We start from the raw sequence: 46,720 nt of genomic DNA on the forward strand, positions 1-46,720 counted from the left end.
ATGATTCTTTCTAATGAGTTGTTTGATCGCTTTTCATTATAGGTCATATGGGACTTTTTTTCTACACAAAAATAGGCTCCATAATATCCATAGGGGATTTACCCACTACAAATATTATAGAGCCAAAATAAGTTTTACTCTCATCAACTTAGGTTGGTGAGTTTTTTAGTTTGACAGTTCTTCAAAATAGGAATATAATCAAGGCGTAAGTGTCTTTGAGGAGGTTTTGATGCACATTAGATTGGATAATACAGAGTCTCAGAAAGCGCAAGAAATTGGGGATTTGATTCGCTCCTATAATCGTTCTAAGAGAGAAGCAGCTGAAAGTGAGCCACTTAACCTTTATGTCGAAGATGATAGCGGTCAAGTCATGGCTGGTTTAGTAGCAGAGACCTTTGGAAATTGGCTAGAAATTGAGTATTTATTTGTGAAAGAGGATTTGCGAGGACAAGGAATCGGCTCCCAACTATTGCAACAAGCAGAAAGTGAAGCTAAGAAGAAAAACTGTCGCTTTGCTTTTGTGAATACGTATCAATTTCAAGCGCCATCCTTTTATCAAAAGCATGGTTACAAGGAAGTCTTTACTTTAAAAGACTATCCCTATACTGGACAAAGGCACTATTATCAAAAAGAGTTGTAAATGGAAAATGAACGATCGAAGAAATCGACACATCATAATGGAGTTGGCTTAATGGATATCATACTAGATATGGGTAATGTTCTACTGGAATGGAACAAGGATAAGATTTTGAAAGCTGTAGCTAAAACTCAGAAAGATTATCTGATCTTAGACAAGTCTATTTTCCAGTCGGGGCTCTGGGAAAGATTAGACTTAGGGACTTTGACTCGGGAAGAACTGGTTGATAAGGTTCTTTCTTTATTAGGGGATTGTTATCGGGAAAAGGTCGAAGAAGTGATTTGGAATTGGCCAGCCTATATCGATATTTACACGGAAGTCTTTCCGCTGCTTGCACGTTTAAAGGAAAAAGGTCATCGTATTTTTGTTCTATCTAATACATCGCCAGTTTTTTATGAATTATTGAAAGACCAACTATCTCCTTTAAATGGAATCTTAGATGGTTTCGTCCTTTCCTGTGATATCAAGATCATCAAACCAGATCCAAAGATGTTTGAAGAAATTCTCCGTAAATATCAGTTGGATCCAGAAAATTGTATTTTTCTGGATGATGTTAAAGATAATACTAATATGGCTGAAAGTTTAGGTATCAAAGCCTATCAAGTCAAACACAGAAGCGATGTCGTAGATGTTTTGAAAAAATTTGAATAAGTGGAAAACTCTCTATCATTTAGCTGGTAGGGAATTTTTGTTAAAAAAATCGCACAAAAAGAAAGATATATATTGCATAATGTAAAATATATGATATAATAAAGTTGAAAAAAGAAGCGCGACTTTTAAAATTAAGGAGGAGGTAAGAAGTGGCTAAGAATTTAAAATTAAAACTCGCTCGAGTAGAGCTTGATATGACACAAGGTGACTTGGCAGAAGCTGTAGGGGTTACGCGCCAGACTATCGGCTTGATAGAAGCTGGAAAGTACAATCCTTCGCTTTCACTTTGCCAATCCATTTGCAGATGCTTAGGGAAAACTCTAGATCAACTATTTTGGGAGGAAGAAGATGAAAAATAGATTTTATTATTATCAATTACTAGACGAAAGGGAAGAACAACTGATGAATAAAGCAGGGGCAGAAAGTTTCTATATCTCTATAGCTTTCTTGCTTTTATCTTATATGATTACAGTATTAGCACCAAGTCTTTTTAATCCGAGAATGATTCTTATCATTATCATTATTGGAACTTCTTACTTTTTCGGCCGTGCTCGAGATTTGGGTGTGAACTACTATAGTCGTTTTCATTTTACAATTATAGGGTGTTTGCTGGTAACTCTCGCTATTACGACTCTTTTGATGTTGCAGAATTATCAATTCAATATCGAAATTTATCAGCACAATCCTCTGAACGTTAAATACTTGTCTGCTTGGGCAATTACTTATGTTATTTACCTTCCTTGGGTTTTTATTGGCAATCTAGGCCTGAAGAGCTATGGCGAATGGGCTCAGAAAAAATTTGAGCAAGACATGGATGAACTGGAGAGTGGAGAATAGCTTGTTACTCTTTTATCAATCCAGCTAAAATGTGATATAATAGTACTAATTTATGAGAAAAGAAGAAACATTTTCATCTTTTTACAAATAAGGAAGAAGGACAGTATATGTACCCAGATGACAGTTTAACATTGCACACAGATTTGTATCAGATTAACATGATGCGGGTTTACTTCGACCAAGGAATCTATAACAAGAAAGCAGTTTTTGAAGTTTATTTCCGCCAACAACCGTTTAAAAATGGTTATGCTGTTTTTGCAGGTTTGGAACGAATTGTGAACTACTTAGAAAACTTACGCTTTTCTGATAGCGATATTGCTTATTTAGAGTCACTGGGTTATCATGGAGACTTCTTGGAATATCTGCGTAATCTCAAGCTAGAGTTGACCGTACGTTCTGCTCAGGAAGGGGACTTGGTATTTGCTAATGAACCGATTGTTCAAGTGGAAGGACCTTTGGCGCAGTGTCAATTGGTTGAAACAGCTCTTTTAAATATTGTTAATTTTCAAACCTTGATTGCGACCAAGGCTGCTCGTATTCGCTCGGTCATTGAAGATGAACCTTTGATGGAGTTCGGTACACGTCGTGCGCAAGAGATGGATGCAGCTATCTGGGGAACACGTGCGGCTGTAATTGGTGGAGCTAATGGAACTAGTAATGTGCGTGCTGGTAAGCTCTTTGGAATTCCGGTTTTAGGGACTCACGCCCATGCCTTGGTTCAAGTCTATGGGAATGACTATCAGGCTTTCAAGGCTTATGCCTCAACTCACCGTGATTGTGTCTTTCTTGTAGATACTTATGATACTCTTCGTATCGGTGTTCCTGCTGCCATTCAGGTTGCAAGAGAATTAGGTGACAAGATTAACTTTAAGGGTGTTCGTATTGACTCTGGTGATATCGCCTATATTTCTAAAAAAGTTCGTCAACAACTGGACGAGGCAGGATTTACGGATGCTAAGATTTATGCATCCAATGACCTTGATGAAAATACCATCCTTAACCTCAAAATGCAAAAAGCTAAGATTGATGTCTGGGGTGTCGGGACTAAGCTCATTACAGCTTATGACCAACCAGCACTTGGAGCAGTTTACAAGGTTGTTGCCATTGAAGATGAAAATGGTCATATGCGTAATACTATCAAACTTTCAAACAATGCAGAGAAGGTTTCAACACCAGGTAAGAAACAAGTTTGGCGCATCACCAGTCGTGAAAAAGGCAAGTCAGAAGGTGATTACATTACCTATGATGGTGTCGATGTTGCTAGCATGACTGAAATCAAGATGTTCCATCCAACCTATACTTACATCAAGAAAACTGTTCGTAATTTTGATGCCGTTCCTCTCTTGGTAGACATTTTTAAGGAAGGTAAGCTAGTCTATGATTTACCAAGTTTACCTGAAATTCAAGCCTATGCTCGTAAGGAATTTGACAAGCTCTGGGACGAATATAAACGTGTTCTTAACCCACAACATTACCCTGTCGACTTGGCTCGTGATGTATGGCAAGACAAGATGGACTTGATTGATAAAATGCGTAAGGAAGCTCTAGGTGAAGGAGAAGAAGAATGAGTTTGCAAGAGACCATTATCCAACAACTGGGTGTTAAACCAGTCATTGATGCCCAGGAAGAAATCCGTCGTTCGATTGACTTTTTGAAAAGATACTTGAAAAAACATCCTTTTTTAAAGACATTTGTCTTAGGAATTTCTGGGGGACAGGACTCGACTTTAGCTGGTCGCCTTGCCCAACTAGCTATGGAAGAAATGCGAGCTGAAACTGGTGATGATTCTTATAAATTTATAGCGGTTCGCCTGCCTTATGGAATTCAAGCAGATGAGGATGACGCGCAAAAAGCACTAGCTTTTATCCAGCCAGATGTGAGTTTGGTGGTCAATATCAAAGATTCTGTAGATGCAATGGCAGCGGCAGTAGAGGCTACTGGTAGTCCAATGTCAGACTTTAATAAAGGGAATATCAAGGCTAGAAGCCGGATGATTGCCCAATATGCACTCGCAGGAGCTCATAGTGGAGCAGTTATTGGTACTGACCATGCTGCAGAAAATGTCACAGGTTTCTTTACCAAATTTGGTGACGGCGGTGCAGATATTCTTCCTCTCTATCGCCTCAATAAACGTCAAGGAAAACAACTCTTGCAGGAACTTGGAGCTGATCCAGCCCTCTATGAGAAAGTACCAATCGCAGACCTAGAAGAAGAGAAACCAGGATTGGCAGATGAAGTAGCCTTGGGAGTCACTTACAATGAAATCGATGATTACCTCGAAGGTAAGCAAGTAAGCCAAGAAGCCCAAGCAACCATTGAAAAATGGTGGTATAAAGGCCAACACAAACGCCACTTACCAATCACAGTGTTTGATACGTTTTGGGAGTAAAAAAGTCCGGGGGACTTTTTTAGCCCGAGCCTGAAAATAAAAAAGCGAGGTTGAATTATGAAATCCATAGGTACAAAGACATTACATACTGAACGGTTGCTATTGCGACGCTTTTGTGAAACTGATGCTCAAGCCATGTTTGAAAATTGGGCTTCTAGTCTAGATAATCTAACCTATGTTACTTGGGATCCTCATCCAAATGTTGATTTTACAAAGAACTCAATAAGAACTTGGGTAGCATCCTATGACAATCCAAATTACTACAAATGGGCCATTAGTCTCAAAGAAAATCCAGAATATGTCATTGGAGATATTAGTCTGGTCAGTGTGGATGAAGAAAACTCTAGCTGTGAGATTGGATATATCTTAGGGATGGACTACTGGGGACGAGGACTCATGACAGAAGCCTTGAAGGCAGTTTTATCATACTGTCTAGATGAGATTGGATTTGAAGAGGTTGATGCTTGCTATGTAAGTCTAAACCCAGCATCTGGTCGTGTTATGGAAAAGGCGGGTATGACTTGTTGGAAGACGATCCCAAATGCAGTTGAACGAAAAGGTTATATAGCTGATAAAATTTATTATCAAATCAAAAAATAAGATGGAAAGTTAAGCTTTTCCATCTTATTTTTTATAAAATATTTTTTAATCAAAGTAAAGCAAATCTTTGCTGGTACTTGTAAAGAGGTCAAAGCCGTCTTTGGTTACAACACCGCAGTCTTCGATGCGGACACCGACTTTACCAGGGATATAGATACCAGGCTCAACTGAGAAGCACATACCTTCTTCGATAATCATGTTGTTTCCTTCCATGATTGAAGGGAATTCGTGGACATCCATACCGATACCATGACCGAGACGGTGGTTGAAGTACTCACCATAACCTGCTTTTTCGATAACTTCACGGGCAGCACGGTCTACTTCATGCGCAGTGACACCAGGTTTGATAAAATCAAGGGCAGCTTGTTGGGCTTCAAGAGTCAAGTTGTAAATGTCTTTCTTGAATTGGTCAGGTTTACCAACAGCGACTGTACGAGTCATATCTGATGCATAACCATTCACCATTACACCGAGGTCAAAGAGGAGAAGGGCATTGTTTTCAACCTTGTTAGCTCCAGGAATACCGTGTGGATTTGCAGCGTTATCACCTGTCAAAACCATAGTATCAAAACTCATCTCATAGCCTTCGCGTTTCATGGCAAAATCAATCTGTGCAATGATATCAGTTTCCGTATTATCAAGAGAGATATTGTCAAAACCAACTTTAACAGACTTGTCTGCATAGACACCTGCTACCATCATCTTTTGTACTTCGTCAGCTGATTTGATCAAGCGCATGCGTTGGATTAATGGAGTTAAGTTCTCAAACTCAGCAGTTTCAAAGACAGATTTCAAACCGTGGTATTTAGTTAAGATGAGATTATCAAACTCAACTGCGACACGTTTGAAATCAATCTGTGGTAAGGCGTTTTGGATTTTTTTCCAAGGGTTTTCAGAGTCCACATAACCAACGACTGGAAAAGAGACAGTGCTAGTTGCGCGCTCAACTTCAAGAGCTGGAACAAAGAGGAGTGGTTCCTGGTCAGCAAGGACAAAGAGGAACATTTGGCGTTCGTGTGGATCACTGTAAAAACCAGTGAGGTAATTGATAGTGACGGGGTCAGATACGACTGCGACGTCTAACTTTTCAGATTCGAGATATGTTACAATTTGTTGTAATTTAGACATATGTTACCTTCTTTCTACCCCTCTATTTTTGCAAAAAATAGTAGAAAATGCAAGGGAGAAGGGGAAAAGAGCTTAAAAAAATTCCAACAGCCGATGGCATGCTGGAATAGGAAGTTTAGTTGAATTCTGCCTTACTTTTCACATCGCTGTATTCTTCAGCGACTTCTTGATTGAGAATGTCCTCGTAAGCCGGAAGGACAAGATCCTGACCGTATTTCTTTTTGAGGGCAAGGGTTACTAAGCGATAGGCTAAGTTTGCATTACGGGATAAAATAGGTCCGTGGAAATAAGAACCGAAAACATTTCTATAGTGAACACCTTCACCGATTTTTTCTTCATTATTTCCATTTCCGTAAACAACCTGACCGAGCGGTTTTTGGTCATCTGAGAGGAAGGTACGGCCTTGATGATTTTCAAAACCATAATAGGTTTCATCGAATTCTTCATTATGAATTTTAATGTCACCGATAAAGCGGTTGTTGGTTTGGTTGAGTGTGTAGTGTCCCATGACACCTAGACCTTCGATACGTCTTCCAGAAGCTTCGATATAGTATTGACCCAGTAATTGGAAACCGCCACAGATAGCTAGGACGACACCATCATTTTGGATAAAGTTGCCAATGCTTTCTTTTTTAGCAGGCAAATCACCAGCAATGATGCTTTGTTCAAAGTCTTGACCACCGCCGAAAAAGGCGATGTCGTAGTGATTTTCATCGAAATCATCGTGGAGAGAAACGATGTCAACTGTAACATGAGCACCCAGCTTTTCAGCTACATACTTGAGCATAAGGATATTCCCGTTATCTCCGTAGGTATTCATGAGGTTACCATAGAGGTGGGCGATATTTAGCTGGTAAGGATAGTTGCCGTCTTTTGAGGAAAGTGAAGTATAAACCATTAGTTCATCTCCTTTCTAACAAGCTGACGATTGGCTAGTAGTTCTCGGAATTCCAGCATAGCAGTATAAGTCGCAAGGATATAAGCATGTTTGCAGTCTTGGGCTTCAATCGTTTTAAGAACTTGTTCCAGACTACTTGTTTCAGTGATTTTATCAGCTGGATAACCAGTTACTCGAAGACGACGAGCGATTTCAGAATGACGAACGCCACCGGCGTTGATTTCTGGGATATCCATGTCAGTTATCTGTTCAAAATCCGCATCCCAGATCCAGCTGGTATCAATACCGTCAGCATAGTTAGCATTGAGAAGAACAGATAGACTAAATGGGTAAGGAGCTAGCTTAATCATTTCAATAGCTTGTGTAGCACCGACAGGATTCTTGATGAGAACCAGTGTGCATTCCTTGTCACCGATATGGAAGGTTTCTTGTCGTCCAAAAACTGCACGACTCTTGTCAAAACCTTGTTTGATCAGTTGAGAATCAGCTCCGAGGTAACGGGCGATAGCAACTGCAGCCAGAGCATTATAGATGTTGTAGAGTCCACCGATTTGAATACCGTATTCCTGTCCGTCAATAACAAAGCGAGAACGATTGTTAGTCAATTCCACCAATTCTGTCAGACGGTAGTCCAAATCAGGACGTTTACATCCACAGTTTTCGCAGATGTAGGCACCCAAGTTGGCATAGGTATTGAGCTCGTACTTAAGAATGCTATGACATTCAGGACAGAGGATTCCCTCCGTGTTGTAGTGAGCTAGTTGTGCTGGTCCTTTTTCCAAGTCAAAACCAAAATACTGAACAGGATTTGGGAAAGAGCGCTTGTAAAAAAGTGGACTATCACCGTTGAGAAGGACAGTAGCAGTAGGAACTTTCCGAATAGCATCCAAAATCATGTTATAGGTCGTATAAATTTCACCGAAGCGATCCATTTGGTCGCGGAAGATATTAGTGATGACGAAGAGACTTGGCTGGATGTAGTCACAGATACGAGAGAGACTAGCTTCATCGATTTCAAGGACAGCGATGTTCTTGCCTGTTTTAGAAGATTTGGCTGTCAAGAAGGTGGTGGTAATCCCTGTAATCATATTGGCACCACTAGGATTGGTCAGAACTTGACCATAGACTTCGTTTAAAATACCGACAGTGAGGGCGGTTGTCAGGGTTTTTCCATTGGTACCAGTAACTACGACAATCTCGTAGTTCTTCGCTAAATGTTGTAAAATGTCTTTATCAAATTGGAGGGCAAGTTTCCCTGGGAGCGTACTTCCACGTCCGAGACGACTCAAAATAAAGTGAGAAGAACGTCCAGCAATGAGCCCAAAAGTAGTTTCTAATTTCATGTTTCTATTATATCATAAAAGCTGAAAAAGACAGATTTGAGATTTTAGAAAAAGAAAAACAGCCCAAGGAGGGCTGCTTGATAAAACTAAATCGCAAACAAGTCATTCAAGTTTTCAGCCAAGGTTGGGTGAGTGAAGATTTGTTTTGTGAAGTAAGTGTAAGGAATCTTGTTGTCCATAGCAACAGTAATGATATTGATGATTTCTTGAGAACCTTCAGAGAAGATAGTTGCACCGAGAATTTCTTTGGTTTCAGTGTTGACAACTGCTTTGAAAGCTCCACGAAGGTCACCATTTACATGACCACGAGGCATAGCAGCGACAGGGATTTCCTTAACAGCATATGGAAGTTTCAATTCAGCAGCTTGGCTTTCGGTCAAACCAACTTGTGAAAGTGCTGGTGTGATGAACATAGTGTTTGGCACATTGAGACGGTCCTCAAGGGTGTAGCTGCCATCACCAGCGAGGTAGCTGTATACAACACGGAAGTCATCAAGTGAAATGTAGGTAAATTGAAGTCCACCGTTGACATCTCCAACTGCAAAGACACCAGGAACGTTTGTTTGACAGTGTTTGTCCACCTTAATCGCACCACGTTCAGTTAGTTCAATATCTGTATTTTCAAGTTGAAGTGGTTCTACATTTGGTTTACGTCCAGTTGCGTAGAGAAGGGCATCGAAACGGTAGGTTTCATTCTCTGTCACGACAAGAACTTGGTCACCATCGTTTTTGATTTCAGTAGTATGGATATTTTGAAGGAGTTCAATGCCGTCTTCTTCCATGTATTGTTTAGCAAGAGCTGCGATAGAAGGTTCAGCACGAGGCAAGAAAGTATCCAGAGCATCTAGGACTGTTACCTTACTTCCAAGTTTGTTGAAAAGACCAGCAAATTCAAGACCAATATTACCACCACCAAGAATTCCAAGTTTTTCTGGTAATTTGTCTAAGTTTTGGATACCTGTTGAGTCAAAGACGTTTTTGCTTGTAGCAAGTCCTGGAATTGGCAAGACGTTTGAAATAGCACCAGTGTTGATGACGATAGTTTCAGCAGTCAATTCTTGTTTTTCCTCACCAGCTTGGATTTCGATGACTTTATTTGAAAGGAAGTGAGCTTCCGCATCAAAGATATCGACGCCTGTACCAGCAACAGTCGCATAGTTTTTACCATTGAGGCGTGTAGTAACCGTATTTTTAGTAGCCATGACTTGATCAAATGACAAGTCTTTTTCAGCAGCAACTAACAAGGTTTTAGTTGGGATACAACCGATATTGATACAAGTACCGCCGTACATCGCCTTACTACGTTCGATAAGGGCAACCTTTTTACCAGCTGAAGCTAGTTTTCCAGCAAGCGTTTTACCTGCCTTACCAAAACCAATGACAATTAAATCGTATGTTAACATTTTTATTCCTCCTGTTCGAATTTCATTCTAGCATAAGAAAAAAACTTTTGCACAAATCTGCTACGGAAAATCATTTCAGGAACCGAATGCTCTAACAAATACTTTTTGAGTGAAGCAAATCGATAGAAAAATCGTTTACATGATTTAATCAAGTGGTTAGACTATCTTTTGGCCCTTTCTTGTGTTATACTAGATAAGTTGCAAAGAAAGCAGTACTTTTCTTTTGTGGAAAAGAAGCAACACGATCTTTCATAGAAGATATGAAAATACGTCATGAAAAGAAAAGTATAAACTAAGCGCTATAGGGTGGCTTCGCACCACCTTTAGAAAGAAGAAAAACGTGAAATTTAATGAATTTAACTTGTCTGCTGACCTTTTAGCAGAAGTTGATAAAGCAGGATTTGTGGAAGCAAGTCCTATCCAAGAGCAAACTATTCCTTTGGCTCTTGAAGGAAAAGATGTTATCGGTCAAGCACAGACTGGTACAGGGAAAACAGCAGCCTTTGGCTTGCCAACCCTTGAAAAAATTCGCACAGAAGAAGCGACAATCCAAGCTTTGGTGATTGCGCCAACTCGTGAACTGGCTGTTCAAAGTCAGGAAGAACTCTTCCGCTTTGGTCGTAGTAAAGGTGTAAAAGTTCGTTCAGTCTATGGTGGTTCAAGTATTGAAAAACAAATCAAGGCTCTTAAATCAGGGGCTCATATCGTAGTTGGAACGCCTGGTCGTCTCCTAGACTTGATTAAACGCAAGGCCTTGAAATTGCAAGACATTGAAACTCTCATCCTTGACGAAGCAGATGAGATGCTCAACATGGGATTCCTTGAAGACATCGAAGCCATCATCTCTCGTGTCCCAGAAAATCGTCAAACCTTGCTCTTTTCAGCGACTATGCCAGATGCTATCAAACGTATTGGTGTTCAGTTCATGAAAGAACCTGAGCATGTGAAGATTGCTGCCAAAGAATTAACTACAGAACTAGTTGACCAGTACTATATCCGTGTTAAGGAACAAGAAAAATTTGACACCATGACTCGTCTTATGGATGTTGATCAACCTGAGTTGTCAATCGTTTTTGGTCGTACAAAACGTCGTGTAGACGAGTTAACTCGTGGGCTTAAAATCCGTGGTTTCCGTGCAGAAGGGATTCATGGAGATTTGGACCAAAACAAACGCCTTCGTGTCCTTCGTGATTTTAAAAATGGCAACCTTGATGTCTTAGTTGCAACAGACGTGGCTGCTCGTGGTTTGGATATTTCAGGTGTGACTCATGTCTATAACTACGATATTCCTCAAGACCCTGAGAGTTATGTTCACCGTATCGGCCGTACAGGTCGTGCAGGTAAGTCAGGTCAATCGATTACTTTCGTCGCACCAAATGAGATGGGCTACCTTCAAATCATCGAAAACTTGACTAAAAAACGCATGAAGGGGTTGAAACCAGCGACAGCAGAAGAAGCCTTCCAAGCTAAAAAGCATGTTGCGTTGAAGAAAATTGAACGTGACTTTGCCGATGAGACTGTTCGTGGTAACTTTGATAAATTCGCAAAAGATGCCCGTAAATTGGCAGCTGAATTCAGCCCAGAAGAATTGGCAATGTACATCCTAAGCTTAACTGTTCAGGATCCAGATAGTCTTCCAGAAGTTGAAATTGCGCGTGAGAAACCACTGCCATTTAAACCATCAGGTAATGGCTTCGGTGGTAAAGGCAAGGGAGGACGTCGTGGTGAGGAGCGTCGAGATCGTGATCGCCGTCGCGACAATCGTCGTGGTGAACGTCGAGATGATTTCAAAAAAGGCAGTCGCCAAAACGACCGCTTTGAGAAGGAAAAACGTTACCGTAAGGATAATAAAAAACCACGCAATACTTCAAGCGAGAAGAAAACTGGTTTTGTAATCCGTAACAAGGGTGATAAATAATAAAAAAGCGGTTCACTGAGGTGGATCGCTTTTATATATAAGGAGACCGAGAGTCAAGAAGAGTTTCATACGAGAAAATAGATTTATATATTTGTTATCTTGTAATATTATATTATCAAAAATTCAGGAACCTGTCAACAAGAAAATTAGAAAAAACTAGTAAAAATTTTCGAACAGTCATGAATTGCAATTCAATAAACAATTTTCAGATAATTATTGAAATAATGATCAATTTATGATATAATGGAAGCGATTAAATACGAGGTGAAAAATGGCACATTTATTAGAAAAAACGAGAAAAATTACATCTATCCTGAAGCGTGCGGAGGAGAAATTACAAGATGATCTTCCATATAATGCCATCACACGCCAATTAGCGGATATTATTGATTGCAACGCTTGTATCCTAAATAGTAAGGGACGTCTTTTGGGATATTTCATGCGCTACAAGACTAATAATGATCGTGTAGAGCAATTTTTCCAATCAAAAATTTTTCCTGAGGACTATATTCAAGGTGCAAACATGATTTACGATACAGAAGCAAATCTGACTGTAGATCACGAATTAAGCATCTTTCCAGTTGAGAGTCGTGCAGATTTCTCAGAAGGTTTGACAACAATTGCTCCAATCCATGTTTCTGGGATTCGTTTGGGATCTTTGATTATCTGGCGTAATGATAAGAAATTTGAAGATGAGGATTTGATTCTTGTTGAGATTGCAAGCACTGTAGTTGGAATTCAATTGTTGAACTTCCAACGTGAAGAAGACGAGAAAAATATCCGTCGTCGTACAGCCGTAACGATGGCAGTCAACACTCTTTCTTACTCTGAGTTACGAGCAGTATCAGCTATTTTGGGTGAATTGAATGGCAATGAAGGACAATTAACTGCGTCAGTCATTGCAGACCGTATCGGTATTACGCGTTCTGTGATTGTCAATGCCCTTCGAAAACTCGAATCAGCAGGAATTATTGAAAGTCGTTCACTGGGGATGAAGGGAACTTATCTTAAGGTCTTGATCCCAGATATCTTTGAAGAAGTGAAAAAGAGGGACTATTAATGGCTAAGGCTTTAATTTCAATTGACTATACAGAAGATTTTGTAGCGGATCATGGAAAATTGACAGCTGGAGCTCCTGCTCAAGCTATATCAGAAGTGATCAATCAGGTGACTAGATTAGCATTTGACCGTGGAGATTATATTTTCTTTACCATTGATGCTCATGAGGAAAATGATGTCTTTCATCCAGAAAGTAAACTATTTCCCCCTCATAACCTTATCGGGACTAGCGGGCGTAATCTATATGGTAAGTTAGCCGAGTTCTATCAGGAATATGCTGGTGATAGTCGTGTTTTCTGGATGGACAAACGTCACTATTCGGCTTTTTCTGGTACAGATTTGGATATCCGTCTGAGAGAGCGTCGTGTGGATACAGTCATCTTAACAGGTGTTCTTACAGATATCTGTGTATTGCATACGGCTATTGATGCCTATAATCTTGGGTATCAGATTGAAGTTGTCAAGCCAGCAGTCGCATCTATTTGGCCTGAAAACCATCAGTTTGCACTTGGACATTTTAAGAATACATTAGGAGCGAAACTCCTTGATGAAAACCTAGTTGAAATCAAAGAATAATGTATTCAAAAAATCTGAAAAAAATCTGAAAAAAGTGTTGACAAAGTTATTGAAAGTTGATATACTAGTAAAGTAATCGACGCGGGGATGGCGGAATTGGCAGACGCGCAGGACTAAGGATCCTGTGACCGCTTTAGGTCGTGAGGGTTCAAGTCCCTCTCTCCGCATAGGAAAAGAGTTAGCTTCGGCTAGCTCTTTATTTTTATATAAACAAGGGCAAAGATTTTGCTCTTTTTTTCTTATTTCATAAACATTTCATATTTGAATATTATAATGATTTTACAAATATGGAGGTGTTATATGAATCCCACTCAAAGAGCTTGGGCTTACGTCAGCAGAAAACGACTGAGAAGTCTCATATTATTCTTGATTCTATTTGTCTTATTGGCTGGAATATCGGCTTGTTTGACGCTCATGAAGTCCAACAAAACAGTAGAAAATAATCTCTATCGCTCACTGAATACGTCTTTTTCTATTAAAAGAATAGAAGCAGATCAGACTTTTCAACTGTCTCAACTAGATGACCTTAAAAAGATAAAGGGTCTTGAGAAGATTTCACCTGAGCTAGAAACAATAGCCAAGTTAACTGACAAAGAAGTCGTTACTGGAGAACAAAGTATCCAAAGGGATGATTTGACAGAGGTTGAAAAAAATCTCATCAGTTTGATTGCTTTGGAAGATTCTTCCAAGGATGTTTCTTTTACAAGTTCCGCCTTTACCCTTAAAGAAGGAAGACATATCGAAAAAGGGGATCGTAAAAAAATCTTAATCCACGAAGATTTAGCCAAGAAAAACAATCTAAAAATAGGTGATAAGATTAGTTTAAATCCTGTTCCAGTAGAAGGAAATAGTGGACAAAGGCTAGATTATGAAATCGTGGGTATTTTCTCAGGTCAGAAGCAAGAGAAGTTTACCGGTCTTTCGTCAGATTTTAGTGAAAACACGGTCTATACAGACTATGAAAGCAGTCAAATTCTTCTTGGGAATAAGGAAGCTCAAGTCACTGCAGCCCGTTTCTATCTTGAAAATCCAAAAGATATGGATAGCATCATTCAAGAGGTTGAAAAGTTTTCTCTTGAAACGAAAGGTTACCAAGTCGAAAAGGAAAATAAGGCTTTTGAACAAATCAAGGATTCCGTTTCGACCTTCCAAACCTTCCTCCAAATTTTCCTTTATGGCATTATGATTGCTGGGGTAGGAGCGCTGGTATTGGTCTTGTCACTTTGGTTACGAGAGCGAATCTACGAGGTTGGTATTTTATTGGCACTAGGGAAGGGAAAAGGAGCAATCTTTAGCCAATTCTGCCTAGAAGTCATTCTGGTTTCATTGGCAGCAATTCTACCAGCATTTCTTGCAGGAAATGCCATCACTTCCTATCTCTTGAAAAATGTACTTGCAAGTGGGGATCAAGCTGCACTACAAGATACGCTAGCAAAAGCAACTAATCTTTCAACAAGTCTTCTTTCATTTGGAGAATCTTATGTCTTTCTCCTTGTGATTAGTTGTTTATCAGTTGCACTTTGTTTTGTCTTTTTATTTAGAAAATCACCGAAAGAAATTTTATCATCTATTAGTTAATAAGGGAGAAATCATGACTTTACTACAATTACAGGATCTTACTTATCGTTATAAAAATACTGCAGAAGCAGTCTTGTATAAAATCAATTACGATTTTGAACCTGGAAAATTCTATAGCATCATTGGAGAATCCGGAGCAGGGAAATCGACGCTCTTGTCTCTCTTAGCAGGACTTGATAGCCCAGTCGAAGGTGCTATTAAGTTTGAGGGAAAGGACATTCGTGAACAAGGTTACTCTTACCACAGAATGCACCATATCTCACTAGTTTTCCAAAACTATAACCTGATTGATTATCTTTCTCCATTGGAAAATATCCGCTTGGTTAATAAAAAAGCTAGCAAGGATACCCTTCTTGAACTTGGTTTAGATGAAAGTCAAATCAAGCGGAATGTTCTCCAATTATCAGGTGGACAGCAACAACGGGTTGCCATTGCTCGTAGTCTTGTATCGGAAGCACCAGTGATTTTAGCAGATGAACCAACAGGAAACTTGGATCCTAAGACTGCTGGAGATATCATCGATTTGCTCAAATCTCTCGCTGAGAAAACAGGCAAGTGTGTGATCGTTGTGACCCACAGTAAGGAAGTGGCACAGGCGTCAGATATTACACTTGAATTGAAGGATAAGAAACTGACTGAAACAAGAAAAAATAGTAACTAAAACTTTTAAACATATTAAAAACTGAAGTAAATCTAGAAAGGAATCTTATGTTACACAACGCATTTGCCTATGTCACAAGAAAATTTTTTAAGTCGCTTGTGATCTTTCTTATCATTCTCTTGATGGCTAGTTTGAGTTTGGTCGGCTTGTCTATCAAGGGTGCGACAGCCAAGGCTTCTCAAGAAACCTTTAAAAATATCACCAATAGTTTCTCCATGCAAATCAACCGCAGGGTCAATCAAGGAACTCCACGTGGTGCGGGGAATATCAAGGGTGAAGATATCAAAAAAATTACTGAAAATAAGGCCATTGAATCCTACATCAAACGGATTAATGCTATCGGTGATTTGACAGGCTATGAACTGATTGAAACTCCTGAAACCAAGAAAAATCTAACTGCAGATCGAGCTCAACGTTTTGGAAGTAGCTTGATGATAACAGGTGTCAATGACTCTTCTAAGGAAGATAAATTTGTATCAGGTTCTTACAAACTTGTTGAAGGTGAGCACTTAACAAATGATGATAAACACCAGATTCTCATGCATAAAGACCTGGCTGCTAAACACGGTTGGAAAGTAGGAGACAAGGTCAAACTCAACTCCAATATCTACGATGCAGATAATGAAAAAGGAGCCAAGGAAACAGTAGAAGTCACGATCAAAGGACTTTTTGATGGACATAATAAATCTACTGTGACCTACTCACAAGAACTATATGAGAATACAGCTATCACAGATATTCACACAGCTGCCCAGCTCTATGGTTATACAGAAGATACCGCTATTTATGGAGATGCGACCTTCTTTGTAGCTGGAGATAAGAACCTAGATAGTGTCATGCAAGAATTAGGGTCTATCAACGGTATCAACTGGAAGATGTATAGCTTGATTAAGAGTTCATCTAACTATCCTGCCCTTGAGCAATCTATCTCAGGTATGTACAAGATGGCTAATCTTCTCTTCTGGGGTAGCTTGAGCTTCTCTGTTCTTCTACTTGCTCTCTTACTGACACTATGGATTAACGCCCGTCGTAAAGAGGTTGGCATTCTCCTTTCAATTGGTCTTAAACAAGCAAGTATTCTAGGACAATTTATCACAGAAGTAGTTATGATTGCTATTCCAGCTCTCATTTCAGCCTACTTCTTAGCCAACTATACTGCTCGTACTATCGGAAACACAGTACTAGCCAATGTTACATCAGATGTGGCTAAGCAGGCAAGTAAGGCAGCCCAAGCTTCCAATCTCGGTGGTGGTGCAGAAGTTGACGGCTTTAGTAAAACTCTTTCAAGTCTGGATATTTCTATTCAACCTTCAGACTTTGCCATCATCTTTGTACTTGGTTTGGTATTGGTAGTATTAGTTATGGCACTTGCTTCAAGCAATCTCCTCTTTAAACAACCCAAAGAACTCTTGTTGGATAGTGAATAAAAAACCTGCTACCTATTCTCTTCTAAATGAGATATAATATAGGTAGCATTTTTGATAGAAAAGGATTTATATGAATATTCTAATTGTAGAAGATGAAGACATGATCCGTGAGGGAATTAGTGACTATTTGACGGATTTTGGCTATAAAACCATTCAGGCTGCAGATGGTCAAGAAGCCTTGGAACAATTTTCAAATCACCAAGTTGCCTTGGTTCTCCTAGATATTCAAATGCCCAAACTCAATGGTTTAGAGGTTTTGTCAGAAATCCGTAAGACCAGCCAAGTTCCAGTCTTGATGCTAACAGCTTTTCAGGATGAGGAGTATAAGATGAGCGCCTTTGCAGCTTTAGCAGATGGTTATCTGGAAAAGCCTTTCTCCCTATCTTTGTTAAAGGTACGAGTGGATGCTATTTTTAAACGTTATTATGATACTAATCATATCTTTACCTATAAGGATACTAAGGTAGACTTTGAAAGCTATAGTGCTAGTGTGGCGGGACAAGAAGTTGCTGTGAATGCAAAAGAGCTGGAAATTTTAGACTATCTGGTCAAAAATGAAGGTCGAGCCTTAACTCGGTCTCAGATTATCGATGCTGTATGGAAATTGACAGATGAGGTACCTTTTGACCGTGTTATCGATGTCTATATCAAGGAATTACGAAAAAAATTGGATCTAGATTGTATTCTTACCGTTCGCAATGTCGGTTATAAATTGGAGAGAAAATGAGACGTTCAGGTTTATTTAAAAAGATTTTTATCTATACCTTCTCGATATTTTCAACCTTGGTCATTTGTTTGCATTTGGCCATCTATTTTCTCTTTCCTCCGATCTATCTCAGTCACCGTCAGGAAAGCATCGGGCAAAAGGCTACAGAAATTGCCCAGTCTCTCCAAGGCAAAGATAGTCAAGCTATTCAGGAAGTCCTTGAACTTTATTCTAAAAGCAGTGATATTAAGGGAGCTGTTAAGGGAGAGATGACTCAGGATAAGTTGGAAGTCAAGGACAATCTTCCCATTGATAAAGATCGACAGACGGCCTCCTTGGTTATTGAGGAAAGAGAAGTTCAAACTAAGGATGGTCAGACGATGACCTTACAGTTTTTAGCTTCTATGGATTTGCAGAAAGAAGCAGAAGATATGAGTCTGCAATTTCTACCCTATACTCTGTTAGCTTCTTTCATTATTTCACTCCTGATTGCTTATATCTATGCGAGAACAATCGTAGCTCCAATATTGGAAATCAAGCGAGTAACTCGACGGATGATGGACTTGGATGCTCAAGTACGCTTGCGCGTGGATTCCCAGGATGAGATTGGGGATCTCAAGGAACAAATCAATAGTCTTTATCAGCATCTCTTGACTGTGATTGCAGATTTGCATGAGAAAAATGAAGCCATCCTCCAACTAGAAAAGATGAAGGTTGAGTTTTTGCGAGGAGCTTCCCACGAACTGAAAACACCTCTAGCTAGTCTGAAGATTCTTCTGGAGAATATGCAAGCCAATATCGGACGTTATAAAGATAGAGACCATTATCTGGGAGTTTCTTTGGGTATTGTGGATGATTTAAGTCATCATGTCCAGCAAATCCTATCCCTTTCTTCGGTACAGGAATTGCGAGATAAGAAGGAAGAAATCAATCTTCTTGATATGACCAATCTTCTATTGAAGGACTATGACTTGTTAGCCAAGGAGAGAAAAATCTCAGTAGAGAACCAGCTAACTGATCAGCACGTTTATCTAAATCCTTCAGTACTCAAGCTGATTCTTTCCAATCTTATCAGTAATGCGGTGAAGCATTCTATCCAAGGTGGCTATCTCAAAATCGGTGATAAGGATGGCTGGATATTTATTGAGAACAGTTGTACACTTGAGGAACAAGATAAATTTGAACAATCCTTTACGGCTTCTAGTCGACAAAGTAAGGGAGCTGGTTTGGGACTCTTCGTAGTTAAAAGTTTATTAGAAAATGAAGAAATCGACTATCGTTTCGAAAGATATAACGACCACTTGGCATTTTACATGAACCTGCCTCAGAACAAGGATTAGACCAAGTGGGAAAAGGTTTACATATCTAAAAATAGAAGAAATTCAATCGAAACTACGGGAAAAACTAGCTTTTTTTGCTAAAAAGTGATAAAATGAACAATGTAAATGGGATGTCCCATAAAAATATACAGGAGGCCTGATAAAATGGCAATCGTTTCAGCAGAAAAATTTGTCCAAGCAGCTCGTGACAACGGTTATGCAGTTGGTGGATTTAACACAAACAACCTTGAGTGGACTCAAGCTATCTTGCGCGCAGCAGAAGCTAAAAAAGCTCCAGTTTTGATCCAAACTTCAATGGGTGCTGCTAAATACATGGGTGGTTATAAAGTTGCTCGCAACTTGATCGCTAACCTTGTTGAATCAATGGGTATCACTGTACCAGTAGCTATCCACCTTGACCACGGTCACTACGAAGATGCACTTGAGTGTATTCAAGTTGGTTATACTTCAGTAATGTTTGACGGTTCACACCTTCCAGTTGAAGAAAACCTTGAAAAAGCTCGTAAAGTTGTAGAATTTGCTCATGCAAATGGTGTATCAGTAGAAGCTGAAGTTGGAACTATCGGTGGTGAAGAAGACGGAATCATCGGTGATGGCGAATTGGCTCCAATCGAAGACGCTAAAGCAATGGTTGCAACTGGTATCGACTTCTTGGCAGCTGGTATCGGTAACATCCACGGTCCTTACCCTGCAAACTGGAAAGGTCTTCACCTTGACCACTTGCAAAAATTGACTGAAGCTGTACCAGGATTCCCAATCGTATTGCACGGTGGATCAGGTATTCCTGATGACCAAATCCAAGCAGCTATCAAACTTGGTGTTGCTAAAGTTAACGTTAATACTGAATGCCAAATCGCATTCGCTAACGCAACTCGTAAATTTGCTCGTGACTACGAAGCAAACGAGGCAGAATACGACAAGAAAAAACTCTTCGACCCACGTAAATTCTTGGCTGACGGTGTAAAAGCTATCCAAGCATCAGTTGAAGAACGTATCGACGTATTCGGTTCAGAAGGTAAAGCTTAATCTAGCTGAACAATACAAAACAGAAACCTGCCTGTGAAGGTGGGTTTTTTTCAATTTAATGTTTTATAGACTTGTGAGAATAAATGTAAATCAAAGATGTTGATAAACAAGTCTTTAAAATCAGAAAAACGTATATTATCAGGTGGTAAAAAACTTGATAATATGCGTTTCATTTTGGGAATATTCACTAACTTATATGGTAGATTTAATTTTTTATCTAACCTACTTCATATGACTAACAAAGTCAACTTGAAGAACTGCCTTAAATTTTATATAAAACTGATAAAGTCAGTAACCTAGTTACATCAAGGATGCATCGACCTAATTTGAATCATATTTTTATCAGATATATAGTGTAATGAAATAAAATCTGAACAAATTGACTAGGAAAATCAAATCAATTTCTAGTAATATTTTAGAAGCCAGACTGTACTATTGTTTATTCAACACACTATAAAATTGAAGTGTCAACAGAAAAATGCTAGATAAAAAAGTCTAGCATTTTATTCTTCTAAAGTTTCTAAGATGAGGTTAATAGCATCAAGTAGTTTTTTTCGTTTTGAAATGGGTAGTTCAGAAATCAGTTCAAATGTTTTTGACGTCTCAAAATCAGCTTCTTGATTAAAAAAGTTAAAAAATTCAGCTTCAGTGACTTCCAAAGCAATGATAATTTTCTCTAACGTTTCTAATTTTATATTTAAATTTTTATTTTCAATATTATAGATATAATTAATACCTAGATTGGCTTTCTCACTCAACTCCCACTGTGTCATTTTTTTCTGCTTTCTTAAATGTCGGATTCGAAGAGAGATATGTTTTTGTAATGTGTATTTGTTCATATAATCCCCTAATTTCTCTATTGTAACTCTTAAATTATCACCACAAATCCCCTCTATAGAGTTAAAATTATACTTAAATCACTTTACAAAATAGGTATTTTGTATTAAACTAATGGAAGAACGACTTATAAGGAGTGAAATATGGATAAACGCACAAAATGGAGTTTAGCAGCAGCTGCACTTGTTACTGCTAGCCTAGCAAAGGTTGAAGATGTCAATGCTAAGGAATTAACTGAACAAGGACTTTCTTCTCAAGTAGTCACTGAGCAAACATCAACTAAAACCGTAGAAATTACAAAAGAACAAGTTAATCAAGCAGAACAAAACGTAAAACATGCCGAACAAACCGTTGAAAATGCACGTACAGAAAATGAAACTGTAAATAAAACAGTAAAAGAACTTGAGCAACAAGTATCAGTAGCCAAACAAAATGTACAAGATGCAGAAGAAACTCAACATGCATCTGATACATCAATCGCTAAAGCGGAGACTGAACTGACAAATGCTACTGACCATGTTACAAATGCAACAATGCAACATTCTGTATCAGCAGATCAAGTAACCCATGCTAAGCAAACAGTTGACGAACAAACAACAAAACTAAAACAAGCAACTGAACAAGTAAACGAACAAGAACATATTGTTCAATCAGCACAAGATCGTGTTCAAGAAATTGAAGAATCGATTCATCATACAAATGAACGTGAATTAACTGATGCGCTTACTCAAGCAACCACAGTTGTCGAGCAATCAAAAGAAGCTGTTACCGTAGCTGAACATCAAGTAGAAATTGCAAAAGAAGCTGATGAAAAACGTAATGAAACAATCAATATCTTAGATGAAAAAGTTACCCAAGCAACAACCAATAATGTTATTGCAAATAATACAGTAACAAACAAAGAAGCAGAGGTTAAGGTAGCAGAACAACGAGTTCAAGATGCGCAACAAACACTTACTAATGCTACTACAACGCTAAAAACATTAACAAATCAAGTTGTAAATACATTAACTCTTAGTGAAGAATATATTAAAGCACTAAAAGAAGATGATGAAGTAACCTTGAAACGTATTAATGAAATTGTTGGTGATAAAAACGAATACAAGTCAAATGAAGTTGACAAAACTCGAAATATTGATATTCGAAATTTAACATACGATCAACAATTAGAGTTAACACAATTTGCAGCTGATTTGATTAATCAAGTACGTAAGCAATATGGTTCACCACTTGTTACAATTACAAAAGACTCTCTTAAATTTGCAAATACAGTTGTACGTAGAGATGAAGCAAATGGTTATCAAATGGATGATGGGCATGATGTTAAAGTTATCAATGAAGTTGCACGTGAATTTGGTCTAACAACTGGTGGAAAACTTCAATTTTATGAAAACTTATTTTCATATGGATTAAATGATGATGAGTACGAAAATGAATACAAACACTTGGGTGTAAATGCTGATCAATTTGATACTAAAACAATGGATGAAGCTAAACGACGAATTTATAAATCATTAGAAGCATTCTTGTTTAACGGATATGAATGGCAACATGCTAGAAGTACTGTTGGCTATAGAAATGAATCTGCATATTTTGGTCTTGCGATTGGTCATGGGTTAGCAGTAGGTAAAGTACATTTCGAATTAGTTCGACCAGATTATATTGATGATCCATCTAAATTCGATACTACTGAAATTAAAGTTGCGTCACCTGTTGAACGTATTGAACAAGCAAAGACTGAAGTTACGAATGCAGAAGTTACTCTTTCTAATGCAAAGACTGAACTAGCTGAAAAACAAGCAGAATTAGCAACTGCAAAAGAACAGGCTCAAGAAACAGGTCTCATTCTTACACAGGCAAAAGAAGCACTTAACAAAGCGAAGGAATCTAAAGAACAGACTCCTGATGCAGTAACAAAACTAGAATTAGCTAAAGATAACCTTCGTAAAGCTGAACTTGAAAAAGAAACTGCAGAAGAAAAACTTAAATCTATTTCTAAAACAAAAGAAGAAAAAGAAAAAGATCTACTTACAGCTAAAGAAAAGTTAAGTCAAGATGAGAAAGAATTAAAATCTCGTAAAGATAATCTTTCAGCTATTGAAAAACGTTATAATGAAGCCGTTAAACAATTGACTGACGCTAAAGAAAACTTTAATATTACATTAAACGTATTAACTGAAGCAAAACAAGAACTTAAGACTGCACAAGATAAAGTTGAGGCATTGAAAAATGCACCTAAACGATTAGAAGATGCTAAACATACACTTAATCAGCTAACACATGAGTATGAAAAAGCTCTAGACCTCCAACATACAAGTGAGCTTAACTTGAAACATGAAATCGACGAGCTTGATAAAGCCACTCATGAATATCAAGTAATTAAAGCTCAATATGACGCATATCAAGCAACACTAAAACCATCAACAGATGTGAAAGATAGTAAAGATCAAAATCTGAAAGGGAAAAAAGAGATTCAAAGTGCGAATCAGGTTGTTAGCTATAGCCGTGTAGCTAGAAATAAAGAATTGCCAAAAACTGGTAGTGCAAGCTCTGTTTTAACCTTGATTGGCCTAGGTGCACTTGGCTTACTTGGAGTAACACCTTCAAAACGTAAAAAAGAGGATAGATAATGAAAAGAGTCAGTATATTTGTTTCATTGATATTCTTATTAGTTTTGTTAACAGGTTGTAGTAAGAATCTTAACGGTATTTATGAAGGGAAAAATGGGATAGTTTCATATCGCTTGGAGATTAAAGGTAAAGTAGCATCTTTGAGAATGAATGCCTTGGTTTTTGAGGATAATGTGGATCTATCTGTTGATTCTAAAAATAAGGAGTTAACTGGAACATATAGGGATGACGAAGTAAGCTTATCTTATGAAATGAAAGAGGAGACTCTGACTTTAACACCGAAAAATTCAGGAGCTTTAAAGATTACCTCAGATTCAGTTGTAATGAAAAAAATAACCGGAAATGGTCAAAAAGAATCAGAAAAGCAATCTTCTTCAACTCGGAGTGAAGATGCTGGAACGTCAACAAAATCATCAACTAACAACAGCTCGCAAAACACTAGTTCTAAAGAAGAAGGGGTCTCGAAGTCTTTGGATGTGACTGCTATCCAGTCAGGAGAGTTTTCTAGTCTAGTTGGAACGTGGCAGAATGCTAACGGAAAAGTCTTGAAATTTGATCGACAAGGTCTTGTCGAGCCACAAGATACGCGCTTGAATACAAATCGTTCTACTCTTGAAGGAGGGATTTTAAAGGCTAGTTTACAGCATGGATTTACTGGTTCAATGATTTACTTGGCGCCCAGTGGAACAGTTTTTCCAGATGGAGTAGATGGAAAACATGATGCTTCTGATAGTTCAAAAGATAGAATCTGGACTGGACAACAAGGTATATTTTCAGATGCAAATGATTTTTACTACAAGATGAGCACGGAGCTTTTAGATACGACAGGAACTACTGTGAAACGTAGTGGAGAAGATGCACGTAAACGGCGTAATACTGGTGTTTGGTTAAGTGGTGGACAGTCCTCCGTTGATTATGCAAACGAAAAGCTAGGTTTTAAAGAGCGTGAAGTATTTGCAGGAAACTACGGTATGACAGATGAAATCCCCTATAATGCAGTTCATAGTACAGATGGTTCTGTAGTTTGGGTCTATCAAAACGGGGTAATCTTACAAGAAGACGGACAAATTCTTTATGAACCGTGAGTGGGAGTTAGTATAAAGAAAAGGAAATGGAAATGACGAGAGAGGAAATTTTACAATACTTACAAGATAAACGTGAGTTGACAGCTCCAGTAGCAGTAACTTTGAAAAATTTACAAGAAAAACAAGCTAAGTTAACGAAAGCTAAGCAGTTCTTAGGAAAAACTATCATTGCAATGTTTGTACTTACTTTACTAATTTTGATTACTGATAGTGGTAGAGGTTTGGAACGTTTTGTATTTCTGATGATAGGAATTGTATTATTTGGTGGTCGTCAGTTATTTTTGATACAACCAGCAGAAGCGGAACTGGAACAGGCTCAGAAATTACATAATACAGAAATTAGTCAACCAGGGTACATTAATGGGAAAAAGAATTTTCCAGAGAAATTTTATAATTATAGTGATACTTACCGTCTTTATAAACTGGTTGAAGAAGGACGTGCTTTGACATTGCAGGAGGCGTATAATCTTTTAGAAACACAACAATTTCAAGAAAATCAACTTTCTATTCAAGAAGAAACTCGCGCTTTGCAGCATGATATTGCTAGTTCAGCACGTGTTGCAGCTGTCGGCTCTGTTATTTCAGCTTTTAATACTAGAAAGTAATAAACGATTTCTCTTAGTGTATCAGAAGGAAATGAAAGAAAATATTCTTAATTCCAGATTGTCAAAATTATTTCAGAAAATGACTGCTTATTAAGGCATAGAAACTTTGTAGCCTAGTCAATTAAAATCAATGTCATATATGTCTACAAAATCTTTTAATGTTTTGTAAATAAATTGATGAATTATAAAAATCAATAAGTGGTAAATGTCCCTCAGAATTCATGTTTTTGGGGTAAATATACAAATGAGGTCAGGAAAAAATTACGACCTCATTTTTTAATAAATGAGACTTTTCTTATCATTTTAGTTTCTATATCCATAATATTCGATAAACCAGTAGGTCCTTGAAACCTTTAGGGGTTAGGATTACGAGAGCGCTACATGATCAATAGTTTTCTGTATAACCACTTTTTTTGATGCCTAATCTTTCAACAGTGTAATAGTGGTATTTCGTTTTCAGAAAAACATTAAATTGACAAGTAATGCAAATTGATGTACAATTACAGTACAAATCTTAAGTGAGGTGATAAGAATGGGAAAAACAGCTACAATTAGTGTTCGAGTTGATGAATTAGATAAACAATCAGCTGAACAGGTTTTGAAGCAGCTTGGGATGCCGATGTCAACATTAGTTACACTATTATTGAAACAAGTATCATTAACGAAGAAAATCCCTTTTGATATTGCATTGCCAGACGCACCTTCATCAGTGAATGTAGAGGAAATGACAGCTGAACGATTTGGACAAATGATGGTTGAAGCTTATCATGAAGCAGAAAACAGTCAGGTTCGATCGGTCAATGAGTTCTTTAAAGAATTTAAGGAACGGAATGTATGACTAAAATAACCATTAATATTTTAAAAAGAGCTGAAAGTGATATGGAAGCCATTTATCATTATATTGCAGATGAGCTTCAATCACCGAAAACTTCCATGAATCACTTTGAAGCTATTGCAGAAGGGATTAAAACTTTAGAAATATTTCCTGAAAGATGCGCTATTGTAGAAGAATTGCTCAGTTTAGATATTAAAGTTAGACGACTACTAGTAAAAAATTATTCAGTGTTTTATCGCTTTGATAAGGATACAGTTACCATCTTGAGAGTGTTACATCAATCAAGTAGCTTGGACATATTACTGTTTGAAATCGGGAACAAATCCGATTGACGTATACGTATTTAGTCAGATTATATTCTATTTCATGGCACTTTATATAAAATCGTAGTTAAAGCTTTCTAAAAAACATGTGACACTGCTCAGTAGGTTCAAGAAGGTAAAGCTTAATCTAGCTGCACCATATAAAACAGCAACCTGCCCCTAATGGCAGGTTTTTTGGTATTTCAAGGAGACTATCAAACCAGAATTTTTGAATAAAAGTATTATTTTAAGAGAGAAATCTCCAATTTCATAAACTTTAGGCAAACGCTTGCATTCTAGTTTTTATTGGACTATAATAGGTTGGTATAAAGCTTTCTGTAATAATATTGAGAAGGTGTAGAAAGTAAGGATTTAGAAGATTTGTAGTCAAAAATACAATGTTGCTATTCCTTGCTATAGGGAGAGATTTATGGCAATGATAGAAGTGGAACATCTTCAGAAAAATTTTGTGAAGACTGTTAAGGAACCAGGTTTGAAGGGGGCATTGCGCTCCTTTATTCATCCTGAAAAGCAGACCTTTGAAGCGGTTAAGGATTTGACCTTTGAAGTACCAAAGGGCCAGATTCTAGGCTTTATCGGAGCAAATGGTGCAGGGAAGTCGACAACCATTAAAATGCTGACAGGGATTTTGAAACCGACATCTGGTTTTTGTCGGATTAACGGCAAGATTCCACAGGACAATCGCCAAGATTATGTCAAGGATATTGGAGTTGTCTTTGGACAACGTACTCAGTTATGGTGGGATTTGGCTCTTCAAGAGACCTACACGGTCTTGAAAGAGATTTACGATGTTCCAGATTCGCTCTTTCATAAGCGCATGGACTTTTTAAATGAAGTCTTGGATTTGAAGGAATTTATCAAGGATCCTGTGCGAACTCTTTCACTTGGTCAACGGATGCGGGCAGATATTGCAGCTTCCTTGCTCCACAATCCTAAGGTTCTCTTTTTAGATGAGCCGACCATTGGTTTGGACGTTTCGGTCAAGGACAACATTCGTCGCGCCATCACCCAGATCAATCAAGAGGAAGAGACCACCATTCTCTTGACCACTCACGATTTGAGTGATATTGAGCAACTTTGTGATCGGATTTTCATGATTGACAAGGGGCAGGAGATTTTTGATGGAACGGTGAGCCAGCTTAAGGAGACCTTTGGCAAGATGAAGACTCTATCCTTTGAATTAGTGCCAGGGCAAAGTCATCTCGCTTCTCACTATGAAGGCCTACCTGATATGTCTATTGATAGACAAGGAAATAGCCTCAACATTGAATTTGATAGTTCACGCTACCAGTCGGCGGACATTATCAAGCAAACTCTGTCTGATTTTGAAATCCGCGATTTGAAGATGGTGGATACGGATATTGAGGATATTATCCGTCGCTTCTACCGAAAGGAGCTCTAAGATGGCCAAATTGTGGAGACGTTATAAACCCTTTATCAATGCAGGGATTCAGGAGTTGATTACCTATCGAGTCAACTTTCTTCTTTATAGGATTGGCGATGTCATGGGGGCTTTTGTGGCCTTTTATCTCTGGAAGGCAGTCTTTGATTCCTCGCAGGAGTCCTTGATTCAGGGCTTCAGTATGGCAGATATCACCCTCTACATCATCATGAGTTTTGTGACCAATCTCTTGTCCAAGTCAGATTCTTCTTTCATGATTGGGGAAGAGGTTAAGGATGGTTCTATTATCATGCGTTTGTTGCGACCTGTTCATTTTGCGGCCTCTTATCTCTTTACCGAGCTTGGGTCTAAGTGGTTGATTTTTATCTCTGTTGGACTTCCATTTTTAAGTGTCATTGTGCTGATGAAAATCTTATCTGGACAAGGAATCGTAGAAATGTTGGGCTTAACTGTTCTTTATCTTTTTAGCTTAACGCTGGCTTATCTGATTAACTTTTTCTTTAATATCTGCTTTGGATTTTCAGCCTTTGTATTTAAAAATCTTTGGGGTTCCAATTTACTCAAGACTTCCTTGGTAGCCTTTATGTCTGGAAGTTTGATTCCCTTGGCTTTCTTTCCAAAGGTTGTTGCAGATATTCTATCCTTCCTGCCTTTCTCATCTTTGATCTACACGCCAGTCATGATTATTGTTGGGAAATACGATGCCAGTCAGATTCTTCAGGCACTCGCTTTGCAATTCTTCTGGCTCTTAGTGATGATGGGCTTGTCTCAGTTGATTTGGAAACGAGTCCAGTCCTTTATTACCATTCAGGGAGGTTAGTATGAAAAAATATCAACGTATGCATCTGATTTTTATCAGACAATACATCAAACAAATCATGGAATACAAGGTGGATTTTGTGGTTGGTGTGCTGGGAGTTTTTCTAACTCAAGGCTTGAACCTCTTGTTTCTCAATGTCATTTTTCAACACATTCCATCACTAGAAGGTTGGACTTTTCAAGAAATCGCCTTTATCTATGGATTTTCCTTGATTCCCAAGGGACTGGACCATCTCTTTTTTGACAATCTCTGGGCGCTAGGGCAACGCTTGGTGCGAAAAGGTGAGTTTGACAAGTATCTGACCCGTCCTATCAATCCTCTCTTTCACATCCTAGTTGAGACCTTTCAGATTGATGCCTTGGGTGAGCTCTTGGTCGGTGGCATTCTATTGGGAACAACGGTGACTAGCATTGCTTGGACGCTTCCAAAATTCCTGCTTTTCCTAGTTTGTATTCCTTTTGCGACCTTGATTTATACTTCCTTGAAAATCGCGACAGCCAGCATCGCTTTTTGGACCAAGCAATCAGGAGCTATGATTTACATTTTTTATATGTTTAATGATTTTGCCAAGTACCCGATTTCCATTTACAATTCATTTCTTCGATGGTTGATTAGCTTTATCGTTCCTTTCGCCTTTACGGCCTACTATCCTGCCAGCTATTTCTTGCAGGATAAGGATGTAATCTTTAACATCGGAGGTTTGATTTTGATTTCCCTTGTTTTCTTTGTCATTTCCCTTAAACTTTGGGATAGGGGCTTAGATGCCTACGAAAGTGCGGGTTCTTAAAAGGAAGAATCTCAAAGCCTTGTCTCAGGACAGGCTTTTTTAATTGTGATGAAAATTTCTTGACATCCTTCCTTATAGTGCTATACTAAAAGGGTAATCGCCGATTTAGCTCAGTTGGTAGAGCAACGCACTCGTAACGCGTAGGTCACAGGTTCGATCCCTGCAATCGGCATTTTTACTAATGTAAAGAAAGACAAAGAAAATTCAAAATGTTTATTTGAAGGCAATTATCACAAGTTGATTTTTAAAAATAATTTAGTATTTTATTTGAAAAAAACAGTAAAAAAGCGCAAAAAATCACTTCCTGTGCTACACTGTAATTGAAAATTTTTTATTTTGGGCGTTAGAACTGTTTCCTCAGTCCTAGCGCCTTTTCTTTTTGATAAGTCTATTTGGTGGAGAAATGATTCTGATACTCAATGAAAATCAAAGAGCAAAGTAGGAAACTAGGAAACTAGCCGCAGGTTGCTCAAAGCACTGCTTTGAGGTTGTAGATAGAACTGACGAAGTCAGCTCAAAACATTGTTTTGAGGTTGCAGATGAAACTGACGAAGTCAGCTCAAAACACTGTTTTGAGGTTGCAGATGAAACTGACGAAGTCAGTAACATATATACGGCAAGGTGACGTTGACGCAGTTTGAAGAGATTTTCGAAGAGTATGAGAATCTTATGGGCGCAAGCAATGATGGCTCTCGTCTTGCTTCCTCTTTGGGAAATTCGATTGTAAAAAGAAGAAAAAGCTGGATCCTTAGAATTTGCTGCAATCAATCCCGACATAGTCAAAGCTTGCTTGATATATCGATTTCCTTGCGTGATGTGTGAGGATATTTTAATGCCAGCACTTTCATAAGACTGTTGAGCATAGTCGCAGAATAACCCTTTTAGAAGCGCCCTATTCCAACACATTGTAGGACTGTCCCACGCTTGATTTCAGTATGGATAGTTTGAGGAGTTTTTCCAAGTAGAGAGGCAATTTCTCTATTTGATTTCCCTTTTTTTCCATCGTTCGATTAACCGACGGCTATCGATTGTCAAATGTTTGACTTTTGTAGTATAATAGTTTTGAATCTCTGTGCCTTTCTTGTGTTTGTGGTTGAACAACAAGTATAACACAGAGCTGTTTTCTTATGCCTATAAGAGCTTTTATGTGACAAGAGAACCCCTTGAAGCTGTTTTGTCAGCTAAAGCAAGGCTAGTCTTAGCCTTGGATACCAGCCTAACATCATCAAGCCGCTTATCAAATGAAATCGAGTACTAGCTATAAGCTAGTTGAAGAATCTAATTTTTAGGAGGGCTGGATGGCTAACTTCATTATAGAACTTTCAGTAAAGCAAAAATCATAAAAAGTATAATAAAATTTTCTGAAAATAATTGACAAGAGCTGAATTTTCTTGTAAAATAAATAAAAATTAAATACAACACCGAATGAAGTTTAATAGAAGTGGAAAATCGTTTGATTTTTCATGACTGTAAATGGACGGAACTCTGGAGAGACCGTAAAGGCACCGAAGGGGCAAGGCAGGCAACTGCTCAAACTCTCAGGTAAAAGGACAGAGCAATGATAGAGCGCTTTTTGGCATTTATCGATGCATTCCAGAGTACATGTTTCTAGCATGTACTCTTTCTTTTGGGGTTGAATAGATAGGAGAATGGTATGTTAAATTTGCTAAAAGAGCTGGATGCTCTGGTATGGGGACCACCCCTTTTGATCTTATTGGTTGGTACAGGGATTTACTTGACTTTTCGTTTAGGACTCTTACAAATTTTGCGTCTCCCTAAGGCCTTTCAGCTTATTTTTACCAAGGATAAGGGGCATGGGGATGTATCGAGTTTCGCGGCTTTGTGTACAGCCCTCGCAGCAACTGTTGGTACAGGAAATATTATCGGGGTTGCAACGGCTATCAAGGTTGGTGGACCAGGTGCTCTTTTTTGGATGTGGGTGGCTGCTTTCTTTGGAATGGCAACCAAGTATGCAGAAGGACTACTTGCTATCAAATATCGAACCAAGGATGATCATGGTGCAGTAGCAGGAGGACCGATGCATTATATCCTTCTAGGGATGGGCGAAAAATGGTGCCCTCTTGCAATCTTCTTTGCTGTAGCTGGAGTCTTGGTTGCACTTTTGGGGATTGGTACTTTTACCCAGGTAAATTCCATTACAGAATCCGTTCAAAATACGGCTAGTATTGATCCGACAATTACTGCACTTGTTTTATCTATTTTCGTAGGGATCGCAGTCTTTGGTGGACTTAAGTCCATTTCAAAGGTGTCAACTACAGTTGTTCCCTTTATGGCTATTGTCTACATCTTGGGAACCTTGACAGTCATTTTCTTTAATATCGATAAAGTACCGGCAACACTTTCACTGGTCCTCACATCAGCTTTTAGTCCCATAGCTGCAGTTGGAGGATTTGCAGGAGCCAGTATTCGAACAGCTATCCAAAATGGTGTGGCGCGAGGGGTTTTCTCAAATGAGTCTGGCTTGGGTTCAGCTCCCATTGCGGCTGCGGCAGCCAAGACAAATGAGCCGGTGGAGCAAGGTTTGATTTCTATGACAGGGACCTTTATTGATACTCTAATCATCTGTACCCTGACTGGCTTGACCATCTTGGTGACTGGTGTTTGGAACGGTGATTTGAATGGTGTTGCTTTGACTCAGTCAGCTTTTTCTACGGTATTTTCTTTCTTTGGTCCAGCTCTTTTAACAGTTTTCTTAGTGCTTTTTGCCTTTACCACGATTTTGGGTTGGAACTATTACGGAGAGCGTTGCTTTGAGTTTCTCTTTGGCGTTCGCTTTATCTGGCTCTATCGTGTGGTCTTTGTTGCCATGGTCTTACTGGGGGGCTTCATCGAGTTGGATATGGTCTGGATTATCGCTGATATTGTCAATGCCCTCATGGCACTACCAAACTTGATTGCCCTCCTAGCCTTGTCTCCAGTCGTTATCGCTGAGACTAAGAAGTATTTTGATAAATAATATAAGATTGACATTACCATTTATAGATAAGACTAGCATTTGTTTGTGAGATGCTAGTTTTTTCACTACTAGGGCTAGTCTTTTGTTTTATACTCAATGAAAATCAAAGAGCAAACTAGGAAACTAGCCGCAGGTTGCTCAAAGCACTGCTTTGAGGTTGTAGATAGAACTGACGAAGTCAGCTCAAAACACTGTTTTGAGGTTGCAGATGAAACTGATGAAGTCAGTCACATATATACGGCAAGGCGACGTTGACGCGGTTTGAAGAGATTTTCGAAGAGTATTATGTCATAAGATGAATGAAATTCAAGAGTACATCTTTAATGATGTCATTTATTTGCACTATTATTTATTGTATAATAGTCAGCATAAATCTGTTTTTGGTCTGATATGTCTTGTTTCATCTATGTGCGAAAGAGAAATAAACTAGAGGTGTTTATGTCAAAAGATATTCGAAAATTAGTGATTTCACAGGGACTAGCGAATCTAGCAGATGTCTTTTTTAGAGTCATTGTGATTGCAAATGTGTTTGTCTTATCTGGTTCGGTCATTTCAACCTCCCTAGTACCAATTCTGATTGGACTATCCTCCTTTTTAGCTAGTTTCTTAGTTCCATTAGTAACGAAGAGATTAGCTTTAAATCGTGTTCTTTTCTTGACTCAATTTGGTAAGACGATTCTGCTAGCGATTTTGTTTTTTCTACTCAAGCAATCTGAAACTATTTCCCTCCCTCTTTTATATGCTATTGTCACTTTTATCTCTATTTTGGATGGTTTTGCAGCGCCTGTTTCCTATGCGATTGTTCCACGCTATGCAAGTGATTTAGCTAAAGCGAACGCAGCTATTTCTATGAGTGGTGAAAGTGTACAGCTAGTAGGTTGGGGCTTAGGAGGTTTCTTATTTGCGAGTCTGGGAATGAATCCTAGTCTGCTCATTGTGTTAGTTTTGTTTACAATTTCGACGATTTTGATGTTTGGTTTGCCACTTGTAGAAAAAGAAGAGTTATCCTCTGAAACAAGTCTTGAGACGTTAACAAAAGGTTGGCGATTGGTGGCTAAAGAATCAAGATTAGGCTTTATTGTCCAAGCCAATCTTTTAGAAATTTTAGCCAATGCTATCTGGGTATCTTCAGTTTTACTTGTGTTTGTGACTGAAATTTTACACCAGTCAGAAAGCTATTGGGGCTACGTCAATACATCCTATTCCTTGGGAATTATCTTGGGAGGAGCTATTATCTTCCGTCTAGCAGAGAAAGTTGTTACCTATAAATATCAAACTATGACCTTTTCTTTGTTAGCGACAGCACTAGTAACTCTGTTGATAGTGCTATTTCCAAATGCACCTATTTTTCTATTCCTATCTCTAGTAATTGGTTTTCTATCTCAAATCAAGGAAGTTCCTGAGAGTGTGTTTTTACAGGAATCGGTTGATGAGAAGGAACTTGTGAATGTTTACTCCGTTATCGAAGTTGTCTCTACATTGGCCTTTTCTGCTTCTGTTTTTCTAATGAGTTTTATCACAGAATATTTTGGTGTATTTACTGGCTTTGGCTTGGCTATTTTCTGCTTGTTACTAGAGTCCATCTTAGTTTTAAGAAACAAGCATCAGATAAATTAACAGTATGATCACACATCTAGTGTGATTTTTTTGTTTTCATAAAAATTTTTTATCAGTGCAATTTAAAATATATATTATGCAAGGTATAGATTCTGTGTTAGACTTATTGTCAACGAAAAGCTAATGAGTCATCAATCAAGGCAAGGATTTGTTCAATAGGCTGATGAGATTTCGTAAGATTTTCGCAGAAACCATTCAATTACAAAACGAAAAGAGGTCCCCTTATGACAACATTTACTATCCACACAGTAGAATCAGCACCAGCAGAAGTGAAAGAAGTTCTTGAAACGGTACAAAAGGATAACAATGGCTATATCCCAAATCTTATCGGTCTTTTGGCCAATGCCCCTACAGCCCTAGAGGCTTATCGCACTGTTGGAGCTATTAACCGTCGTAATAGTCTAACACCTGTAGAGCGCGAAGTGGTACAAATCACTGCAGCCGTAACTAACGGTTGTGCCTTCTGCGTCGCTGGCCATACAGCCTTTTCTATCAAGCAAATCCAGATGAACGATGACCTACTTCAAGCCCTTCGCAATCGTACTCCAATCGAAAGCGATCCTAAGCTGGATACCCTAGCTAAGTTTACCTTGGCAGTTATCAATACCAAAGGGCGCGTAGGAGATGAAGCTCTTGGAGAATTTATTGAAGCAGGCTATACGCAAGAAAATGCCTTGGATGTTGTTCTCGGTGTCAGTCTAGCAAGTCTTTGTAACTATGCTAACAACCTAGCTAACACACCGATTAATCCAGAATTACAACCTTATGCATAAGAGGAGGGCAGAGTATGGGATTTTTTTCAGAAGAATTTTTAAGCTGGTTAGACCAGCACGCTGATGAAATTGACAAAAAATCATGTCAAGCTGGAGAAGAGCTGATTGAGAAAATTGCTGCAGAAGGTGCCTTTCGTGTAGGAGTACCAAAAGTTCTTGGAGGGCTAGGTGGAAACGACCAAGATGTTATCAATATCCTTGCAGAACTCGCTCAACATTCCTTAACAGCCTCCTTTATCTCATGGGGGCAACGAACTTTAATAGACAATATTCTACATACTGACAATGCTTATTTCAAAGAAGTTTTCTTGGAAAAACTCTTATCAGGAGAATATGCAGGTGCTACGGCCTTATCTAATGCGGTCAAGTATCTATCTGACTTAGAGGAACTAAATGTTCGTATCCTTGAAGAAAATGGGAATTATTACCTAAAAGGACGACTTCCTTGGGTAACCAATGCTCGTAGGAATCGCTTCCTCACTATTTTTGTAGCAGGATTTGCAGATGATCCGAGTACAAGTTATGTAGTAGCCGTACCATCGGACGCAGAAAACTTTAGTCGTTCCGAAGATTTGGAATTTGTCTCTCTCCAAGGAGGGAATACAGCAGCTCTGACTTTTAACAAGGTATCTTTAAAGGAAGAGTGGATTCTATCGAGGGATGCTCATCAATTTTTAGCGCAAAATCGTCCAGCCTTTTTAGGCTACCAATTTGGCCTAGCCTTTGGTTTGGCTGAACGTTCACTCTCAGAAGTCGAAAAAGAATTGGGGAAACGAGGTGTCTTGAAGGAAGAATGGCAGCATCAGGTCAAACAGTTAGATGATATTCGACATTCTCTCTATCAAGGACTATCTGAAGAGTCCTATTTCGTTAGAAATCCGCGTGAGCTATTCCAGTTACGAATTGATATTGTTGATGTTGTTGCTCAAAGTCTCTTGTTAGAACTACAAGCTGGTGGCGGTAGAGGATACTTTAGTAAATCGACATCCGGTTTCATACGTCGTTGGAATGAAGGCGCCTTTTTGCCAATTGTTTCTCCTAGTGCAGTGCAATTGCGACATATTCTAGCGACAAACTAACAATAAAGAAAATAAAAACGAGGTTTATCTTTTTAAACTTCGTTTTTTAATACTTCATTTAAGCGCTTTTATGCTATACTGATAATAACATGACTATTGGAGGTTCACATGAAAAAACTCCCCTTGGCCTTTTCAGGGTGCTTATTGGGATTGGCTGGAGCAGGTAATCTCATCCTGGATATTTTTCCATTATTATCCCATGTCTTTAGTTTGTCAGGCTTGATTTTATGGTTTTATTTTTTATACAGTCATCTTAGTGATTGGCAAGAAAGCCAGCAAGAACTTAAGAAAGCTCCTCTATTATCGGGAATGGCGACCTTTCCCATGGCAGGAATGATTTTATCAACCTATTTACTGCGAATCTTACCTACGAGTATGGGTATCATAGCGCAAGCTCTTTGGTGGTTTGCCTTTCTACTGGATGTAGGTTTAATCATCTACTTTACTAAAAATTATGTGCAGACTAAACCAAGAACGAACGCAACGCCAAGTTGGACAGTTCTTTATGTGGGGATAGCAGTAGCAAGCTTGACCTACCCAGTGGTGGGTATAGTCGAGATTGCCTATGGCGCTTGGATTTTTGGCTTTACCTTAACCCTTTTCCTTTATCCTCTGATTTATCAAGATTTAAAAAGTAATCCATTGCCACGGGCTTTACTGGGGCAAGAAGGAATTTATTGTGCTCCCTTTTCTCTACTGTTGGCAGCACTCGTTAGGATCGGAGGTTCAGGTCTTCATGGCTGGATTTTGCTAGTCATGATCCTTGCTTCACAAACTTTCTTTTTCTTTGTCCTCAGTCGTTTGCCAAGGATTTTAAAACAGGGATTTCAACCAGCTTTTTCAGCCCTAACCTTCCCAACTATCATCACAGCAACTTCATTGAAAATGGCCCAAGGCATTCTGCAGTTTCCAGTCCTTAACCTCCTCGTTTGGCTGGAAACGATCATTTGTTTAACAATCCTTGTCTATGTATTAGTAGAATATATGCGGTATTTAAGGAACTAAAAAAGCCCCTAGCACTGAGAAGTGTTAGGGGTTTGTTGTCGACAATAAACATAATCAATTAGTTCAGCTTATACCTACTGTTCTTCATGTTCAGATAAAAAGTAATAAGTCATAGTACCGAAGATTGATCCTACTCCGAGTCCGACTAGTAGGAAAAAAGCGATCATTTTGAGTTCCAGAAACTGCAAAAAGAAATCTGCAATGGAGTGATTTTCAAGGATTACTTTTTTGGAAAATAGGATAAATAAGTAGAGAGTTGGGATGCTAGTTCCAACTATCCAACTTCTTAACTTGATTTGACGCTTGCTGTAAGTGATTTGTGGAATCTCGGATTGATCATCATCTTCTAAGTGGAGCCCTCTAGTAGAATATCTTGCCTTGAGACTGAGGGCAAAAATCATCAAGAAGTAGAGATAGGGCATAGCCATTCGAACTATCTCTATAAAGCGCCCAAACAAAAGATAGAATAGGAAGAGAAAGAAGGAAGAGTAAAAGATTTGGACCATGGAACGGGCGCAAGCCTTGTAGATGACCTCTTGACGGCATTCATCAAAGGGTCCTTGGATATGAAAGAAATTTCGAACTAAGCGAGTGGTTAAGTCTTCTTTTTTCATGGTAGTGACCTCTTAATAACCTTGTTTTTGATTAGCTTCTTTAAAGAGTTGATAGAGAGTATAGAAGTAGACTAGACTAAAAACGATACAGATGGTTAGAAATAGTAGATATCTCCAATCCATAGAATTCGTTAACAGTTGTGGGAAAGATACGAGGATAAAGCAGAGTGATGCGTTTAAGAGGCGTATTTTTTTTGATGTGATTTTCTGAAATCTTTGTCCTTTGTTCAAGACAGGAAGGGCTAAGAGGAAGATGATCAGAAAAGGACGCGTAATCTGCCCATAAACTAGGAAAACTGTCATAAAGATACTGACCAAAATATGACTGAGAATTAAAGTTTGTAGTGATTTCATAAGTTTCCTCCTAATCGTCGTCTTGATCTTCTCTAGCTTTTTGAATACGAAGAGTGATGACAATATGCACTGTTAATCCGAAAAAGAAGGCTGCAACGATGGTTGACAAGATGCTTCTTGTATTCAAAAGAGCGGTAAGATAGCTTTTGCTATCATCCATTAGGATATTGAGAAGTGGCATTCCAAAGAACATGGCTATTCCATAAACCAGACCAGCTTTAAGTCCAGGATTACGTAACTGTTTCTTTTCCTTCTGGCTCAACATATCAGGATCGATAGCAGCAATACCAGTTTTTTTAGTTTGAGTAGTGACATAGATAGCACAAACCATGGAAATTAGAAAGATAATGATTGGATATCCAAAAGCGACTACTTGGGGATATCTAAAAGCAAGGACAAAGGGAATAAGATTGCCTAAAGTCATGAGGTAAAAGAGAATCATAAAGATTTTATTTCCGATGTGCTCAGCTTCGCGCCGTTTGTGTTCATCAAGTGGCCCTGAAATGCCATAGATACGTTTGATTAGTTTTTCATAGAGGGGTTCTTTTTTCATGGGTAATTTCTCCTAAATGAACGATGTTATTTTGTTTCTTTTACGAATTGATAGAGATAATAAAGATAAGTAATAGAAGAAAGGATAGCGATAGTTAGCAATAGATAATATTTCCAATCGTTTGAAATAACCGTCAGTTGTGGTAAGGATAGAAAGGATAGAATCATAAAGAATAGTGCTAAGTTGAGTATGCGCGTTTTTTGGGAATCTATCTTTAGATAAGTCAGTCCTTTGTTGAGTGCTGGAACAAAGACAAGAACAAGGACTGTATCGTAGATGGGCAAGTTCCCTGAAACGATGATGAAGATGAGCAGTGAAGCAAACAAAAGATGATAGGTAAGTAAAGTTACTAGTGATTTCATAAGCTTTCTCCTAATCCTTATCTTGCTCTTTTTTAGCTCTTGCAATGCGAAGTGAGTCGACAATATGTATCATAACTCCGAAAAAGAAAGCTCCCAGTATAGTTTTAAAAATATGTTTTGTATTTAGAAGAGAACTGATAAAATTTGAATTTTCACTTGTTAGGGTATCAATGAGTGGAATTATAAAAAATATCACTGTTCCATAAATCGAACCTGCTTTTAGACCAGGATAACGTAACTGCTTCTTTTCTTTTTTCATGAGTTTCCTCCTAATCCTTATCCTGGTCTTCCTTGGCTTTTGCAATGCGACGGGAGATGATAATCTGTATGACCACTCCAAAGAAGACAGACTGGAGGATACTTGAAAAAATATTTTTAAAAGCGAGAAGAGACTGAAGATAGTCCTGACTCTCACCTAGCAGTATAAGGAGAAGAGGGGTTGAAAAAAAACTCATTAATCCATAGACTATCCCAGCTTTCAGACCAGGGTAATGTAGTTGCTTACTTTCTTTCTCAGTCAGCATATCTGGTTCGATAGTTGTAATCCCAGTTTTTTGCATTTGGTAGGTGACATAGCCAGCAGCGATGAGGGCAATCACTAAAATCAGAGGAGGATAGACTAGAGCCACTAGTTGAGGAAATTGATAGGCCAGAACAAGCGGAATAAGATTGCCGAAAATCATCAGATAAAAGAGAATCATAAAGACTTTATTTCCGATGCGGTCAGCTTCGCGCCGTTTGTATTCGTCCAGTGGATCAGAAATACCGTAAGTGCGTTTGATGAGCTTTTCAGTGAAGGTTTCTTTTTTCATTTTTCTTCTCCTTTTTAAAAATCATCCTCCCAAAAGAGACTGTTGAGGTCAGTTTGGAGGCTGCGGGCGAGATTGAGACAGAGTTCCAGAGTTGGATTGTACTTGTCGTTTTCAATCATATTAATGGTTTGTCTCGAGACACCAATATCCTTGGCAAGTTCGAGTTGGGACTTTCCCAGTTCCTTGCGGAATTCTTTTACGCGATTCATGCTTCCTCCTTTTTAGTTTATGTCACATATATTTGACTATAGTATATTCTTTTAAGAACATAATGTCAACTATTTTTGACATATTTTTAAAAGAATCTTGGTGATAATATTTCTATGTGAAAATCTTTTAGCGATTTTATGCTATAATGAAGAAAAGTACAGAATTATAAGAGTGAATTGGATAGACTGAAAGCTATCCACTAAAGAAGGAGCAGAAAATGAACCATAAGATTGCAATTTTATCAGACATTCATGGTAACACGACAGCCTTGGCTGGAGTTCTTGAAGACGCTAAAAATTTGGGAGCGACTGAATATTGGCTTCTGGGAGATATTTTTCTTCCTGGGCCGGGAGCAAATGACTTGGTGGCTCTTTTGAAAGACCTTCCCATTACAGCATCCGTTCGAGGGAACTGGGATGATTGTGTGTTAGAGGCTTTAGATGGGCAATATGGTTTAGAGGATCCCCAAGAAATCCAGCTTCTCAGGATGACTCAATATCTGATGGAGGACCTAAAGCCAGAGCATATTGATTGGTTGAGAAATCTGCCTATGGTAGCCAAGAAAGAAGTTGAAGGCTTACGTTTTTCTCTTTCTCATAATTTACCTGAGAAAAATTATGGTGGTGATTTGCTGGTTGAAAATAATACCGAAAAATTTGACCAGTTACTTGATGAAACTACGGATGTAGCCGTCTATGGGCATGTCCATAAACAGCTCCTACGTTATGGTAGCCAAGGCCAACAAATCATCAATCCAGGTTCGATTGGTATGCCTTATTTTAACTGGGAAGGACTGAAAAATCACCGAGCCCAGTATACCTTACTTGAGCTTGAAAATGGTGAATTGGTCAATATCCAATTTCGAAAAGTCGCCTATGACTATGAAGCAGAGCTAGAATCAGCTAAGACCAAAGGCCTTCCTTTTATCGAAATGTATGAAGAGTTGCGACGTGAGGACAACTATCAAGGCCATAATAGAGATTTGTTAGCCAGCCTCAATGAAAAGCATGGCTATGTAGAGGATGTCAAGAATTATTTTGATTTTTTGTAAGAGTTGCTTTAATTAACAAATACTAAATAAAGAGTCTGGGACAAAAGTCCTAGCCTCTTTTTGATGTTGGATTGTCGAGCAAGACGCAGTGGTTGAGTGGGCTCTACTACGCTGATTTCATCAGCTTTTACAGGCCTACTCAACTGTGCGGAGGTGGGACGACGAAATCGAATTCTAACGAATTACCGATTTCTGTCCCACTCTCTTTTAATATTTCTTATTGTAATTGAGATTGATCTGGTAAGTAAGATCCACTGAGATAGGTTTTGCTGAGTTTTTCAAGAGTTCCGTCTTGGTAGAGTTCTTTGAGAACCTTGTCAAATTGCTCTTTAAATTCTTTTTCGTCGCTTGAGAAGATGATGTAGTTGTTTGGATTATCATTGCTCTCCAAGTCAACTACATTCAGGTCTAAACCTCGGTCTTTGATGATCTTTTGCACAGAGATTTTATCAAAGATTAGGAAATCAAATTCACCGTTGGCGAGGTCAGTCAGACGCTTAGCCACATCTTCGCCAGAATATTGGATGGTAGCAGGAGTGTCGGAGTGATTTTGATTCCAGTCCGTAACAACCTTGGCGGTAGAAGTTCCAGTGTCATCCTGGGTTGTTTTACCAGCGATATCTTGAAGAGAGGTAAGAGCCTTGTCTTTTCTGCTCACGAGAACCAAAGGATTTTTAGCGATGGGGAGTGAATAGAGGTATTTGTCTGCCCTTTCTTTGGTGTAGCTTAAGTTGTTGGCAGCAGCTTGGTAACGGCCAGCATCCACTCCAGGAAAGATACTTTCCCAAGCTGTTTTTTGAAATTCAATCTTGTATTGATCCAGTTTTTCATCGACTGCTTTGAAAACCTCAACATCATGTCCGGTCAAATTACCATCTTTTTCAAAATCAAAAGGAGGGATGTCTCCAGCAGTTGCTACGACAATGGTTTTAGGGCTAGTAGTAGAAGTTGAAGCACTTTCCTGTTTAGATTGTCCACAGGCCACCAACAAGGGACTAATGGCTAATAATAAGAATAATTTTTCATAAGAGTCTCCTTTACTTAATGGTATCTAGCTTACCAGACAATCAATCAGATATCCAATATATATTTTTTATGGAGATGATAGAGAAACATTATAATTTTAAAATGGAGCCTAGAACTGAAAGTGGAATTTGAAAAAAGATAATTTGTTTCACTAATGAAAAATCTCTGCAAGCTCTTTCAAAATATGGTAAAATGGAAGCAGTAGAATTAGAAAAGGAAATCGATTATGAAATTTCTTGAATTAAATAAAAAACGTCATGCGACCAAGCATTTCACTGATAAGCCAGTTGATCCTAAAGATGTTCGTACGGCTATCGAAATCGCAACCTTGGCACCAAGCGCCCACAATAGCCAGCCTTGGAAATTTGTGGTGGTTCGTGAGAAAAATGCTGAACTGGCAAAATTAGCTTATGGTTCCAACTTTGAACAGGTATCATCAGCGCCTGTGACTATTGCCTTGTTTACAGATACAGACCTTGCCAAACGTGCTCGTAAGATTGCCCGAGTTGGTGGTGCTAATAACTTTTCTGAAGAACAACTTCAATATTTCATGAAGAATTTGCCTGCGGAATTTGCACGCTATAACGAACAGCAAGTCAGCGACTACCTAGCTCTCAATGCAGGTTTGGTTGCTATGAACTTGGTTCTGGCTCTTACAGACCAAGGAATCGGATCAAATCTGATTCTTGGTTTTGACAAATCAAAAGTCAACGAAGTTTTGGATATCGAAGACCGCTTCCGCCCAGAACTCTTGATTACAGTGGGTTATACAGACGAGAAATTGGAACCAAGTTACCGCTTGCCAGTAGATGAAATTATCGAGAAAAGATAGAAAGAAGAAAAAATGACAACAATTGATTTTACAGCAGAAGTAGAAAAACGCAAAGAAGACCTCTTGGCTGACTTGTTTAGCCTTTTAGAAATCAACTCTGAACGTGATGACAGCAAGGTTGATGCTGAGCATCCATTTGGACCTGGCCCGGTAAAAGCCTTGGAGAAATTCCTTGAAATCGCAGATCGTGATGGCTATCCAACTAAAAATGTTGACAACTACGCAGGACATTTTGAATTTGGTGATGGAGAAGAAGTTCTCGGAATCTTTGCCCACATGGACGTGGTTCCTGCTGGTAGCGGTTGGGATACAGATCCTTACACACCGACTATCAAAGACGGTCGCCTTTATGCGCGTGGAGCTTCTGATGACAAGGGACCTACAACAGCTTGTTACTATGGTTTGAAAATCATCAAAGAATTGGGCCTTCCAACTTCTAAAAAAGTTCGCTTCATCGTCGGAACAGACGAAGAATCGGGCTGGGCAGACATGGACTACTACTTCGAGCATGTAGGACTTGCGAAACCAGACTTTGGTTTTTCTCCGGATGCTGAATTCCCTATCATCAATGGTGAAAAAGGAAATATCACTGAATACCTTCACTTTGCCGGTGAAAATACTGGTGCAGCTCGTCTTCACAGCTTTACAGGTGGATTGCGTGAAAACATGGTTCCAGAATCAGCAACAGCAGTCATTTCAGGTGACTTAGCAGACTTGCAAGGGAAACTAGACGCTTTCGTTGCAGAGCACAAACTCAGAGGAGAAATCCAAGAAGAGAACGGTCAGTACAAGGTGACTGTAATTGGTAAATCAGCTCACGGTGCTATGCCTGCTTCAGGTATCAATGGTGCAACTTATCTTGCCCTCTTCCTCAGCCAATTTGCTTTTGAAGGACCTGCAAAAGACTACCTCGATATTGCTGGTAAGATTCTTTTGAACGACCACGAAGGCAAGAACTTGAAAGTAGCTCATGTGGATGAAAAGATGGGTGCTCTTTCTATGAATGCGGGTGTCTTCCGCTTCGACGAATCAAGTGCTGACAATACCATTGCCCTCAACTTCCGTTATCCAAAAGGAACAAGCCCAGAGCAAATCAAGTCAGTTCTTGAAACCTTGCCAGTTGCTTCAGTTAGCCTCTCTGAACATGGTCACACTCCTCACTACGTACCAATGGAAGATCCACTCGTTCAAACCTTATTGAATGTTTATGAAAAACAAACAGGTCTTAAAGGTCACGAACAAGTTATCGGTGGTGGAACATTTGGACGTCTCTTAGAGCGTGGTGTAGCCTACGGTGCTATGTTCCCAGATTCTATCGATACCATGCACCAAGCCAATGAATTTATCGCCTTGGACGATCTTTTCCGTGCTGCAGCAATCTATGCCGAAGCTATCTATGAATTGATCAAATAATGCTATAGAAGTCTGAGATTTAATGCTTAGACTTCTTTTTGGAGGGAAAGCAGATGTCTCAAATCGAAAGAATCAAGCAAGCTATCATGGAAGATCCACAGAATGCCAGCTATACTGAGCAAGGCATCGAGCCACTCTTTGCAGCACCAAAAACAGCTCGTATCAATATCATTGGCCAGGCACCTGGTCTCAAAACCCAGGAAGCAGGACTATACTGGAAGGATAAAAGTGGTGACCGCCTGCGCGAGTGGCTAGGTGTGGATGAAGAAACATTTTATAACTCAGGTTACTTTGCAGTCATGCCTATGGATTTCTACTTTCCAGGTCATGGAAAATCGGGTGACCTGCCACCTCGTCCAGGTTTTGCAGAAAAATGGCATCTGAAACTCTTGAAGGAATTACCAGATATTCAATTAACACTCTTGATAGGGCAGTATGCCCAAGCCTACTATCTACATGAGAAGGTCAGTGGCAAGGTGACAGACCGTGTGCATCGATTTAAAGATTATTTGCCTGATTATTTCCCTCTGGTACACCCATCACCACGTAATCAAATTTGGATGAAAAAAAATCCTTGGTTTGAGGAAGAAGTGGTTCCAGATTTGAAAAAAAGAATTAAAACTATTTTAGGAGAAAAAGAATGAACGAAATTACTTTTGACGATTTTTATCAGTTTTATCAGAAAGAGTCGCTTTCTGTATTGGATGTGAGAGAAGTAGAGGAATTTGAGACTCTTCATTTAGAAGGCGCTCGTAATTTACCTCTCAGCCAATTAGCTGATACTTATAAACAACTAGATAAAGATAATCTTTATTACGTGATTTGTAAATCAGGAATGCGTTCAGCACGCACTTGTCAATTTTTAGCAGAACAAGGATATGAGGTTATCAATGTCCAAGGTGGCATGGATGCCTTAGAATAAGAAAATCTCCCTTTGAGACCGAAAATAAGAAATGTTTTAAAGGGAGTTTATTTGTTCTAAAAATCAGAAAATTGAAAACATTTTAAAATTATTTCGAGATAGCCTTTTCAAGCCTTTAATCATGTTATACTAAGAAAGTATTTTATTTTTAATAAGGAGAGTTTATGGCTAAAAAAGGTGCTTTAACAGGATTACTCCTGTTTGGAATATTTTTTGGAGCAGGTAACTTGATTTTCCCTCCAACTCTAGGCGCACAGTCTGGAGAAAACTTTCTCCCTGCCATTGCAGGATTTGTATTTTCAGGTGTTGGGATTGCTGTCCTAACCTTGATCATTGGAACCCTTAATCCAAAGGGCTATATCTATGAAATTTCTAAGAAAATTTCTCCATGGTTTGCGACAGTTTATCTAGCAGCTTTGTACTTGTCGATTGGTCCATTCTTTGCCATTCCACGTACAGCAACGACATCATTTGAAGTTGGTATTAGTCCGCTATTAGATCAAGCAGATAAAGGTTTAGGTTTGATTGTCTTCACCATTCTATACTTTGTAGCTGCATACCTAATCTCCTTGAATCCTTCAAAAATCTTGGATCGTATCGGTCGAGTCTTGACTCCAGTTTTTGCCATCTTAATTGTTATTCTGGTTATCCTTGGAGCTTTCAAGTATGGTGGGAACGCACCACAAGCGGCTTCAGGAGCTTATCAAGCTTCCGCCTTTGGAGCTGGTTTCTTAGAAGGATACAATACACTTGATGCGCTTGCTTCGATTGCCTTCAGTGTTATTGCAGTACAAACCTTGAAACGACTTGGTTTTTCAAACAAGAAAGAGTACATTTCAACCATTTGGGTGGTTGGAATCGTTGTAGCTCTTGGATTTAGTGCTCTCTATATTGGTCTAGGTTTCTTGGGCAATCATTTCCCAGTAACAGAAGAAGCAATGAAGAGTGGAACTCCTGGAGTTTATATCTTGTCTCAAGCGACTCAAGAAATCTTTGGTTCTACTGCTCAGCTTTTCCTTGCGGCTATGGTAACCGTTACTTGCTTTACAACGACTGTAGGGTTGATTGTATCAACTGCCGAGTTCTTTAACGGACGTTTCCCACAAGTCAGCTACAAGGTTTATGCGACAGTCTTTACCTTGATTGGTTTTGCCATTGCAAATCTTGGTTTGAGTGCTATTATTAAGTACTCTGTACCAGTTCTCGTTATTTTGTACCCAATTACGATTGCCATTGTCATGATTGTGATTGTGAACAAGTTTGTTGCTCTTTCAAAACCAGGAATGCAATTAACGGTTGGTATTGTCACAGCCATTGCTATTGCAAGTGTTTTAGGATCTACTTTTAAAGTTGAGGTCCTTGCAAATATCGTGAACGCTCTACCATTTGCGGAGGCTTCTCTGCCATGGTTGGTACCAGCTATTATCGGTATTCTGCTTTCTCTTGTTCTTCCAAATAAACAAGAAAGTGAAGCTTTTGAAATGGAATAATCGGCTCTTTGTCAACTGTAGTGGGTTGAATAAAAGCTAACATCTGGAGAGGACAATCGTTGTCCTCTCCATTTTTATATTCAGAGCGATGAAAATTCGTTTCTTAAAGTTGTCAAAGTTCCTAAAACC

General features: G+C 38.8%; 48 protein-coding genes, 2 tRNA genes, 1 pseudogene and 1 riboswitch. Of the genes and pseudogenes, 37 read left to right on the forward strand and 14 right to left on the reverse strand.

Annotation, left to right across the window (positions count from 1 at the left end; translation table 11 throughout):
* The first annotated feature begins 229 nt into the window (after positions 1 to 229).
* The 7 genes from QM867_RS08435 to QM867_RS08465 all read left to right on the forward strand — a co-directional run bounded on the left by QM867_RS08435 (position 230) and on the right by QM867_RS08465 (position 5,114).
* Entirely contained in the window at positions 230 to 640 is a 411-nt protein-coding gene (locus QM867_RS08435) for a GNAT family N-acetyltransferase (protein ID WP_281334763.1), read from the forward strand.
* Positions 641 to 1,288 carry an HAD family hydrolase gene (locus QM867_RS08440; protein ID WP_414315560.1) on the forward strand — a complete coding sequence of 216 codons (648 nt, stop codon included), beginning with the start codon at positions 641 to 643 and terminating at the stop codon, positions 1,286 to 1,288. It begins immediately after the preceding gene.
* A 149-nt stretch (positions 1,289 to 1,437) separates the two neighbouring features.
* Positions 1,438 to 1,647, forward strand: coding sequence for a helix-turn-helix transcriptional regulator (locus QM867_RS08445; RefSeq protein WP_001107501.1), 210 nt, complete (start codon positions 1,438 to 1,440; stop codon positions 1,645 to 1,647).
* A complete protein-coding gene (locus QM867_RS08450; RefSeq protein WP_281334761.1) occupies positions 1,637 to 2,125 on the forward strand; it encodes a DUF6773 family protein in 489 nt (162 codons plus the stop codon). The genes QM867_RS08445 and QM867_RS08450 overlap by 11 nt, the downstream gene beginning before the upstream one ends.
* A 107-nt stretch (positions 2,126 to 2,232) precedes the next feature.
* A complete protein-coding gene (locus QM867_RS08455) occupies positions 2,233 to 3,693 on the forward strand; it encodes a nicotinate phosphoribosyltransferase (protein WP_414315561.1) in 1,461 nt (486 codons plus the stop codon).
* Complete coding sequence (gene nadE / locus QM867_RS08460; RefSeq protein WP_315639618.1) at positions 3,690 to 4,514, forward strand: ammonia-dependent NAD(+) synthetase; 825 nt, start codon at positions 3,690 to 3,692, stop codon at positions 4,512 to 4,514. Before QM867_RS08455 ends, nadE begins: the two co-directional genes overlap by 4 nt.
* A gap of 57 nt (positions 4,515 to 4,571) precedes the next feature.
* Positions 4,572 to 5,114, forward strand: a complete 543-nt coding sequence (locus tag QM867_RS08465; RefSeq protein ID WP_315639617.1) for a GNAT family N-acetyltransferase — start codon at positions 4,572 to 4,574, stop codon at positions 5,112 to 5,114.
* A gap of 45 nt (positions 5,115 to 5,159) precedes the next feature.
* Here QM867_RS08465 and QM867_RS08470 read toward each other — a convergent pair whose 3' ends face one another.
* The 4 genes from QM867_RS08470 to QM867_RS08485 form a co-directional block, all read right to left on the reverse strand.
* Positions 5,160 to 6,242, reverse strand: coding sequence for a Xaa-Pro peptidase family protein (locus QM867_RS08470; RefSeq protein WP_315639614.1), 1,083 nt, complete (start codon positions 6,240 to 6,242; stop codon positions 5,160 to 5,162).
* 115 nt (positions 6,243 to 6,357) lie between these two features.
* Positions 6,358 to 7,140 carry a lipid II isoglutaminyl synthase subunit GatD gene (gatD, locus tag QM867_RS08475; protein WP_248035991.1) on the reverse strand — a complete coding sequence of 261 codons (783 nt, stop codon included), beginning with the start codon at positions 7,138 to 7,140 and terminating at the stop codon, positions 6,358 to 6,360.
* Complete coding sequence (murT, locus tag QM867_RS08480; protein ID WP_248035990.1) at positions 7,140 to 8,483, reverse strand: lipid II isoglutaminyl synthase subunit MurT; 1,344 nt, start codon at positions 8,481 to 8,483, stop codon at positions 7,140 to 7,142. The genes gatD and murT overlap by 1 nt, the downstream gene beginning before the upstream one ends.
* Before the next feature lie 86 nt (positions 8,484 to 8,569).
* Positions 8,570 to 9,886 (reverse strand): FAD-containing oxidoreductase, encoded by a 1,317-nt coding sequence (locus QM867_RS08485; RefSeq protein ID WP_248035989.1) that lies wholly within the window; start codon positions 9,884 to 9,886, stop codon positions 8,570 to 8,572.
* Positions 9,887 to 10,226: 340 nt separating this feature from the next.
* Here QM867_RS08485 and QM867_RS08490 point away from each other — a divergent pair, with 340 nt between their 5' ends.
* The 10 genes from QM867_RS08490 to QM867_RS08535 all read left to right on the forward strand — a co-directional run bounded on the left by QM867_RS08490 (position 10,227) and on the right by QM867_RS08535 (position 20,177).
* Positions 10,227 to 11,804 (forward strand): DEAD/DEAH box helicase, encoded by a 1,578-nt coding sequence (locus QM867_RS08490; protein ID WP_414315562.1) that lies wholly within the window; start codon positions 10,227 to 10,229, stop codon positions 11,802 to 11,804.
* A gap of 271 nt (positions 11,805 to 12,075) precedes the next feature.
* Positions 12,076 to 12,864 carry a GTP-sensing pleiotropic transcriptional regulator CodY gene (gene codY, locus QM867_RS08495; RefSeq protein ID WP_000940720.1) on the forward strand — a complete coding sequence of 263 codons (789 nt, stop codon included), beginning with the start codon at positions 12,076 to 12,078 and terminating at the stop codon, positions 12,862 to 12,864.
* Positions 12,864 to 13,439 (forward strand): cysteine hydrolase family protein, encoded by a 576-nt coding sequence (locus QM867_RS08500; RefSeq protein WP_414315563.1) that lies wholly within the window; start codon positions 12,864 to 12,866, stop codon positions 13,437 to 13,439. The genes codY and QM867_RS08500 overlap by 1 nt, the downstream gene beginning before the upstream one ends.
* 81 nt (positions 13,440 to 13,520) lie before the next feature.
* Positions 13,521 to 13,606: transfer RNA gene (locus QM867_RS08505), tRNA-Leu, on the forward strand.
* A gap of 133 nt (positions 13,607 to 13,739) precedes the next feature.
* The gene (locus QM867_RS08510; protein WP_414315564.1) at positions 13,740 to 15,017 is read left to right on the forward strand and encodes an ABC transporter permease; all 1,278 of its coding nucleotides are present in this window, start codon (positions 13,740 to 13,742) and stop codon (positions 15,015 to 15,017) included.
* A gap of 13 nt (positions 15,018 to 15,030) precedes the next feature.
* A complete protein-coding gene (gene vex2, locus QM867_RS08515; protein ID WP_371559405.1) occupies positions 15,031 to 15,678 on the forward strand; it encodes an ABC transporter ATP-binding subunit Vex2 in 648 nt (215 codons plus the stop codon).
* Between the two features lie 47 nt (positions 15,679 to 15,725).
* On the forward strand, positions 15,726 to 17,105 hold the full coding sequence (gene vex3, locus QM867_RS08520; RefSeq protein WP_414289753.1) for an ABC transporter permease subunit Vex3: 1,380 nt from the start codon (positions 15,726 to 15,728) through the stop codon (positions 17,103 to 17,105).
* Positions 17,106 to 17,175: 70 nt separating this feature from the next.
* Positions 17,176 to 17,832: a response regulator transcription factor VncR gene (gene vncR / locus QM867_RS08525; RefSeq protein ID WP_414315565.1), complete on the forward strand. Its 657-nt coding sequence runs from the start codon at positions 17,176 to 17,178 to the stop codon at positions 17,830 to 17,832.
* Positions 17,829 to 19,151, forward strand: coding sequence for a sensor histidine kinase VncS (gene vncS, locus QM867_RS08530; protein WP_414315566.1), 1,323 nt, complete (start codon positions 17,829 to 17,831; stop codon positions 19,149 to 19,151). Before vncR ends, vncS begins: the two co-directional genes overlap by 4 nt.
* 144 nt (positions 19,152 to 19,295) lie before the next feature.
* On the forward strand, positions 19,296 to 20,177 hold the full coding sequence (locus QM867_RS08535; RefSeq protein ID WP_001019005.1) for a class II fructose-bisphosphate aldolase: 882 nt from the start codon (positions 19,296 to 19,298) through the stop codon (positions 20,175 to 20,177).
* A 503-nt stretch (positions 20,178 to 20,680) separates the two neighbouring features.
* Here QM867_RS08535 and QM867_RS08540 read toward each other — a convergent pair.
* Entirely contained in the window at positions 20,681 to 21,016 is a 336-nt protein-coding gene (locus tag QM867_RS08540) for a helix-turn-helix transcriptional regulator (RefSeq protein WP_315639596.1), read from the reverse strand.
* A 141-nt stretch (positions 21,017 to 21,157) separates the two neighbouring features.
* Here QM867_RS08540 and QM867_RS08545 point away from each other — a divergent pair, with 141 nt between their 5' ends.
* The 9 genes from QM867_RS08545 to QM867_RS08585 all read left to right on the forward strand — a co-directional run bounded on the left by QM867_RS08545 (position 21,158) and on the right by QM867_RS08585 (position 29,673).
* On the forward strand, positions 21,158 to 23,644 hold the full coding sequence (locus QM867_RS08545; protein ID WP_414315567.1) for an SEC10/PgrA surface exclusion domain-containing protein: 2,487 nt from the start codon (positions 21,158 to 21,160) through the stop codon (positions 23,642 to 23,644).
* Positions 23,644 to 24,729, forward strand: coding sequence for a DUF6287 domain-containing protein (locus tag QM867_RS08550; protein WP_414315568.1), 1,086 nt, complete (start codon positions 23,644 to 23,646; stop codon positions 24,727 to 24,729). Before QM867_RS08545 ends, QM867_RS08550 begins: the two co-directional genes overlap by 1 nt.
* Before the next feature lie 32 nt (positions 24,730 to 24,761).
* Positions 24,762 to 25,334 (forward strand): hypothetical protein, encoded by a 573-nt coding sequence (locus QM867_RS08555; RefSeq protein ID WP_414294292.1) that lies wholly within the window; start codon positions 24,762 to 24,764, stop codon positions 25,332 to 25,334.
* Positions 25,335 to 25,866: 532 nt separating this feature from the next.
* Complete coding sequence (locus tag QM867_RS08560; RefSeq protein ID WP_315639589.1) at positions 25,867 to 26,172, forward strand: type II toxin-antitoxin system RelB/DinJ family antitoxin; 306 nt, start codon at positions 25,867 to 25,869, stop codon at positions 26,170 to 26,172.
* Positions 26,169 to 26,501: a type II toxin-antitoxin system RelE/ParE family toxin gene (locus tag QM867_RS08565; RefSeq protein ID WP_414315569.1), complete on the forward strand. Its 333-nt coding sequence runs from the start codon at positions 26,169 to 26,171 to the stop codon at positions 26,499 to 26,501. The genes QM867_RS08560 and QM867_RS08565 overlap by 4 nt, the downstream gene beginning before the upstream one ends.
* A 400-nt stretch (positions 26,502 to 26,901) precedes the next feature.
* Positions 26,902 to 27,894 carry an ABC transporter ATP-binding protein gene (locus QM867_RS08570; RefSeq protein WP_414315570.1) on the forward strand — a complete coding sequence of 331 codons (993 nt, stop codon included), beginning with the start codon at positions 26,902 to 26,904 and terminating at the stop codon, positions 27,892 to 27,894.
* Position 27,895: 1 nt separating this feature from the next.
* Complete coding sequence (locus QM867_RS08575; RefSeq protein WP_414294296.1) at positions 27,896 to 28,714, forward strand: ABC transporter permease; 819 nt, start codon at positions 27,896 to 27,898, stop codon at positions 28,712 to 28,714.
* Position 28,715: 1 nt separating this feature from the next.
* Complete coding sequence (locus tag QM867_RS08580) at positions 28,716 to 29,501, forward strand: ABC transporter permease (RefSeq protein ID WP_414315571.1); 786 nt, start codon at positions 28,716 to 28,718, stop codon at positions 29,499 to 29,501.
* A gap of 99 nt (positions 29,502 to 29,600) precedes the next feature.
* Positions 29,601 to 29,673: transfer RNA gene (locus tag QM867_RS08585), tRNA-Thr, on the forward strand.
* Between the two features lie 671 nt (positions 29,674 to 30,344).
* On the opposite strand, the pseudogene QM867_RS08590 reads toward QM867_RS08585, so the two are convergent.
* Positions 30,345 to 30,569, reverse strand: a pseudogene (locus QM867_RS08590) (helix-turn-helix domain-containing protein); the annotation flags it as partial.
* A gap of 407 nt (positions 30,570 to 30,976) precedes the next feature.
* Positions 30,977 to 31,065: riboswitch (glycine riboswitch) on the forward strand.
* A 90-nt stretch (positions 31,066 to 31,155) separates the two neighbouring features.
* Here QM867_RS08590 and QM867_RS08595 point away from each other — a divergent pair.
* The 5 genes from QM867_RS08595 to QM867_RS08615 all read left to right on the forward strand — a co-directional run bounded on the left by QM867_RS08595 (position 31,156) and on the right by QM867_RS08615 (position 36,952).
* Entirely contained in the window at positions 31,156 to 32,478 is a 1,323-nt protein-coding gene (locus QM867_RS08595; protein ID WP_414315572.1) for an alanine/glycine:cation symporter family protein, read from the forward strand.
* Positions 32,479 to 32,916: 438 nt separating this feature from the next.
* Complete coding sequence (locus QM867_RS08600) at positions 32,917 to 34,095, forward strand: ryptide export MFS transporter (RefSeq protein ID WP_414315573.1); 1,179 nt, start codon at positions 32,917 to 32,919, stop codon at positions 34,093 to 34,095.
* Positions 34,096 to 34,319: 224 nt separating this feature from the next.
* On the forward strand, positions 34,320 to 34,868 hold the full coding sequence (locus tag QM867_RS08605; protein WP_414315574.1) for a carboxymuconolactone decarboxylase family protein: 549 nt from the start codon (positions 34,320 to 34,322) through the stop codon (positions 34,866 to 34,868).
* A 14-nt stretch (positions 34,869 to 34,882) separates the two neighbouring features.
* Positions 34,883 to 35,947: an acyl-CoA dehydrogenase family protein gene (locus QM867_RS08610; protein ID WP_414315575.1), complete on the forward strand. Its 1,065-nt coding sequence runs from the start codon at positions 34,883 to 34,885 to the stop codon at positions 35,945 to 35,947.
* A gap of 108 nt (positions 35,948 to 36,055) precedes the next feature.
* Positions 36,056 to 36,952, forward strand: a complete 897-nt coding sequence (locus QM867_RS08615; protein WP_414315576.1) for a TDT family transporter — start codon at positions 36,056 to 36,058, stop codon at positions 36,950 to 36,952.
* A gap of 74 nt (positions 36,953 to 37,026) precedes the next feature.
* Here the strand turns inward: QM867_RS08615 and QM867_RS08620 are convergent, their stop codons facing one another.
* From QM867_RS08620 to QM867_RS08650, 7 genes are read right to left on the reverse strand one after another with little or no spacing between them, the layout of a single operon-like run.
* Positions 37,027 to 37,566 (reverse strand): DUF3278 domain-containing protein, encoded by a 540-nt coding sequence (locus QM867_RS08620; RefSeq protein ID WP_414275850.1) that lies wholly within the window; start codon positions 37,564 to 37,566, stop codon positions 37,027 to 37,029.
* A 12-nt stretch (positions 37,567 to 37,578) separates the two neighbouring features.
* Complete coding sequence (locus tag QM867_RS08625) at positions 37,579 to 37,920, reverse strand: hypothetical protein (RefSeq protein WP_153225184.1); 342 nt, start codon at positions 37,918 to 37,920, stop codon at positions 37,579 to 37,581.
* A gap of 10 nt (positions 37,921 to 37,930) precedes the next feature.
* Positions 37,931 to 38,473 (reverse strand): DUF3278 domain-containing protein, encoded by a 543-nt coding sequence (locus QM867_RS08630; RefSeq protein ID WP_414275851.1) that lies wholly within the window; start codon positions 38,471 to 38,473, stop codon positions 37,931 to 37,933.
* Between the two features lie 26 nt (positions 38,474 to 38,499).
* On the reverse strand, positions 38,500 to 38,835 hold the full coding sequence (locus QM867_RS08635) for a hypothetical protein (protein ID WP_248035642.1): 336 nt from the start codon (positions 38,833 to 38,835) through the stop codon (positions 38,500 to 38,502).
* A 10-nt stretch (positions 38,836 to 38,845) separates the two neighbouring features.
* A complete protein-coding gene (locus QM867_RS08640) occupies positions 38,846 to 39,094 on the reverse strand; it encodes a hypothetical protein (protein WP_248035645.1) in 249 nt (82 codons plus the stop codon).
* Positions 39,095 to 39,104: 10 nt separating this feature from the next.
* Positions 39,105 to 39,647, reverse strand: a complete 543-nt coding sequence (locus QM867_RS08645) for a DUF3278 domain-containing protein (RefSeq protein ID WP_414273194.1) — start codon at positions 39,645 to 39,647, stop codon at positions 39,105 to 39,107.
* A 14-nt stretch (positions 39,648 to 39,661) separates the two neighbouring features.
* The gene (locus QM867_RS08650; protein ID WP_006152985.1) at positions 39,662 to 39,856 is read right to left on the reverse strand and encodes a helix-turn-helix transcriptional regulator; all 195 of its coding nucleotides are present in this window, start codon (positions 39,854 to 39,856) and stop codon (positions 39,662 to 39,664) included.
* A 218-nt stretch (positions 39,857 to 40,074) separates the two neighbouring features.
* Between QM867_RS08650 and QM867_RS08655 the strand changes: the two genes are divergently transcribed.
* The gene (locus QM867_RS08655; RefSeq protein WP_414315577.1) at positions 40,075 to 40,908 is read left to right on the forward strand and encodes a metallophosphoesterase family protein; all 834 of its coding nucleotides are present in this window, start codon (positions 40,075 to 40,077) and stop codon (positions 40,906 to 40,908) included.
* 217 nt (positions 40,909 to 41,125) lie between these two features.
* Here QM867_RS08655 and QM867_RS08660 read toward each other — a convergent pair whose 3' ends face one another.
* The gene (locus tag QM867_RS08660; RefSeq protein ID WP_414315581.1) at positions 41,126 to 41,959 is read right to left on the reverse strand and encodes an amino acid ABC transporter substrate-binding protein; all 834 of its coding nucleotides are present in this window, start codon (positions 41,957 to 41,959) and stop codon (positions 41,126 to 41,128) included.
* 201 nt (positions 41,960 to 42,160) lie between these two features.
* Here QM867_RS08660 and QM867_RS08665 point away from each other — a divergent pair, with 201 nt between their 5' ends.
* The 5 genes from QM867_RS08665 (at position 42,161) to brnQ (ending at position 46,591) form a co-directional block, all read left to right on the forward strand.
* The gene (locus QM867_RS08665; RefSeq protein WP_000670164.1) at positions 42,161 to 42,766 is read left to right on the forward strand and encodes a nitroreductase family protein; all 606 of its coding nucleotides are present in this window, start codon (positions 42,161 to 42,163) and stop codon (positions 42,764 to 42,766) included.
* 12 nt (positions 42,767 to 42,778) lie between these two features.
* On the forward strand, positions 42,779 to 44,179 hold the full coding sequence (gene pepV / locus QM867_RS08670) for a dipeptidase PepV (protein WP_281334730.1): 1,401 nt from the start codon (positions 42,779 to 42,781) through the stop codon (positions 44,177 to 44,179).
* A 53-nt stretch (positions 44,180 to 44,232) separates the two neighbouring features.
* Positions 44,233 to 44,823, forward strand: coding sequence for a uracil-DNA glycosylase family protein (locus tag QM867_RS08675; RefSeq protein WP_414315578.1), 591 nt, complete (start codon positions 44,233 to 44,235; stop codon positions 44,821 to 44,823).
* A complete protein-coding gene (locus QM867_RS08680) occupies positions 44,820 to 45,101 on the forward strand; it encodes a rhodanese-like domain-containing protein (protein WP_414315579.1) in 282 nt (93 codons plus the stop codon). Before QM867_RS08675 ends, QM867_RS08680 begins: the two co-directional genes overlap by 4 nt.
* 164 nt (positions 45,102 to 45,265) lie before the next feature.
* Positions 45,266 to 46,591, forward strand: coding sequence for a branched-chain amino acid transport system II carrier protein (brnQ, locus tag QM867_RS08685; RefSeq protein WP_414315580.1), 1,326 nt, complete (start codon positions 45,266 to 45,268; stop codon positions 46,589 to 46,591).
* Positions 46,592 to 46,720 lie beyond the last annotated feature (129 nt).

It is taken from the genome of Streptococcus infantis (assembly GCF_047463635.1).
In the GTDB taxonomy this organism is placed as follows: Bacteria; Bacillota; Bacilli; order Lactobacillales; family Streptococcaceae; genus Streptococcus; species Streptococcus infantis_W.

Coding starts and splice junctions, on each gene's coding strand:
- QM867_RS08435 (WP_281334763.1), top strand. CDS start 230: ATGCACATTAGATTGGATAATACAGAGTCTCAGAAAGCGCAAGAAATT.
- QM867_RS08440 (WP_414315560.1), top strand. CDS start 641: ATGGAAAATGAACGATCGAAGAAATCGACACATCATAATGGAGTTGGC.
- QM867_RS08450 (WP_281334761.1), top strand. CDS start 1,637: ATGAAAAATAGATTTTATTATTATCAATTACTAGACGAAAGGGAAGAA.
- QM867_RS08455 (WP_414315561.1), top strand. CDS start 2,233: ATGTACCCAGATGACAGTTTAACATTGCACACAGATTTGTATCAGATT.
- nadE (WP_315639618.1), top strand. CDS start 3,690: ATGAGTTTGCAAGAGACCATTATCCAACAACTGGGTGTTAAACCAGTC.
- QM867_RS08465 (WP_315639617.1), top strand. CDS start 4,572: ATGAAATCCATAGGTACAAAGACATTACATACTGAACGGTTGCTATTG.
- QM867_RS08470 (WP_315639614.1), bottom strand. CDS start 6,242: ATGTCTAAATTACAACAAATTGTAACATATCTCGAATCTGAAAAGTTA.
- gatD (WP_248035991.1), bottom strand. CDS start 7,140: ATGGTTTATACTTCACTTTCCTCAAAAGACGGCAACTATCCTTACCAG.
- murT (WP_248035990.1), bottom strand. CDS start 8,483: ATGAAATTAGAAACTACTTTTGGGCTCATTGCTGGACGTTCTTCTCAC.
- QM867_RS08485 (WP_248035989.1), bottom strand. CDS start 9,886: ATGTTAACATACGATTTAATTGTCATTGGTTTTGGTAAGGCAGGTAAA.
- codY (WP_000940720.1), top strand. CDS start 12,076: ATGGCACATTTATTAGAAAAAACGAGAAAAATTACATCTATCCTGAAG.
- QM867_RS08500 (WP_414315563.1), top strand. CDS start 12,864: ATGGCTAAGGCTTTAATTTCAATTGACTATACAGAAGATTTTGTAGCG.
- QM867_RS08510 (WP_414315564.1), top strand. CDS start 13,740: ATGAATCCCACTCAAAGAGCTTGGGCTTACGTCAGCAGAAAACGACTG.
- vex2 (WP_371559405.1), top strand. CDS start 15,031: ATGACTTTACTACAATTACAGGATCTTACTTATCGTTATAAAAATACT.
- vex3 (WP_414289753.1), top strand. CDS start 15,726: ATGTTACACAACGCATTTGCCTATGTCACAAGAAAATTTTTTAAGTCG.
- vncR (WP_414315565.1), top strand. CDS start 17,176: ATGAATATTCTAATTGTAGAAGATGAAGACATGATCCGTGAGGGAATT.
- vncS (WP_414315566.1), top strand. CDS start 17,829: ATGAGACGTTCAGGTTTATTTAAAAAGATTTTTATCTATACCTTCTCG.
- QM867_RS08535 (WP_001019005.1), top strand. CDS start 19,296: ATGGCAATCGTTTCAGCAGAAAAATTTGTCCAAGCAGCTCGTGACAAC.
- QM867_RS08540 (WP_315639596.1), bottom strand. CDS start 21,016: ATGAACAAATACACATTACAAAAACATATCTCTCTTCGAATCCGACAT.
- QM867_RS08545 (WP_414315567.1), top strand. CDS start 21,158: ATGGATAAACGCACAAAATGGAGTTTAGCAGCAGCTGCACTTGTTACT.
- QM867_RS08550 (WP_414315568.1), top strand. CDS start 23,644: ATGAAAAGAGTCAGTATATTTGTTTCATTGATATTCTTATTAGTTTTG.
- QM867_RS08555 (WP_414294292.1), top strand. CDS start 24,762: ATGACGAGAGAGGAAATTTTACAATACTTACAAGATAAACGTGAGTTG.
- QM867_RS08560 (WP_315639589.1), top strand. CDS start 25,867: ATGGGAAAAACAGCTACAATTAGTGTTCGAGTTGATGAATTAGATAAA.
- QM867_RS08565 (WP_414315569.1), top strand. CDS start 26,169: ATGACTAAAATAACCATTAATATTTTAAAAAGAGCTGAAAGTGATATG.
- QM867_RS08570 (WP_414315570.1), top strand. CDS start 26,902: ATGGCAATGATAGAAGTGGAACATCTTCAGAAAAATTTTGTGAAGACT.
- QM867_RS08575 (WP_414294296.1), top strand. CDS start 27,896: ATGGCCAAATTGTGGAGACGTTATAAACCCTTTATCAATGCAGGGATT.
- QM867_RS08580 (WP_414315571.1), top strand. CDS start 28,716: ATGAAAAAATATCAACGTATGCATCTGATTTTTATCAGACAATACATC.
- QM867_RS08595 (WP_414315572.1), top strand. CDS start 31,156: ATGTTAAATTTGCTAAAAGAGCTGGATGCTCTGGTATGGGGACCACCC.
- QM867_RS08600 (WP_414315573.1), top strand. CDS start 32,917: ATGTCAAAAGATATTCGAAAATTAGTGATTTCACAGGGACTAGCGAAT.
- QM867_RS08605 (WP_414315574.1), top strand. CDS start 34,320: ATGACAACATTTACTATCCACACAGTAGAATCAGCACCAGCAGAAGTG.
- QM867_RS08610 (WP_414315575.1), top strand. CDS start 34,883: ATGGGATTTTTTTCAGAAGAATTTTTAAGCTGGTTAGACCAGCACGCT.
- QM867_RS08615 (WP_414315576.1), top strand. CDS start 36,056: ATGAAAAAACTCCCCTTGGCCTTTTCAGGGTGCTTATTGGGATTGGCT.
- QM867_RS08620 (WP_414275850.1), bottom strand. CDS start 37,566: ATGAAAAAAGAAGACTTAACCACTCGCTTAGTTCGAAATTTCTTTCAT.
- QM867_RS08625 (WP_153225184.1), bottom strand. CDS start 37,920: ATGAAATCACTACAAACTTTAATTCTCAGTCATATTTTGGTCAGTATC.
- QM867_RS08630 (WP_414275851.1), bottom strand. CDS start 38,473: ATGAAAAAAGAACCCCTCTATGAAAAACTAATCAAACGTATCTATGGC.
- QM867_RS08635 (WP_248035642.1), bottom strand. CDS start 38,835: ATGAAATCACTAGTAACTTTACTTACCTATCATCTTTTGTTTGCTTCA.
- QM867_RS08640 (WP_248035645.1), bottom strand. CDS start 39,094: ATGAAAAAAGAAAAGAAGCAGTTACGTTATCCTGGTCTAAAAGCAGGT.
- QM867_RS08645 (WP_414273194.1), bottom strand. CDS start 39,647: ATGAAAAAAGAAACCTTCACTGAAAAGCTCATCAAACGCACTTACGGT.
- QM867_RS08650 (WP_006152985.1), bottom strand. CDS start 39,856: ATGAATCGCGTAAAAGAATTCCGCAAGGAACTGGGAAAGTCCCAACTC.
- QM867_RS08655 (WP_414315577.1), top strand. CDS start 40,075: ATGAACCATAAGATTGCAATTTTATCAGACATTCATGGTAACACGACA.
- QM867_RS08665 (WP_000670164.1), top strand. CDS start 42,161: ATGAAATTTCTTGAATTAAATAAAAAACGTCATGCGACCAAGCATTTC.
- pepV (WP_281334730.1), top strand. CDS start 42,779: ATGACAACAATTGATTTTACAGCAGAAGTAGAAAAACGCAAAGAAGAC.
- QM867_RS08675 (WP_414315578.1), top strand. CDS start 44,233: ATGTCTCAAATCGAAAGAATCAAGCAAGCTATCATGGAAGATCCACAG.
- QM867_RS08680 (WP_414315579.1), top strand. CDS start 44,820: ATGAACGAAATTACTTTTGACGATTTTTATCAGTTTTATCAGAAAGAG.
- brnQ (WP_414315580.1), top strand. CDS start 45,266: ATGGCTAAAAAAGGTGCTTTAACAGGATTACTCCTGTTTGGAATATTT.